The following is a 57,671-nucleotide window of genomic DNA, read 5'->3' as shown; positions in this document are numbered from 1 at the left end:
ATACACCATATCTTTACCAATTTCATTGATGTAAGAAACTTTTCCCACATTAAGACCAACAGCTTTAAGCATGGACTCTGCATTACGTTTGGTTACTTGCATAACATTAGGAACAATTACTTTTCTATAACCAGAGGGATTTATGGTTAAATAGATTTTCCTCCCTTCCTTCACCTCATTATTTGCTTTCGGACTTTGTTCAATAACCGAAAATCGAGGATAATCTGGATTGTAATTAGTAGAATCTAACACTGCGTAATTTAAATTTGCTTTGTCCACAATTTCTTCTACTTCTCTCAAAGATTTTTTAGATAAATCTGGCACCAATACAAACTCTCCATGGTTGGTGGTTATTTTTAAATACTGAAGTGTTAATATTACTAAAACAACGATTGCTAAAACAGCCAATCCTATTTGTTTTAAAAAAGTCTTACTTGTTATAAATTTTATAAAGCTCATGGTTTTTTATTATTCAGCAAAGATATAAAAACTAGACACCTAATTTTATTTCTATTTGTATTTAGGTTTAAAGTATTTTTTTGATTGAAATTATTAATACTTTTGAATAACGTTAAATTCCCTTTTATAATATTTAAAATGAAGAAAAATATAGGTGTAGTTATGGGGGGGTACTCTTCTGAGTACCAAATTTCCTTAAAAAGCGGTGATGTAGTCTGTAAACATTTAGACCCTGAAAAATATAATGTATATAGAATCCATATATTAAAAAACAAATGGGTTTATGTTGCTGAAGATGGGACGGAAATCCCAATTAACAGAGGAAATTTCACCATTACATCAGAAGGAAACACAATTGAATTTGATTGTATTTTTAATGCCATACATGGAACTCCAGGAGAAGATGGATACTTACAAGGTTATTTAAAACTCTTGGAAATTCCACATACTTCTTGCCCAATGTATCAAGCAGGGCTTACTTTTAATAAACGGGATTGCTTGGCTACATTAAAACCTTTTGGAATAAAATGTGCATCTTCCTATTATATAAACAAAGGGCAACCTATTAATGAAGATGAAATTATAGCAAAAGTTGGACTTCCTTGTTTTGTAAAAGCAAATAAAGCAGGTTCTAGCTTTGGAGTTTCAAAAGTGCATACTAAAGAAAATTTAGCGGCGGCTATAGAAGTTTCTTTCAAAGAAGATGACGAAATTATTATCGAGTCTTTTCTAGATGGAACAGAAGTTTCTGTTGGTGTTATTACCTATAAAGGAGAAGTAACTGTTTTACCTATTACTGAGATTGTTTCTGAAAACGATTTCTTTGATTATGAAGCAAAATACCAAGGGAAATCTCAAGAAATTACGCCTGCACGAATTAGTGATGAAATGACACAAAAGGTTACAGAAGTTGCTAAAAAAGTATACAATACACTAAAAATGAAAGGTTTTAGTCGCAGTGAATATATTTTTGTTGACGGAGAACCCTATCTTTTAGAAGTAAATACCATTCCAGGAATGACCACCGAAAGTATTTTACCACAGCAAGCTGCAAAAGCTGGAATTTCTCTAAATGAGTTATTCAACAATGCAATAGAAGAGGCGTTTAAAGCATAAAGAGAATTCTTAAAATAACTAATTTATAATCCCGACTACTTATAATAGAGTCGGGATTAAAATTATCTCCTCTCCACTTTCCTGTTTTATTTTAACAGTTATTCCAAAATCAATTTCCCTATATTTACATAGCTATTACTCAATTTTTGTAAAAACATTACGATGCGAAGAGCTATTTTCCCAGGGTCTTTTGACCCAATAACATTAGGTCACTACGATATTATTACACGTGGAATTACCCTTTTTGACGAATTGGTTATTGCCATTGGTATAAATGCTGAAAAAAATTATATGTTCACTCTAGAAGAAAGAAAGCATTTTATTGAAGAAGCTTTTAGGAATCAGCCAAGAATAAAAGTAATGACATACGAAGGCTTAACAGTTGATTTCTGCAAAAAAATTGATGCGCAATTTATTTTGCGTGGATTGAGAAATCCAGCAGATTTTGAATTTGAAAAAGCCATTGCACATACAAATCGAAAATTATCTGAAATTGAAACTGTATTTTTATTAACTTCCTCTGGAAAAAGTTACATTTCTTCTTCTATTGTAAGAGATGTAATAAGGAATAATGGAGATTATACTGGCTTAGTTCCAGAAACCGTTAGAGTGAAATAATTTACACCCAACAATAAATCCCCTAAATAACCCTACTATTTAAATTTATGACGAACCTACTTACCATGGAACAATGTCCAGCCCCAATGGCCTTGTTCGATAAAAAGCTTTGCTTACTAACAGCATCCAATGCTTGGTATGACTTCTTTTCAATCTCAAAAGAAAGTATTGATAAAAAATTGTTTTTTGAGATACTTCAGAAAAAAAGTTCCTCTTTAAGCAATGCACTTCTATATGCTCAAAACACCTCTGAAATAATTGAGAGCGAAGATTTTTTTTACAAATCTCAAAATATAGCGGTATGGTTTCTGTATAAAATTCAAGCTTCTGAAGATGGTTTTTTAGTGTATTTAGAAGACATTTCAGCAAAAAAAGAAAATGAAAAAAATAAAATTTTTCTAGCACAAACAAGTAGAGTTGCATGTATAGGAACTTGGTTTTTTGATGTTGAAAATGATATCCTAGAATGGTCTCCAATTACAAGAGAAATTTTTGAAGTTCCGTCCAATTTTATTCCAACAATAGAAAAAACTTTTAGCTTTTTTAAAGAAGGAATTCATATAGAAAAGGTTATTAACAGTATTAATAACGCAATAGAAAAGGGCACTTCATTTGATTACGAAGTATTAATAGTTACTCAAAAAGAGAATGAAAAATGGGTGCGTTTTCGTGGAGATGTTGAGCAAGAAAATGGACATACAAAAAAGATTTATGGAACCTTAAAAGATATAGATCACAAAAAAAATACAGAACTTCAATTAGCGCTCAAAGAGAAACAAATAAAAAGTACCAAAAGAGCCCTATCAGAAAATAAACAGGTTTTTAAAAGTATTTTTAATTCTACTTTTCAATTTACAGGCTTTTTAAATATAAAAGGAAGACTTATAGATATTAATGAACCTGCATTAAGTTTTGGAGGTTTACAATCTGAAGACGTTATAAATAAATATTTCTGGGACACTTATTGGTGGAAAAGTTCTGATAAAGAACAGAAGAAACTGAAGAGAAACTTCAAAAAAGCGGCAAAAGGAGAATTTATAAGGTATGAAGCCAAAGTTCTAGATAAAAATAAAGAAACTGTTTATGTAGATTTTTCATTGAAACCTGTTTTTGATGAAAAAAAACGAGTAAACTTTTTAATTGCTGAAGGAAGAATTATCCAAGAAATGGTGGAAGCTAGAAAAAAACTTAAAGAAAGTGAAAAGCTCCATAAAACGCTATTAGAACTCTCCCCAACAGGACTCGTGTTAAATGATGCCTTATCTGGAGAATTTCTAGACATGAATAACTCTTTTAAAAACAGTACGGGTTACACAACTCAAGAACTTTTAAAAATGACCCACCTCGATGTGGTTCCAAAAGATGAAAAAAACAAAGAACTTCGAGCTTTAAAAGAGGTATTAAACAATGGAAAATATGGCCCTTATGAGGGGCATTATCTAAATAAAAATAACGAATTAGTCCCTACTTTAAATACCCGAGTTTTAATTACCAATTCTTCAGGGAGGAAGCTTATCTGGTCCGTAATTCAAGATATTACACATATCAAAGAAAAAGAGGAAGAACTTCTGGAGGTTATTAATGTAGCAAGTGAACAAAACAATAGACTCCTAAATTTTGCCCATATTGTTTCTCACAACCTACGTTCTCACGCTTCAAATTTCTCTATGTTAATAGAGCTTTTAGGAGTAGAAGAAGACGTTTTCAAAAAGGTGGAAATTATAGAGATGCTAAACTCTGCTTCTAGCAATATGTTAGAGACTATAGCTAACCTCAACGAGATTATTGCTATTAATACTAACTTGAATATTAAAACAGAAACTGTAAATTTAAAAGAAGAAATTGACGAAGCTTTTACAAATATTAGCGAACTCATAAAAGGAACATTTACAGAAGTAGAAAATAATATTCCAGAAAATGTTAATATAAATGTTGTTAAAGCATATTTAGAGAGCATTTTATTGAATATCTTCACTAATGCAATTAAGTACAAGGCTCCAAAAAGATATCCTAAAATTACAATAAATTGCGAACACGTAAAAGGTTTTACAATTTTAAGCGTTACAGATAATGGTTTAGGGATAGATTTAGAAAAACACGGTCATAAACTCTTTGGAATGTATAAAACTTTTCATGGAAATAGAGATGCTCGTGGAATAGGTCTCTTTATCACTAAAAATCAAATTGAAGCCATGAAAGGTAAAATTGAAGCCGAAAGCGAACTTGATAAAGGAACAACATTTAAAATATACTTCAATGAAAACTATTAATGCCATTTGTTTAATCGACGATGATCCGATTACAATCTTCAGCGTTAAAAAACTCATAGAGGTAACCAAGATTACGCAGCAAGTAATTTCGTTTAACAACGGAATCGAAGCACTAGATTATTATAAAAATACGAGTACAGAATTATTCCCTACGCTTATTTTACTAGATTTAAATATGCCTATTATTGATGGATGGGAATTTATTGATGCTTTTAGCAAACTAGAAATTAGCAAAAAAACATTCATCTACATTTTAACCTCTTCCATTAATCCAGAAGACATTAAAAAAGTAGATGAATACGATAAGAAACACCCTTTTTCTATCAAGCATTTAATTAAACCAGTTACTAAAGAAAAATTAAACGAATTGGCTATATCTATATGTAATTAGCAAGGGTTTAAATATATGTTTGTATGATTTTACTCCTCTTCAATAAGTTTATATTCTGAAAGCGACTTCGGAAATTTCTCTGGATTTGCTGCTAAATGATACCTCGGATCGTTTACAGCAACCACTATTACCTCTCTAAATTTAGGAGACGATTTATACAAGAGTGCTTTACAATCTTCACTTAAATGCTTCAGTTTTATTGTCTTTCCTGCTGCTTCATATTTTTCAACAATATTATAAATTGCCTCAATAGCAGAATGGTCGCTTACTCTAGATTCTACAAAATCAATTTCGATGTTATCAGGATCGCCTTTAACATCAAATTTTTCATTAAAAGCAGCAATTGATCCGAAGAATAAAGGTCCCCAGATTTCATATACTTTAGTTCCGTCATCTTTAAAACGCTTACGAGCTCTAATTTTCTTGGCATTTTCCCAAGCAAATACTAAAGCAGAGATAATTACACCTACAAATACTGCAATTGCCAAATCGTAAATAACAGTAACAGCAGACACTATTACTAAAACAATAGCATCAGATTTTGGTATTTTTCTAATAATTCTAAAGCTAGACCATGCAAAAGTTTCAATTACCATCATAATCATTACTCCTACCAAAGCTGCAATTGGCACTTGTTCAATATATTTATCTGTAAACAATATAAAAGTTAATAATGTCAATGCCATCATTACTCCAGACAAGCGTCCTCTTCCTCCAGCATTAATATTAATAACAGTTTGTCCAATCATACCGCAACCTCCAGTTCCACCAAAAAGTCCGCTAAGCATATTACCTGCTCCTTGCGCTATACATTCTCTATTTCCATTCCCTCGTGTCTCGGTTAATTCGTCCACCAAATTCATCGTCATCAGAGACTCTATTAAACCTACACAAGCCGCTAAAAATGCATATGGAAGTATAAAACTAAGCGTATCTAAATTAAACGGAAGATTTTGCCATAATTCCATATTTGGCGTAGGCAATTCTCCTTTTAATCCAGTTCCACCACCTTCTATAATATAAGAACCTACTGTACTTACATCCATTCCACTAACCACCACAATAGCAGTTGTAATTAAAATAGCCGTTAAAGATGCTGGTATTTTTTTTGTAATTCTAGGTAACAACCAAATAACTCCCATGGTGAGTAAAACAAGCCCAATCATAGTATACAATTCAGTTCCTTCCATTGGAATATTGATGTATTTTTTAACGCCTTCTGCTGTTACTTCAAGCTTTTTATGCGTAAACATTTTTACCTGTGCTATAAAAATAACAATAGCCAAGCCGTTAACAAACCCCATCATTACAGGGTGAGGAATTAATCGTACAAACCTTCCTAGCTTAAAAATTCCTGCAACAACTTGAAAAACTCCCATCATAACCACGGCAGCTAGCAAGTAGTAGTACCCCATATTTTCAACGGGTACATCAAACATCATCCCTTTTGTATGTCCTTCAGAAATCATAGTAACAAAAATAACTGCTACCGCTCCTGCAGCTCCAGAAATCAATCCTGGTCTTCCTCCAAAAATAGCTGTAATTAATCCGATTATAAAAGCCCCCGAAAGTGCTACCAATGGATCTATTTGCGCAACAAAAGCAAATGCTACAACTTCTGGAATCATGGCTAAAGAAACCGTGATTCCCGCTAAAACATCGTCCTTTGCATTTGGAACTATCTTTCTAATAAACTCAGTCATAATACTATATTCTTCTTAGTAGGGTTAAAAAAGTCACTTCTCTATTTATGAGGATGTTAACTTTTAAAGAGTGCAAAACTACTCCAAATTTTCAGTTAGACAAATAGATCACACTACTATATTGTTATAGAATTCATATTTTTGTTTCACCTAATTCGTAAAAAAAGCCTCATGAAAAAAATATCGGTTATTTTAATTATTCTAATCTCTTTTATAAAACTACAAGCCCAAAAAACCGATTTTACTACAGAGTTTGAAAAATCCAGAGGAAAAGCTACAGCTACTTATAACGAAACTATTTCCTATTTTACAGATTTAGCAAAAACATATCCTTCAATTAAAATAATAGAAGAAGGCCTTACAGATAGCGGAAAGAATTTACATCTAGTCCTTTTAAATCCTGATGAAAACTTTAATATAAAAGACATTAGAAAAAATAAAAGAATTCTTTTTATAAATAATGGAATTCATCCAGGTGAACCAGATGGAATTGATGCTACCATGATGCTTTACAGAGATATTGCTCAAGGCAAAATTAGTATCCCTAAGCATACCGTATTGGCTACAATTCCAATTTACAATATTGGAGGATCTTTAAATAGAAATAGCACTTCTAGAACTAATCAAAATGGCCCTTTAGCATACGGATTTAGAGGAAATGCGAGAAACTACGACCTCAACAGAGATTTTATAAAAAACGATACTAAAAATGCCCAAGCATTTGCCAAAATATATCACTACTTACAACCCGATGTTTTTATTGACAACCATGTAAGTAACGGTGCCGATTATCAATATATTTTAACTCATCTTTTTACGCAACACAACAAACTAGGAGGAGAAGCCGGTACATACCTACATGAGCAACTTATGCCAGAAATGATTGCTTCTCTTAAAGAAAAGGATTACGACATTACTCCTTATGTAAATGTTTTTAATGAAGTTCCTGAAAAAGGGTTTTCACAATTTTACGATGCTCCTCGGTATTCTACGGGCTACACTACCCTATGGAATACACTTGGAATGATGGTAGAAACGCATATGCTAAAAGACTATAAGAAAAGAGTTTACGGAACTTATGAATTGATGCGGAGCATGATTGAAGTTATCGAAAAAGATTATAAAAAAATTAAAGCAGTAAGAGAAGCTACCAGCAATTCTTTTTTAAATGCTGAAAGTTATGCGGTTAATTGGGAGGTAGATAAAAGCAAACACTCTACCCTAAATTTTAAAGGCTTTGAAGGCGAACGCATTCCAAGTGAAGTAACAGGATTAGAACGTTTAAAATATAACCGAAATAAGCCTTTTACAAAAGAAGTTACTTATTATGATACGTTTAAAGCAACAAAAACTGTTCAGGTTCCTGAAGCGTATTTAGTTCCAAAAGCATGGACCAAAGTGGTTGATTTATTAAAACTAAACAACGTTGTTTTAGATGAAATAAAAGATACTAAAGAATGGAATGTAGAAGTTTATCATATAGCAGATTTTTCTACAGTTGAGAGTCCGTATGAAGGTCATTACCTACACAAAAACACCTCTGTTACAAGAGAAAAAGAAACGCAACTTATTAACGCAGAAGATTATTATTTAATTAGAACTCGTCAGAAAAGTATCCGTTATATTTTAGAGACCTTGGAGCCAGAAGCTGTTGATTCTTTTTTTAACTAGAATTTCTTTGATACTATTCTTCAGCAAAAAGAAGGTTTTTCGCCTTATGTTTGGGAAGACAAAGCACTAGAGTTTTTAAACAACAATCCAGCTGTAAAAAAGGAATTTGAAGCTAAAAAAGTAGCCAACAAAGACTTTGCAAACAGTTGGTATGCGCAATTAGATTGGATCCATAAAAAATCTCCTAATTACGAAAAAGCACATTTAAGATATCCTATTTATCGAGTATTTGAAAATTAGATGTTGTTTCAAATATAATTCTGTATAAGTTTTTAAAGGGTTTCTGACTAAAACAATGTTTTTATATTTTCATAAGAATTTTCCATCAATTTAGGAATGTCGGATGCTGGTCGCCATTCGGCTAACTCAATATTTTCGTTACATTGTGGCACTAAAGTACCCTTGTACTTACTCGTCATTAAAAACCAATGCGTTTCTTTTAATTTATAAGTACCATTTCTTTTAAAAATATGGTATGTTTTTTTAAGAAAAGAATCTATTTTTAGCTTCTTTACACCCGTTTCTTCTTCAACTTCACGTATAGCAGCATCTTCTATAGTTTCCCCTTTATCCACTTTTCCTTTGGGCAAATCCCATTTACTATTTCTAAAAATAAATAAAATTTCATCTTCTTTATTTTTAACTAATCCCCCCGCTGCAATGACCAACGGTATTTTTTTTAGGAATTTTTTCATCAGAACCTTCTCATCCTCATAATATATATGGGCGCATTTTATTTTACCTTTATTTAGTTGATGAATTACATCAACAATATCAACAGTTTCCATTAGAAACAATTTGAAATCTGTTTCTTTTTCAATCTTATTGGTTAAAATAATGCGATGTTCATTTACAAAAACTTCATACATTTGCAACATGGTTTTAGATAAAGATACCGCTAAAAAAACAGCAGAACTTTTATTGCAAATTAATGCAATAAAGTTGAATCCGAAAAATCCTTTTACATGGGCTTCCGGATGGAAATCACCAATTTATTGTGATAATAGAATAGTACTATCCTTTCCTCCTATCAGAAATTACGTTAGAGAGCATATGGCAAAGCAACTCGAAGAGCTTTATGGAAAACCCGATGTTATAGCCGGGGTTGCCACTGGAGCTATTGGAATTGGAATGCTTGTTGCCGAGGTACTTAGTCTTCCATTTGTATATGTTAGACCAGAGCCTAAAAAACACGGACGAGGAAACCAAATTGAAGGTTTTTTAGACCGTGGACAGAGCGTTGTTGTGGTAGAAGACTTAATTAGTACTGGAAAAAGTAGCTTAAACGCTGTTAAAGCTTTAAAAGAAGAAGGCGCTAATGTAAAAGGAATGATTGCTATATTTTCCTACGGCTTTGATGTTGCTGATGAGAATTTTAAAGAAAATAATGTTTCTTTATATACATTAAGTAACTACGAGCATTTATTACAACAAGCGGTAGATACCAACTACATCAACGAAAAAGAACTAAAGACGCTACAGGATTGGAGAAAAGATCCTGGAAATTGGAAATAATAATAGCACCATGAAGTTAGAAACAGAAAAAAAGACCGTAAATAAATCTGCTGAAGAATTATATAATTTTTTAGGTGATGTAAAAAACTTTGAAAAACTAATGCCAGAAAACATTAGTAAATTTGAAGTTTTAGAAGACGATAAGTTTCTTTTTGCATTAAAAGGAATGCCAGAAATCGTTCTAAAAATGAAAGAAAAGCAACCGCATAATAAAATTGTATTAGGAGCTGCAAGCGAGAAACTTCCGTTTACACTAACTGCGGATATTGAGAGTTTAGCTGCTGATAAAAGCGAAGCAAAACTAACTTTTGAAGGAGAGTTCAATGCAATGATGGGAATGATGATAAAAGGCCCTATTACAAGCTTTATAAACACCTTAACAGATAATATGGGTAAAGTTTCTTAACAAACAATACCTTATACATTACACATTACAAAAAAAGGGTTAGACGCTGTCTAACCCTTTTTTTGGTAGTAAATTATATCATCAATGGAAAACTAATCCAAATATTTCACCTCTATTTTATCATTCTTCATTCGGACTTTAAGCCATTCTGTCAACTTTTTAGAAGCTTCTATTTTCTTTTCAGACGACATTCCTTTTTCCCATTTTATAATAAACATCGGGATGGTGTCAATCTTTTTAAAATCGGTTTTGATTTCATTACCAAAACCTAGCTCTAAAATATTACTGTAGTTTATCTTAATTTCTTTACTTATTTCCTGAAACGGCACTTCGTTATAGGCAAATCTACTTAAACGGTCTATTTCCTTTTCAAGTACTTTTATCTGCTCATCTTTTGTAACAATTTCTTGTTTTTTAGCTTCGTATAGTTCATTTACATATTGAAACTTATCAAATTGTTTGTTTTCACCCCCCATAATAACAAGTTCAGCATTTTGCAATTTCGAGTATGATTTCATTTTTTCACGCCAAGTTTCTTGAATATTTTTAGGAATTGCAGCATCTCCCATAAAAACCAATTCTATTTTGGATCCTTTTCCTTTATTATATTCTATTACAGAGTACTTATCCAATAAAAACCCTCCATCATCAAACTTATATGGCTTTACATCGTCATTAATAAACTTGGTAGCTTGATTTTTAAAATTAGACTCTTGCAACACATCATAAAAAGTTTTTCCAGCAGGAATCATTACCAAAATGGCAAAAATGGAAGCTATTTGAGCAATGCGTTTACGCTTTTTAGAATTTACATATTTCACCATTGGGAAACGCAGTACCTTTAATACAATAAATGTTGCCAAAGCAATAAAAATGGTATTAATTAGAAAGAGATACATGGCTCCCATTGCATAATCTACATTCCCTTTTGCCAAACCAAAACCTACGGTACATAATGGAGGCATTAAGGCTGTAGCAATTGCAACACCAAAAATAACACTGGCAATAGTTCCCTTTTTTGCTCTTGCAATAACCAAAGCAGTACCCCCAAAAAATGCAATAAGCACATCTCGAATATCTGGTGCTGTTCTGGCTAAAAGCTCAGAAGACTCATCTCGTAAAGGAAACAATTTAAAGAATAAAAAAGCAGTTAGAATACTTAAAATTACCATTACGGCAAAGTTCTTAAGAGATCTTCTTAAGGTATCAATGTCATTAATAGCTAAAGACATTCCAATACCTAAAATAGGCCCCATAAGAGGAGAAATTAACATGGCTCCAATAACCACTGCTGTTGAATTAGCATTTAACCCAATAGATGCAATAAATATTGAGCAAATTAAAATCCAAGAAGTATGCCCTTTAAACGGAATATCGTTTACTATACTTTCTTTAGTAGCCTCTTGATCGGTATTATTTCTAATATCCAATAGCTCAGAGAAAAATAATTTTAAACTCCCCAAGAAACCAGAGAAATCTCTCTTCACCTTTTCTTGGCTGCTATTATCGGTAGGCGTAATATTATCTTGCCCTAATCCGTTTTTCTTTTCTTCTTCCATGTTTCACTATGAATCAGTAAATTTAGTATTCAACCTTTTTAGGAGATCTTTTATCTCTTGCTCTTTTTTCTTAGGGTAAATTAGTAGCTTATCCTTTTCATCTATAACTATATAATTTTTCAAGTCGCCAATAACTACTGTTTTATTTTTTGAAGTATGAATTATATTTCCTTTACTATTTTCCAAAAGTGTTTTAGCATTTACAATAGCATTTTTATTATCGTCTTTTGGTAATTCATTATACAAAGCTCCCCATGTTCCTAAATCATTCCAATCAAAAGAAGCTGGTAGCACATATATATTTTTTGAAGGCTCCATAATAGCATAATCAATAGAAATATTTTCAGCCTCAGGATATGCTTTCGCTATAAAATCTTTTTCTTTTTCAGTATTAATATCATCAAAACCTGTTAAAAACTGGTTCAACATTGGAGCTTGATATTTTTCAAAAGCATTTAAAACACTTTGTACATTCCAAACAAATATTCCTGCATTCCATAAAAAATTCCCTTGTTTTATAAACTTTTTCGCTGTTTTATAATCGGGTTTCTCACAAAAACGTTCCACTCTTTTTACAACTTCAGAAGCATTTTTTTTATGCTCAATATAACCATATCCTGTATTCGGAAAAGTAGGTTTTATCCCCAAAGTCATTAAAACATCCTCATTTTCACAAGTCTCAAAACATAATTTAATATCGTTTACAAAACTATCTTCTTGCTCAATCCAATGGTCGCTTGGAGCAACCACTAGCATAGCATCTGGATTTTTCTTTTTTATTTTTAGGGAGGCATACAATATACAAGGAGCTGTATTTCTCATAGCTGGTTCTAGAATAACCTGTTCACTTTGAACAGTTGGCAATTGTTTCATTACCAAATCTCCATACTCTTCATTTGTTAAAATATAAATATTCTCTGCTGGAATAATTTTATTTAATCTACTGAAGGTTTTTTGAATAAGCGTCTCCCCCGTCCCCAGAATATCATGAAATTGTTTTGGCAGTGCGGCTGTACTAACGGGCCAAAAACGAGACCCGATACCTCCTGCCATCAATATTGCATAGTAATTTTTATTCATCAATCATTAATTAGTTCAACCTCCGCATTGGGTTGAAAAAGGTATACTCTTCCCGTATTAACTTCAACACACTCGTATCTTTTTACGCGTTTATTTCCTCTCTTAAAAACCTTTCCGTTGTGTATTCGAAAAACACTTCCTATTGGGAGTTCAAAGATATAATTTTTATTGTTTTGAGGATCAAATTCTTTCAGCGCTACAGAAAGATACGCATCGGTATCACTACTCGCTTTAGGGTTTTTAAAATGTCGGGCTAGCACAGGTAATAACGAACTAGGAAAAACTTCTGGTCTAATAAAGGGAAGCATCAATTGTTGAAACGTATATTTCCATTCCTGTCCGTGCGGCTTTATAAGTCGCCCATATTTTGTAAAAGCAACTAAATGAGCTATCTCATGCACTAGCGTAATTAGAAATCTATATTTATTTAAATTTGCATTTACAGTAATTTGGTGACTCCCATCTGGTAGTTTCCTGTAATCTCCATGTCTAGTAACGCGTTCATTTACAATTTTTAAATGTACATGATTGAGCTTTATCATCTCCAAACAAGGCGTTACCGCCATTTCTGGAATGTATTTAGATAGAATCTCACGCATTTATTTCCTTTTTACGGGGTGCTATTGCTAACCTGCAATAGTTTCCCATTATAAAATTTATTAGCATTTAAAGAAAATTCTGCAATATATGCTGCCATTTCTTCTGGAGTAGTTGGAGCTTTATAACCTGGAAAGGCTTCTTCTAACATCTCTGTTTGTACCGCTCCTAAAGCCAATACATTAAAAGAAGGGCCTGTTTCTTTATACTCTTCAGCCAATAATTCCGTCAAAGTAATTACAGCTGCTTTTGAAGAACTATATGCAGACAAGCCAGGGAATTTCATACTTCCTTGTACTCCTCCCATACTACTTATTGTAACAACATGACCGTTTTTTGGCATATGTGGCAGCACAAGTTGTGTTAGGGCAAATACTCCTATAACATTTACACGGTACACATCTTCCACCTCTTTCATCGAAATTTCAGCAAATGGCTTGTTTACAATACTCCCCGCATTATTTATAAGCACATCTACTTGTTTCCAATTTTCTTCAATAAAAGTTGTTACTTTTTTTAGTTGAATTTCTTCTGAAATATCACAGTCAAATGCTGTTACATTTGAAATATTAAGATTATTTACAGGCTTACAATTTCTGGAAAGCGCCAATACATTATGCCCTTGTTTTGATAACAATTGTACTAATTCAAATCCTATTCCTCTACTTGTTCCTGTAACAATAATATTTTTAGCCATTACGGTTAATTTATAGCGTATTCATTTTAATTTCCTTTGTTGGCGCGTTAGATATCTTTTCCAACACAGGAATCATTTCATTTATTACGTTTGCCATATGCTCAAAATCCATTTCACTAATCTCATCATCTACATGATGGTAATATGGATAGTTTTCAAAATCAAAGGTGCAAATAGTTTGTGCTGGCACTTTAAACGCTTCATAAAAAGGGTAATTATCGGATCTTTTAAAAAGGTTGTATTCTCCTGCTTTTGGTAAAAATCCAACTATATTTTTTCCTGCATAGGCATTCATCTTTTCAGCCATATTACTTTCCTTATATCCTGTAAGATAAGTTAACGCTTCACGCTGCATAGGCACGCCAATCATTTCAAAATTAATCATTGTATACAGATTAAAATCTTGGCTTTTTAATTTTTCAGCAAGATGCTCAGATCCTAAAAGTCCTTTTTCTTCAGCAGAAAACAAAACAAACAACAAGCTTCTTTTATTAGTTTTATGAGTTCCGAAATACTTAGCAAACTCAATTACTGCACTGGTTCCAGAAGCGTTATCATTAGCTCCATTGGCAATTTCATCTCCTTCTACAGCTTTTGCTGTTCCAATATGGTCGTAATGTGCTCCAATAACAACAAACTCATTTTTTAATTGTGGGTCGTTTCCTTCAACCATTCCTACAACATTATAGGTTGGTTTATCAAAATTTGTTAAGGTATCATGATAGGTTTCAAAATAAGGTTTCACCCCATTTTTCTTAAAAATATTTTCAATGTAGGAAGAGGCTGTGTTTATTCCTTCTGTTCCCGCTTCTCTACCGTTTAATTTATCTGAAGCTAGAAAAGACAAGTTTTTTTCTACTGAAGAAGCACTAGCTACTTTTTCTACAGAAACTTCTGCTTTTGAAGCTGTTTCTGTTACGGTAGTTGTAGTAGACTTACATGCAATTGCTACTAACGATAAGGCAAATAAATATTTTTTCACGTGTATAAAATTTAGTAATTATTTGATAATGAACAACGCTCTTGAATAGCCAAAAAGGCGTTCAATTAAAACCTATTAAATACCACTTACCAACTCTATTTACTGATATAAAATGCATCTTTTCCCTTTCTACTTCAAGATAAAAAGACGTAGCAAAGACTCACTATGTTTTATTTTTCTGTTTTGTATAAAGAAAAAAATCATCATTTTATTTTACAGTAAATTCAATCAATAACTGGTATAATTCTTTTCGATGCAAAACTCTTTAATAAACTCAGAGCAAGCATCGGAATTAAACCCTCTTAAGGGATTTAAATATACCAAAAATCCCGCATAAAGCGGGATTTCTATGTTTATTCTATAAAATTTATCTATGCTAACATGGTTACAGGGTTTTCTAAATACGCCTGTAATGTTTGTAAGAATTGAGCTCCAGTAGCACCATCAACCGTTCTATGGTCGCAGGCCAAAGTAACCTTCATTGTATGTCCAACTACAATTTCTCCATTTTTAACAACTGGTTTTTCAACAATACTTCCTACAGAAAGAATAGCCGAATTAGGTTGATTAATAATTGAAGTAAATTCTTGGATTCCAAACATTCCTAAGTTAGAAACTGTAAAAGTACTTCCTTCCATTTCGGCAGGAGTAATTTTTTTATTTCTAGCTTTTCCAGCTAAATCTCTAACTTGAGAACCAATTTGTGTTAAACTCATTTGGTCTGTAAATTTTAATACAGGAACCAAAAGTCCGTCTTCCACAGCAACAGCAACACCTATATGTACATGGTGATTGTAAACTGTTACATCATTTTTCCATGTTGTATTTACTTGCGGGTGTTTCTTAAGTGCCATTGCACACGCTTTAACTACCATATCATTAAAAGATACTTTAATATCTGGCAAAGCATTTATCTGACTACGAGAAGCCATTGCATTACTCATATCTGCTTCGATAGTTAAGTAATAATGTGGCGCTGAAAATTTAGATTCTCCAAGGCGCTTCGCAATAGTTTTACGCATTTGAGAATTTTTCTTCTCTTCCGTACTTTCTTCTCCTGCGGGTACAAATGGCATTGCCGATGGAGCCGATGAAGCTTGTTGAGAAGCAGGCGCAGCTGTTGTTGCGCTTTCTGCTGGTTTCTTATAATTTTCTATATCTTTCTTAACAATTCTACCGTTCTCTCCAGAACCGTTTACATTAGAAAGATCGATTCCTTTATCTTCAGCCATTTTTTTAGCTAAAGGAGAAACAAAAATTCTGCCGTTTGAAGTAGAAGTAGCTTTTGGAGCTTCTGCTATTTCTTCCTTAGGTGCTTCTGTTTTAGAAGAATCTGAAGAAGTTTCTTTTTCTTTTTTAGCTGAAGCAGTTCCGCCTCCTTTTGAAGCATTTAATACTGCATCAACATCTGTACCTTCTGGTCCAATAACAGCTAAAACATCATCAACAGGTGCCGATTGTCCTTCTTCAATTCCAACATAAAGTAGCTTTCCTGAATAAAAAGACTCAAACTCCATTGTAGCTTTATCTGTTTCGATTTCAGCTAAAATATCGCCCTCTTCAACATCATCTCCTACTTTTTTAAGCCATGAAGCAACAGTTCCTTCTTCCATAGTGTCACTTAGACGTGGCATAGTAACCACTTCTACACCTTCAGGAATTCCTCCTCCACCATTAGAAGTTTCTTCAGAAGATTTTTCTTCGTTAGATGCTTCTTTTTTACTCTCTTCTTTAGCTTCTGCTTTTGAATCTGAAGAATTTTCAGCTCCATTAATTAGTCCTGAAACATCTTCTCCTTCTTCCCCAATGATTGCCAAAAGAGAATCAACAGGTGCACCATCTCCTTCTTGTATTCCAATATGAAGAAGCGTCCCTTCATGAAACGATTCAAACTCCATTGTAGCTTTATCTGTTTCAATTTCAGCTAAAATATCGCCTTCTTCTACTTTATCTCCTACTTTCTTAAGCCATTTTGCAACGACACCCTCTTCCATGGTATCGCTCAAACGTGGCATGTTAATGATTTCTGCCATTATTTTTAAAGTTTATGCTGTAAAAATGGATAATCTTCTTGTTCGTAAACAACGTCGTACATTACATTCTTATCTGGGAAATCTGATTCCTCAGCGAATTTCTCGCACTCTTTTACTAAATCTTTTACTCGTTTGTCAATCTTAGCGATATCTTCATCCTTAGCATATTTCTTATCTAAAAGGATATCTTTAACTTGAGTAATTGGATCTATTTTTTTGTATTCTTCTACTTCGTCTTTAGTTCTATAGTGTTGAGCATCCGACATAGAATGACCACGGTATCTATATGTTTTCATTTCAAGGAAAGTTGGTCCTCCTCCAGAACGTGCTCTTTCTACAGCTTCATGAACTGCTTCGGCAACTTTAACAGGATTCATCCCATCTACAGGTCCACATGGCATATCAAAACCAAGACCTAACTTCCAAATTTCTTGTTCTTTAGAAGTTCTAGCTACAGAAGTTCCCATTGCATACCCATTGTTTTCACAAATAAAAACTACAGGTAAATTCCAAAGCATTGCTAAATTAAAGGTTTCGTGTAAAGAACCTTGGCGCACTGCTCCATCTCCCATATAACATAAAGTTACTCCGTCTCTTTTGAAGAATTTATCTGCAAATGCAAGTCCAGCTCCAAGTGGAATTTGCCCCCCTACAATACCATGACCTCCATAAAAGTTATGCTCTTTTGAAAAAATATGCATTGAACCTCCTAAACCTTGAGAAGTTCCTGTTGCTTTTCCATAAAGCTCTGCCATAACTCTTTTTGGATCTACGCCCATACCTATTGGTTGAACATGGTTACGATATGCAGTAATTAATTTATCTTTTTTAGGATCGATAGCATGCAAAGTACCTGCTAATACGGCTTCCTGTCCATTATAAAGGTGAAGAAAACCTCTTACCTTTTGTTGTATGTAAACCGCTGCCAGCTTATCTTCAAACTTTCTCCAAAATAGCATGTCTTCATACCATTTCAAGTAAACTTCTTTTGTAACTTTTTTCATCTATATTTTCTTTTTGCCAAAAATTTGCGCATTCAATTTAGAAAAACATTTAACATAAATAGCACCTTACCTAAAAGGTTACGTTTTTCTAAACGCAATACAAAAGTAGCGTTTTCAATAAAAGTGTAAAAATGAAAAAGTGCTTTTATAAAAGATTTTTGTTAAATATTATTCAAAGTAGCTTTTCCGAAGGTAAGTGGTAATAAATCTTTTATAGAATCTGCTTTAACTACTTTCCCTGTTTCCCCCATAAAATAGAGTGCTATGGGTGCTTTTTGATTTTCTTCATATTCAAACATTGATTGCCTACACGCACCACATGGAGGGGTTGGTGTTAACACATTAAATGCATCCGAAGAAGCAGAAATTGCCATCATTTTAATAGAAATGTTAGGATAAAGTGCCCCTGCTTGATAAATAGCAACTCGTTCTGCGCATAAACCAGAAGGAAAAACTGCATTTTCCTGATTATTCCCCACTACAACTTCATCATTTTCTAACACAAGTGCAGCTCCTACTCTAAATTTGGAATAAGGAGCATAGGCATTTTTACGAACATTTACAGCTTTGACCATTAATTCTCTAACTTCAGTAGGAAGTTCATCTAGAGAATCGAAAACAGTAAGAGTTGTTGTTATTTCAAGTTTTTTCATAATGCATTTTTAATCCTTCATAAAGGTTTTAATTCCCCGAGACTACTCATAATATGTGCTAAGTACTCTCGCTCAGATACCTTTTGAGCTAGTTTAAGATAATTCTTTTCCTGAACGCATTAGCAAAATACAATATTTTGATTGAAAACTATTAGTTTTTAGTTTGAGTATCTAAAATGAAAAAAGAAGTTTTCTTTATATTTTAAGGCTTCTTTATTTCATAATTAATTTTTATTGCTTTTTAATAATTACATGGAACATTAAAATAATCATTCTGCTTTGTATCTAAAAATTTAGACATGAATGTTTCAGTTTTAATCATTTAAACGCTATCTAATAATTATAATATTCATCTCCTAAATTAAAGGTAAGAGAAAATCGAAGCGTATTTTCTAATGGGTTTCTTACATTAGAAGTAGAGAATAAATAAGAAAGATCTATAGTTGTTGCTTTAAAAGTGAATCCTGCTCCTAGCGTAAAAAACTTTCTAGCGCCTTTTTCATCATTTTCATGAAAATACCCTGTACGCAAAGCAAAAGCCTCATTATACACATATTCAGCTCCAAAAGCCCAAGTAATCTCTTTTAACTCTTCACTAAACCCATCTGGAGCATCTCCAAAAGAAGTAAACATTCCAGAGAAAAAGCTTTCGTTATAATAATCGTCTTGAGTATCAATCTGACCATCCCCATTAGAATCACTCGGTGTTGGAACTAATAATTTATTAAATTCAGTATTTAATGAAAGTTTATTCATTGGATCAAAAATAAAATCGAATCCTGCTCCAAATTTCAAATTAGTTGGTAAAGGACTTTCTCTACTATCATCTTCATCATATTTCATTTTCGGACCGATATTAGAGATATTAAATCCTCCTTTCCAAACCCCGTTAAAACTATTATATGCTATTTCATGAGAACGATAATAACCTGCTACATCTACTGCAAAAGTGCTTGCAGAAGTACCATCGGTTGTTTCATCTTGATATTTTAAATCCGATCTAATAAACCTTCCAGCTACAGCCATAGAAAAAGTTTCACTGAGTTTTAATGAATAGGAAGCATCTAATGCCAATTCATTTGGTCTTACAATTGTTGGAGCAACTCCCATTTGAGCTTCATTCTCGGTAATAAATTCAATGTCTCCTAAACCAAAATAACGTATGGTTGCAGCCCATGCACTACGCTCGTTAATACGACTATAAAAAGAAGCATTTAACAAGGCAATATCATTAACAAGCTGACTTAAATAGGGGGTGTAACTAAGCCCTACTCCATATTCTCTTTCTGCAAAAGCATATTTAGCTGGGTTCCATTGTTGGGAAAACACATCTGGCGAAGTAGTTACTCCTAACTCTCCCATCCCTCCAGATCTAGCATCTGAAGCAATTGTAAGAAAAGGGACTGCTGTAGTTATTACTCTGGATTCATTTTGAGCTGAGGCATAAGCTGACACTAATAATAGACTCAGAAATAAAAAACTTAATCTCATTTAGTTTAGGTTGAATATTAAAACAAATATAAATCTTTATTGATTTAAGGCAAATATCACATTACAATATGCAATTAACGTATTATTAAGAATAATCTTGTGTTAAACTGACCTTTTTTATAAAATAAAATCTACAAAAATTAATTCCCCGCATATCTATACATTACAATCCCCAAAACCCGCTTATCAACAATATTCTATTTATATGAAATAATAAAATTGTTATTTCATCGTTTTTACAACAACGTAGCGAACTTTGACAACATTATACTCACAATTTTTATGAAAAAAATTGAATTAAAACACTTAATTACTATATTGCACACTTATTTAAGACAACTCAAATCTTAACTATGAAGAAGTATCTTTTTAACCCATATGTATTATGCTTAATAGCGTTTGCGAGTTTTACTAGCTGTAGTAATTCTTCAAAAAACACTTCTAGAGCTACTGGTTGGCAAATCAATTCTAAAGAAGGTGGTTTCCAATACAATACAAATTTTAAAGAGCAGGAAACTGCTCCCGGACTCGTATTTCTAGAAGGAGGAACCTTTACTAGAGGAAAAGTTCAAGATGATGTAATGCACGACTGGAACAACACACCTACACAACAACATGTTCAGTCGTTTTACATGGACGAAACAGAGGTTACCAACAAGATGTACATGGAATACCTTGATTACCTTAAAAGCGTTTACCCACCAGACGATCCAGCCTATGCAAACATTTATAAAGGAGCACTTCCTGATACACTTGTATGGAGAAATAGACTTGGATATAATGAAGTAATGACCAACAACTATCTTAGACATCCAGCATATGCTGAATATCCTGTAGTTGGAGTGAATTGGGTACAGGCTGTTCAATTTTCTGAATGGAGAACCGACCGAGTTAACGAATTACTTTTAGAACGTGAAGGGTATCTTGCTAAAAACAGTAAATATGCCGTAACTAACGGAGAAACTCAAGGAACATTTAGCACTGAAACCTACCTAAATAGTCCTGAAAATGTTTATGGCGGACAAATAGACTCCCTTCAAGGAAATGCAAAAAGAGATTCTACAAATGTATTTGCTAAAAGATCTAGTGGGGTAATTATGCCTTCTTATAGACTTCCTACCGAAACAGAATGGGAGTATGCAGCTGCCGCACTTGTAGGAACAAGAGAATACAATAATTATAGAGGTAGAAAAAAATATCCTTGGGAAGGGGAATACACCCGATCAGGAAAAAGAAAAAACCGCGGAGATCAACTTGCTAACTTTAAACAAGGCAAAGGTGACTATGGTGGAATTGCAGGATGGTCCGATGATAGTGCAGATATTACTGCTCAAGTAAAATCGTATCCTCCAAACGACTGGGGATTATATGACATGGCAGGAAATGTTGCGGAATGGGTTGCCGATGTTTATAGACCTATTGTTGATGATGAAGCTAACGACTTTAACTACTACCGTGGGAACGTTTACATGAAAACTTCTATTGGAGAAGACGGTAAAGTTCAAATTGTTGGTAGAGATGGAATTAAATATGATACACTAAGCAACGGTAGAATTGTTGCTCGTGATTTACCTGGGGAAATTGCAATGGTTCCTATCGATCAAAACGATACCTATTTAAGAACTAACTTTGACACCAGTGATAATAGAAATTATAGAGATGGAGATAAAGGTTCTACTAGATATTATGATATGTTTAATGAAGGAGAGGATTTAGAAGATTCTAAAAGAATGTACAATGCTCCTAAAAATAAAATCATAAGAGATTCTTTAGGAAATATTGTAAAGCAAATAGACGACTCTAATACAAGAACTACCCTAATAAACGACGAAGTAAGAGTTTATAAAGGAGGATCTTGGAAAGATAGAGCATACTGGTTAGACCCTGCTCAAAGAAGATATTTACCACAATATATGGCAACAGATTATATTGGTTTTCGTTGTGCAATGTCTAGAGTTGGATCTAAAGCTAAAGAGAAGAAAACACCAAGACATTAATAAAAAAATTTATAAATAATATAGGAAAAAGCTCTGAATTTATCAGAGCTTTTTTTTATACATTTATTCCATGACAACAGAATCACTACATACTTTATTTCTAACTACTACTGGCGCAGTTACAGACACTAGAAAGATTGAAAAAGACACCATGTTTTTTGCTTTAAGAGGAGAAAACTTTAATGGAAATGAATTTGCCGAAGAAGCTATAGAAAAAGGCGCCAAATTTGCTATTGTAGACGACAGAAGGTACAAAACTTCCGATAGAATTATTACGGTTAACAATTGTTTGTTTTCACTACAAGAGCTTGCTAAATTTCATAGAAAATATATAAACCCTACAATTATAGCGCTTACTGGAAGTAATGGTAAAACTACAACTAAAGAATTAATAAATGCTGTTTTATCAAAAAAATACAGAACGGTTGCTACCAAAGGAAATTTAAACAATCATATTGGAGTTCCATTAACACTACTCTCTATGGATAAAACCACTGAAATGGGAATTGTAGAAATGGGCGCCAACCACCTAAAAGAAATCCAAAGATTGTGTGATATTACTACTCCAAACTATGGTTATATTACAAATTTTGGAAAAGCTCATTTAGAAGGTTTTGGAGGAGTTGAAGGTGTAATTAAAGGGAAAAGTGAGCTTTATGACTTTTTAATCGGACGCTATAAAACAGTTTTTTTTAATGCTGAAGATGAAATTCAAATTGAAAAATTAAAGCATTATGATGCTAAAATAGGTTTTAGTCAAACTCCAAAAAGCGATTATCAAATTACATTTAAAAATGCAGATCCATTTGTTACGCTAGCATTTGAAGATATTACTATTAATTCTAATTTGATAGGCACTTACAACACTACAAACATTGCTGTAGCTATAACAATGGGAAGCTATTTTGAAGTTTCTAATAAAGAAATTAAAGAAGCCATTGAAGCATACAAGCCTTCAAACAATAGGTCTCAAATAATAAATTCCAAAAATTATAAAATTATTCTAGATGCTTACAATGCAAATCCTTCTAGCATGAAAGCTGCATTAGACAATTTTAATCAATTAAAAGACACTACCAAGCTACTTATTCTAGGAGACATGTTTGAATTAGGAAGTGAAGCAGAAAAGGAACATCAAACTATAGCAATGCTTGCTGAAAACTTAGATTTTGATGCTACTATTTTAGTTGGAGAGAATTTCTATAAAACAACAACCAACGCCTTAAAATTTAAATCTTTTGACGAATTAAAAGATTACATTATAAAAGAAATCCCGACTCAAAAAAATATTTTAATAAAAGGATCCAGAGGAATGGCTTTAGAGAGAATTTTAGAGTATTTAAATTCCTAAATCTTTAAATAGACAATTTGTATTTTTCTGAATTATTAAAAAAAAGGTCATTTAGAGTTTTAAACCCCTAAATGACCTCAACAACCAACCAAAAAATTTATTCTTCAACTATAAATAGACTAGCTATTGCTACGGCATCATCTCCAGATAATGCCTCATCATAAGCTTCGGTAGAAGCATCCATGCTAAAAGCAGCACCGCTACCCAAAGTAGTTACATCTAAACCACCTTGCATTACATTTTCCTCACCATTATAAACGGGCTGTGTTGCATCTGGCATTCCTGCACCTCTTTCATTTCCTGTAATCCAACCTTTCAAACCTCTTAACCTTCTAATTTCAGAAGCATGTCTAGCTTCCACAGAATGAATTTGCAAGGCGGCAGTTAAGAACGGGGAACCTAATAAATTTCCTGCCTGCCCTTTATATGCTCTCACTCCTGTATCTTCAAAAGCTTGTGCCAATGCTAATAATTGTGCATATGCTGTTTCTTGTCCAACTCCATTATCATTGAACGGATCGAAAGTACCGCCTACAGTAAAATCGAATGTTGGTTTTGAAACTGGAGTTACTCCAGCACCTTCTAAACCAGCTATTAAAAAGTCAACATGCGCTTGTTCATGCTTAGAAATCTGCATATAAACAGTTTCAGGTCTTCCAGATGGCAACACTCCCGATTGAAGGGCTAAATCGTAAAACTCATCTTCTAAATACTCTAAAGTTAAAGCTAATTGAAGCGCTCCTACTGGATCTGTATTCATAGATTGCGCATATGTTTTTTTAGGCATTGCTGCCAATCCTAAAGGAACTGCAGCCATAGCCGCTTTCTTCCCTAATGTTCCTAATGTCCCAAATATATCTCGTCTTGATGTTTTACCTTCTAAAATACTACTGGTAGTAAAATCATCTAAAAAATTTATAATATTCATCGTTTTATGTTTTTGGATTAGTTCAGTTTTAAACTGAAATAAATAATTTATTACTAACAACTAAAGGTTCTTAACTACGGTAAGTTATTCGCTGTAAATTCAGTTTTAATGAATCCTGTTGCAGATACGGCAGCCAAAATATCTGATGGATCTAAAGCTACATCTAAACCTGTATCTACAGTTACTACATCATCTCCAGCAAAGTCTGCCGAGTTAGGATTTATAAGTGTTCTTATTGCAGAAGCATGTCTTGCTTCTACAGAAACTATTTTTCCTGCTATTAATAAATAATCTGGATTAGAAATCAATCTTCCTGCACCATTATACGCAGCAACACCAGTATCCTCTAGTACTTTTGCAGTACCTAAAACTTGAGCTCTATTACTAAAATCCAAATCTCCATAATCAAACTCTAAAGTTGGCAACATTAAGTCTGTATTCCCTTCTACTGCTGCTGAAATTGCGGCATTAAAGAAATCTCTATGATTTACCTCATGGTAATACAAGTCTGTTAAAACTTGTCTTTCTTCATCTGTAATATTAGCGTAAAATGAATTTACAACCTTAGTGTAGAAATCTGCTTCCAGTTGCTCTAACGCATAGGCGTAATTTAAAACCCCTAGATCTCCTTCGCCTAAATCGAATATTCCACCTTCAGGCGGCGGCATCATATTTTGATCATCGTCATTACTACAAGCCATTAATAATCCAGTACCAGCTACCGCCAGTCCTCCCAATTTTAAAAATTGTCTTCTGTTATTAAAGCTCTTTGGTTGATGAACTTTTATTGTTGTCTTTTTCATAATTGATGTTTTTATGATTAATCTTCACTTATACTAACGAAGAAAAAAGACAAGCGGTTTTCTTAAAATTTTGTTAAAGTTAAATTTGATTAATTCTGTACAAAAAAAAAGACCGTTAACCACAAATATATCTTTTCATTCCCTGCTATTCTAACCGCAGCTCCTCAAGGAAAAAGAATGATCTATATTCCATAATCTGTAGCTAAAATTTGTAGAATTAAAAAATGCTATAATAAAATTGTGGGGAAGTAAAACACTCATTAACAAACAAAAAGAAGTCACTTGTTAAAAATTTATTCTCATGAATCAACTACCTCGAGGCAAGCCTACGAGGTAACTAAAGGAAAATAATTTAATCCATTTCGACGTAGAGCCTTTCAATATACTCAGAACAGGCTCTGGGAATAAAATCCTCAATGAGGGGATTTAAGAAATATCGTCTATTAAATTTGCCACCAAACTTGTCCATCCTGTTTGATGAGACGCGCCTAAACCACGACCATTATCTCCATCAAAATACTCATAAAACAAAATTAGATCTTTAAACATAGCCTCTTTATACTTTTCTGGATGATTGGAATTTATTGGTCGGTTTCCATTACTATCTTTTTCAAACATATTAATAAGACGCTCACTTAGGTTTAAAATAATTTCTGATAACTCTTTCTTTTGACCACTTCCTGTTGGAAATTCAAAACTCAAAGACCCCATTTTATGACTTTGGTATTCTTTTAAAGCTTGAATAAAAAGAAAATTAATAGGCATCCAGATAGGTCCCCTCCAATTTGAATTCCCTCCGAATAAATGCACCGTAGATTCTCCAGATTCATAATTAATAGAATAATCAATGTTTTCAATACTAATATGGTATGGTTTTTCATGTGCTTTAGAAAGAGAACGTATCCCATAGTCGCTTAAAAACTCTTTTTCATCTAAAAAGCTCTTCATTAAAATTAATAATCGATCTTGAGGCACTAAAGACAGTAATAAGTCCTCACCATCTACAAACGACTGGATTACTGGATATTTCAATGTATTTTTTCGGTATCGTTTAAACCAATTAATACTACGCTCAAATTTTGGTAGTTTCTCTATAACTTCTTTTTTGATATTTAAAACTGCAGCCATAGACAACAAACCAGCAATAGAACGGACTTTTATCAGTGTAGATTCCCCAGAAGGCAGTGTTAATTTATCATAAAAAAAGCCTTCCTCTTCATCCCAAGTTCCTTGAGAATTAATATTTATATTATTTAAAGCTTCAGCAATAAATACAAAATGTCCAAAATATTTTATAGTCATATCCTCATAACTATTGTCTTGTAAAGAGATCTCAAGACTAATTTCCAACATACTTAAACAATAAAGTGCCATCCATGAAGTGCCATCTACCTGCTCCAACTTTCCGTTTCCAGGAACCCCATAACTCCTGTCAAACACCCCTATATTATCGAGTCCTAAAAAGCCTCCTTCAAAAATATTATTATTACTACTATCTAATCTATTTACCCACCATGTAAAATTCAATGCTAATTTATTGAGTATCCGTTTTAAAAACTTAATATCTCCTACACCCTTTTGTTCCTTATCAATTTTATAAACTTTTTTGTTCCTTATCAATTTTATAAACTTTCATTGCAGCCCATGCCTGTACTGGTGGGTTGACATCACTAAAAGACCATTCGTAGGCTGGAATTTGTCCATTTGGAGCCATATACCATTCTCTAGTAAATAATATAAGCTGATTTTTTGCAAATTCTGGGTCAATTTTAGCCAAGGAAATACAATGAAATGCAGAATCCCACGAAGCATACCAAGGATATTCCCATTTATCGGGCATCGACATAATATCGTGATTTCTCAATGTTTTCCAATTACTATTTCTCCCCGAAAGTCTTTCCACAGGAGGTATAGAAACATCAGAATCGCCTTCTAACCAAGTTTCAACATCGTAATTGTAATATTGTTTTGTCCATAACAATCCAGAGTAAGCTTGCCGTTGAATAGCTTTTCGTTCATTAGTACTCCCATTAGTTATTGCATTGTAAAACTCATTACATTCTTCTATACGGCGATTAAAAATTTCCTCAAACTGCTCGTCAAAAGGTTTCGAGTGCTCTTGTGCAGAAAGACGCAATTTTATAGTTTTCGTTTCCCCTCCTTGAAAATTTAATTTGTATACAGGGGCAAATTTTGTTCCTTCCTCTATAGATGTTGGCAAAGAAACATTATCATTCACTAAAGAAGTATGAAAAAGATCCTTTTTATATGGATGGTCATTCTTTCTTAAATATACAGCTTCTTCATTGGTTTCATTTTCAGTAAAAAACAAAAAATCAGCTTCCTCAAAATACAAATTATAACTCCCTACATAAATGTTCTTTACAGCTACATAATCCATTCCATTAGCTGTTTGTTTTTTGATGAATGGTTTTTCTTTTATTCCAACAAAACTCCAATAATTTCGAATCCAAAGAGTAGGCAACAAATGTAAATCGGCTTGAGTTTTAGCTACATTTTCAATTGTTATTTTTATAAGAAGGTCTTCATTATCTGCTTTTGCATATTCTGTTTCTACATTAAAATACTTATCTCCTTTAAAAGCATCGGTATCTAGAATTTTATATTCACGTTCATTCAGACCTCTTTTTCGGTTTTCCTCCACAATTTTATCATATGGAAACTCTTCTTGCGGATACTTATAGAGATGTTTCATATAAGAATGAGAAGGAGTGTTTTCTAGATAGTAATACAATTCTTTCACATCTTCTCCATGGTTTCCCTCAGGACCAGTTAATCCAAAAAGTCGTTCTTTTAAAATAGAGTCTTTTCCATTCCAAAGTGTTATTCCAAAACAAATATTACAATAACGATCGGAAATTCCAGCAATTCCATCTTCTCCCCAACGATAGGCTCTACTTCGAGCGTGGTCGTGCGTAAAATACCCCCAAGCATCTCCATTTGAGCTGTAATCTTCTCGAACTGTTCCCCATTGCCGCTCACTTAAATAAGGCCCCCATTTAAGCCAATCTTTCTTCTCCGAATAATTTTCTTCTAAACGCTCATGCTCCTTAGTTCTGATTTCCATATATTTTATTTATACTATTGAAACTAAAAACATTATTTTAAAATACTTTATGCTATTAGTCGAAACTAAAATTATTGAATATAAACTACACTATGCCTTTTTTAGAGTGTTTTTACCTAAGTATTTATAATTTTTGATGATTTTACAAAAAGAATCGATTTAAAAAGTGAATTCTGAAATAGAATCTATATACTACAACATTTATTCCCTGTCTTGCAATATCAATAAAAAACATGCTATTTATTCTTTACTACTATTTGTACTTCTCTGATGTAATATTCTTAATTTTGCAATCTTAAATTTAGAATAAAGCACAAACTATTCATTTTAATGAAGAAGGAAATTATCAAAAAAAGCTATTATGGTTTAGTAACGGGCGCTATTATTGTAGGAGCCACTGCTACTATTTTAGGTTATTCTTTAAAGAAAACTACAGAAATTTTTGAAGAGCATATTTTTGAAAAGCTTAATAGCTTTCCTCTACTTTTTATAATAGCTCCTTCTGTAGGAATAACGCTTATTTATTTTACTAGAAAATATTTATTCAAAGGAAAAAAGAATAAAGGTATTGCTGAAATTTTCCATACCCTAAACAACAGAAAGGATGAACTTCCGTTTTACAAAGTACCCTCTCATTACATAAATGGTTTTTTAACGGTTATATTTGGAGGTTCTACAGGTATTGAAGTTTCCACCGTAGTTGCAACTGCAGCTCTTGGAGCATCTGTACATAAAAAAGACACTGTTGCCAATAGTTATAAAACAGAGTTAATATGCGCAGGTGTTGCTGCTGGAATAACTACTTTGTTTGGGAGTCCAATTGCAGGTATTCTATTTAGTATTGAAGTTATTTCAAGAAAAGTTACAAAAAGTGTTCTTCTAAGCTGTGGAATTTCTGTATTAATAGCTTGGACATTTGTTCATTTTTTTGATAATGAAATACTTTTTGAGTATCATGTTTCACTATGGAATACAAGAGCAATTCCTTTTATGATACTACTTAGCGTGCTAGCTGGTGTTACAGCTGTTTATTTTACTAAATGTGTAATCTTTATAAAAAAAGTATTTTCTAAAATAAGCAATAATTTTATTCGGGTAAATCTTGGAGCTGTACTTGTAGGAATTTCGATATTTTTCTTTCCAGCTTTATATGGAGATAGCTACCACGGGATTAATGAGCTTCTAGCTTCAAATTATTATACTCCACTTCCTATTGGATTCCTACTCTCATTATTCTGTATAATTATTTTTAAACCCTTGGCTGCTTCCCTTACATTAGGAGCAGGAGGAGATGGTGGTGTTTTTGCTCCAAGCATTGTAACGGGCGCCGCACTTGGCACTTTTGTTGCTACTTTTTGTAATCAATATTTCCAAACAGATTTAATAGTTTTAAACTTTGCTTTATTAGGCGCTGGAGCTATGCTAAGCGCTGCAATTCATGCACCCTTAACTTCTTTGTTTTTAACGTGCGCAATAGTTGGCGGAGGTTACAATTTATTCATCCCATTACTTTTTGGAGTTTTTATTGCCAAATATGTAGCAAAATTTTTATGCCATTATACCGTTTATACCTATAAACGTAAAGACAATAAATTCTTGTTTGATATAAAATAGCAAGTTCTTCCTTTTCAGATTAACTACAATTTTTGCATAAACACAACTTTTGGGAATGATCCGAATGATCCCCCATAGCGTGACCTGTACATAATTAAAAAAGCCACTCAATTTCTTGAATGGCTTTGTTTGTAAGTGGTGGGCGATACTGGATTCGAACCAGTGACCCCCTGCTTGTAAGGCAGGTGCTCTGAACCAACTGAGCTAATCGCCCTAATTTGGGCATCAAGTAAATGAAAGTTTTATAAAAAAAGACCTCCTTCAAGGAAGTCTGAAAATTGGTGGGCGATACTGGATTCGAACCAGTGACCCCCTGCTTGTAAGGCAGGTGCTCTGAACCAACTGAGCTAATCGCCCTTCATTTGCTTGATTGCGGTTGCAAATATATAACAGTTTTTAATATCAGCAAAGAAAATAAAGAAAAAATTAGAGTATTTCTGCAACAACAAAAGTACTCCCTCCAACATAAATAAAATCGCTCACACCAGCCGATTTCTTAGCCGATTCAAAAGCAGCTGAAACTGAACTATATACCACGCCCTCCAAAGCATACTCCAAAGCTTTTTCTTTTAAAACTTCTGCCTCCAAACCACGAGATATTTCTGGCTTACAGAAATAATACATGGCATTTTTAGGAAATAAAGGTAAGATGTCTGTGAGTTTTTTGTCTTTTACAAACCCTAAAACAATATGTAATTGATTATATTTTTGCTTAGAAAGCTGATTTGTTACAATTGAAAGTCCTTCTTTATTATGAGCAGTATCACAAATTATAGTTGGTTCCTCGCCTAATTTTTGCCACCTCCCCATTAAACCAGTATTCCGAACTGTATTATTCAAGCCATTTACAATGTTCTCCTCCGTAACAGAAAAGCCTTTTAATTGCCGTAACGTTAATACTACCGCTTTTATATTTTTTTCTTGGTAATCTCCCAATAAATCACTTTTATAATTGAGATTTAGCTCAGAAGCTAATTGAAGTGTTGTATTATTATAACTAGCCACTCCTTCAAAAACAGGATATGTTTCTGGATGATACTCACTTATTACCGTAGGAACATTTGACTTAATAATTCCAGCTTTTTCCCAAGCTATTTTTTCTAAGGTATCTCCCAACATATCGGTATGATCCAAACCTATATTTGTAATTAAAGCTACCTCGGGAGTAATTATATTTGTTGAGTCAAAACGCCCTCCTAAACCTACTTCTATAATTGCAATATCTATTTTTTCTTCTGAAAAAAATTGAAAAGCCATTCCAACAGTCATTTCAAAAAATGACAATTCATTGGCTTTAAAGAATGGTTTATTGACTTCAATAAAATTTACCACAAAATCTTCTGAAATCTCCTTTCCATTTATTTTAATTCGCTCTCTAAAATCTTTTAAATGAGGAGATGTGTACAATCCAACTTTATAACCTGCTTCCTGCAACACAGAGGCTAACATATGGCTTGTAGAGCCTTTACCATTGGTTCCCGCTACATGAATAGATTTAAAATTTTGCTCGGGATTCTGTAGATGTTTTGCAAGCGCAATAGTATTTGTTAGTTTAGGCTTAAAAGCCGATTGCCCTTGTTTTTGATACATCGGCAACCTACCAAACATCCAGTTTAGGGTTTGCTCGTATGTCATAATTGTATTTTATTAAAATGAAAGAATTAGTAGTTTTCTACTCTCCTAATTTGAAATTAACCACTACAAAACCTATTTGCCTTGAAGGCGCATTTGCATCAGAATTCCATTTATAAGAACGCGCAGTTTTACTTGCAGCTTCTTTTAAACAAGCTGCTGTATTTGTAGTACCTTTTACACCTGGAGTGGCGCTAATAACGTTTCCAGAACGGTCTACCTCTATTTTCACAACCACAGTTCCGGACTCATTACAGTCTTGCACAAACTTATCTCCAGAAACTAAGCTACGCCCATTAAGACCATAACCTACACCTCCAGAACCCGTTCCGCCACCACCGTAATAACTTGTAGCATATGGATCGCCATCTGGTTGCCCTTTGTCTCCTGCGCGGTTGTCGTCTCCTTCTCCTCCAGTAGCTTTTCCGTCAGAACTATTAAGTCCTCCCATCATTGCATCTAGATTCTTTTTCTTAGCTTCTTGTTCTTTTTTAATACGTTCTTCTTCAGCTTTTCGCTCACGCTCTTTTCGCGCTGCTTCTGCCTGTGCTTTTTTCTTAGCCTCTTCTTCAGCTTTCTTTTTTGCCTCTGCCTCTTTTTGCTTCTTAATCACCACAGACTCTTCATTATTCTGTGTAACTACATCTTCAACTTTAGCTTCCGCAGGTTCTGCAGGAGCAGTAGGCTTTGGAGTTTCCTCAACAGGAGTTGCCTTTTCTATAGGTTTTTCTACGGGAGTACTTTTTATTTTTTCCTTTGGTTGTACATTTCCACTCCCAAAATTTGTAGTTCCAAAATTAACAGAGATTCCATTTTCAATAGGCGGATCTAAATAAGACAACCCAATATAAAACATAAGAAACAAGAGTATTGTTAGTAACAAGGTTGTTACTGTAAAGGATTTCTTTTTATGTTTTGTATCTAAAAAAGACATATTTATTTAGGTCTAACTGCTAAAATTACTTTGTAACTATTTTGGTTTGCTATGTCCATTATATTAACTGCATTATCTATCGGAACACTTTTTTCAGCTCTTAAAATAATAGTAGGTTGCTCTACATCTTTTAATCTTCTCTTAAGTTCTGTTTCTACGAATTCAGGTTTTACTTTTACATTATCCACATAAATATCAAGGTTTTTATTGATACTTACTGAAACGTTTTGTGTATTTGTAGACTTTCCTTTTGCCTTAGGTAATAGTAAATCTAGAGCATTTGGAGAATTTGAAGTAAGCATAAAGAACACCAAGAGTAGAAAAACAATATCAGTCATAGAACTCATACTGAATTCTGGCGACACTTTGTTTCTTCCTTTTAACTTCATTTCTTATAAAATTTTAGTGTTTTAATGATAAACAGATAACCTAAAGTAAGTATTAGGCTATCTGTTTAGTATAAGGTTTCAACGTTACCAATTTTACATTGGTTCGTCTAGAAGGTCTAAAAATTCTACTGCATTAGCTTCCATATTATGGACAACCTTATCGGTACGAACAACCAAATGATTGTATCCAATATAAGCAATAATACCTACTACAAGTCCTGCTACCGTAGTAGTCATTGCTGTATAAATACCACTTGCTAATTGCCCCATTTCTGCTTGTCCACCACTAGTTGCCATTTGGTGAAACGCTATAATCATTCCGATTACAGTACCTAAGAAACCAATCATTGGAGCCGCTCCAGCTACTGTTGCTAGAATACTTACGTTCTTTTCTAATTTATATACTTCTAAAGTACCTGCATTCTCAATTGCCTTATTAATATCTTCCAAAGGTTTTCCTATTCTAGAGATTCCTTTTTCGGTTAATCTTGCTACTGGCGAATCTGTTTGAGCACAAAGTATTTTAGCTGCTTCTAATTTTCCATTAGAGACATGATCTCTAATTTGAAGCATGAAATTTTTATCAATTTTTGAAGCTGCTTTAATAGCAAAAACTCTTTCAAAATAAATGTATAAGGCTACAAATAACAACACAAAAAGTATTGCTATAATAATTACACTTGCAGTCCCTCCATTTACGATTAAATCTATAACCGAAAGTGTTTTTTCTTCCGAAAGAACTTCTTCAGCCACCTCTTGGGTTGCTTCTTGAAATAATATCATATATTATTATTTATCGAATTGGGTTTGGTTTATAACGGTGTATTGCATATAAAATTATACGTCAAGTACAAAATTTCTTAAAAGTACAAATACTGCAGCTCCAGATAAGAATCCAATTAATGCTAACCATCCAATTTTTTTAAGGTACCAGAAGAAATCGATTTTCTCCATTCCCATAGCAACTACACCAGCTGCCGAACCAATAATTAACATACTTCCTCCTGTTCCGGCTGAATACGCTATAAAGTGCCAAACTGGATCGTCCATTCCTACAGAGAACATCCCCATACTTGCGGCTACCAAAGGTACATTATCAATAACTGCAGAACCTGCTCCTAAAATTATAACCACTAAATCTGAAACTTTTTCTCCAACAGATTCTGTTCCTAACATAGGCATTACTGCATCCATTCTTTCTGCAAAATGGAATAACATCCCTAGTGATTCTAAAGCAGCTACTGCCATTAAAATCCCTAAGAAAAATAAGATACTTGGCAGTTCAATTCTCGCTAAAGAATGATGTACTGGACTATGATGTCCTTGGAAATCTCCACTATCTTCATTAACTCCAGAAAGAGCGAATTTTTTATTACTATAAATTTCTGCAAAAGCAGCAACTACAGCAAGAGACAACATCATTCCTACATAAGGAGGTAAATGTGTTACTGTTTTAAATAAAGGAACAAAAACAATCATTCCTAAACCTAAATACAACATAATAGTTCCATATTTAGATTTTGGTGCTGTTTCTGCAAAATCTCCTTCAATTTCTCCTTTAAATATTTTTAATCTTGATGCTATTAATACTGGTACAACCATACAGAATATAGATGGTATTAATACATGCTCTATTAATAAAGCAGCAGATACTTTGTGTCCAATCCACAACATGGTAGTAGTAACATCTCCAATAGGAGACCATGCACCCCCAGCATTTGCAGCTATAATAATAATACCCGCAAACCAAAGTCTCAACTCTCTATCTTTAAGTACTTTTTGTAAGATTGTTATTAATACAATTGTTGCTGTTAGGTTATCTATAATTGCTGAAAGCACAAAAGCCAGAATACTAAATATCCATAACAATTTACGCTTACTTCTAGCTTTAATATAGCCCTTAATAGTTGCAAAGCCATCAAAATAATCGATGATTTCCACAATAGTCATTGCCCCAAGTAAGAAAACTAATATTTCGGCGGTTTTACCTAAATGATGCAACAATATCTCATCAACATGAGAAGCTTCTAGTTCTTTGAGTTCTGCATTAACTTCAAAAACATCCATGTGTGTTAATGCAATAATAGCCCATAAAAGTGCCATCATTCCCAAAGCAGGAATCAATTTGTCAATTTTTAAATTATGTTCTAGGGTGATTGCCAAATAACCAAGAACGAATACAATAATAATTATAGTCTCCATAGGATAGTGTTAGTAAATATTTGTGTCTAAATTAATTGTTTTAATGCGATTTCAAAAGCAGTACTGCTAATATTTATTTTAGCATTATTATGTTGAAAGGTATTTTGCAATGCCTTTTTAATTGTATCTGAGGTATCTGCAAAGATTGCTTCATCTGTCATTTCGGTACGTCGCTCCATAAAATAAGCAAAAACTCTAGCCATTCCACAGTTCGAAATAAAATCTGGAATTAAGCTTATTCTTTGGTCTGTATATTCCATAATAGGACCAAAAAATATTTCTTTATCAGCAAATGGAACATTCGCTCCACAAGAAACAACCTCTAAACCTGCTTCTATTAACTGGGTAATTTGTTCTTTTTTAATAAGTCGAGAAGCAGCACAAGGCAAGAAAATTTGCGCTTGTATATTCCATATCTTCTCATTCATTTCTTTAAAAGGAATCATATTTGGAACGTCCAAGGTATTTCCTTTTTTCTCCAAGAAAAACGATTTTATTTCAGCAAAAGAAAAGCCTTCTTCATTTATAACACCGCCATTAATATCGGTAATTCCAACAATTAAAGCGCCCATTTGAGATAAATAATAGGCTGCAGCACCACCAACATTTCCAAAACCTTGAACAATTGCTTTCTTCCCTTTTACCGTTCCTCCATATATTTCATAATAATGTTTTACAGACTCTGCAACCCCATAACCGGTTATCATGTCTGCAACGGTGTATTTTCTTTTAATATCTGGAGAGAAGTTATCGTTTTCTAAAACCTTAATAACTCCTTGTCTCAGCTGTCCAATCCTGTTTATCTTATCGGCTTCAGACGGCTTAAAATGTCCGTTAAAAACTCCTTCTTGCGGATGCCAAACTCCACAATTTTCGGTAATTGGTATAACCTCATGGATTTCATCTACGTTTAAATCGCCTCCAGTTCCGTAATAACTTTTAAGCAACGGAGAAACAGCTTTATACCAACGTTCTAAAACCCCTTTTTTACGAGGATCTTTTGGATCGAAGTTAATTCCAGATTTAGCACCACCAATTGCGGGTCCAGAAACCGTAAATTTAACTTCCATAGTTTTTGCTAAAGATAACACCTCATTAGCATCCAAACCTACTCTCATTCTGGTTCCACCACCTGCGGCTCCTCCTCGTAAAGAATTTATAACGGTCCACCCTTCAGCAGCTGTTTCAGAGTCCTTCCAATTAAAAATAATTTCAGGAGATTTGTCTTCGTATTGTTTAAGTAATTCTTTCATTAATCTTTTAAAGTATTCACAAATATATAAAACAAAAAAATCTGACCTCGACTTTTAGAATATTTTAAGGATTGTAAATTTTCCCACTACTATGGTCTTTAGAAGCTCCCGTAATACTTTTCATACAATTCACTTCATCCCTTACTTTCAAGACGCCTAATAAACCAAAAATAATGGCTTCCTTAAACTCTATAGTATTATTATTAGGTAAAATTATTTCTGCATCACTCAAGGTCTTTAATTGTTCAATAAAAAAAGTATTGTAAGCGCCTCCTCCTGTTACCAAAACTCTTGCTGTTGGCTCCAAAACTTGAGCCACCTGAAAAGCTGTATGCGCTATATAAGTTCTTAAAATATCTTTTTCTGAAATTTTATAAGAATCAATTAAAGGGAGTACATCGCTTTCTACCCATTCAATTCCCAACGACTTTGGATATGGTTTTTTATAAAAAGCTAAACTATTTAACTCTTCAAGCAGTTCCTCATTAATATTACCTGATGCAGCAATCTTTCCGCCATCATCATAATCAAAACCTAATTTTGAGACGTAATGATTCAAAACATTATTCACAGCACAAATATCAAATGCCTTATAAACACCGTCCTTTTCTACGGAAACATTTGCAAACCCTCCTAAATTAAGGCAATAATTGTATTCCGAAAAAAGTAGCTTATCTCCAATTGGTACCAAGGGAGCTCCTTGCCCTCCAAGTTCTACATCCTCCACACGGAAATCGCATACTACTTTTTCGCCAACTTTCTCTGCTATAAAAGGTAAATTTCCTATTTGATAGGTCTGTCCTTCATCTGGTTTATGAAAAACGGTATGCCCATGAGAAGCAACAAAATCTATCGCCTCTATTTGTTTTCCCTTAATAAAGCCACAAATTATTTCAGCTAAAAAAACAGTGTATTCTTCGTCTAATTTCTGTAGATCAGAAGTATTTAAATGAATAGCATTTTTTAAACGTTTGCGTAAATTTTCTTCATAAGAAACTGTTTTTGAACTTCTTACAGAAAAACTCCACTCATCTTTCTTTTCAAAATAAACATTAACCAAATCGATTCCGTCCAATGATGTGCCAGACATCACTCCTATAACGTTGTAGTTTTCTTTTTTCATTAAGTGTAAAAATAAATAAGAATGATTGAAAATGTTACATTTTAAAATTATATTTGATGAATATTATAAAAATATCACAAAATAGGATGGATTTCAAACTTTCTGAAGAACAATTACTAATAAAAGAAGCTGCAAGAGATTTTGCTAAAACGGAATTATTACCTGGAGTCATCGAAAGAGACGAAAAGCAAGAATTCCCTACAGAGCAAGTCAAAAAAATGGCAGAACTTGGTTTTTTAGGAATGATGACTTCTCCCGAATATGGAGGTAGCGGAATGGATACCGTATCTTATGTTATGGTAATGGAAGAGCTTTCAAAAGTAGATGCATCTGCTTCTGTTATTGTAAGCGTAAATAACTCTTTAGTTTGTTGGGGATTAGAAAATTTCGGAACAGAAGAACAAAAGAAAAAATATTTAAAACCGCTAGCTTCCGGAGAAATTATCGGAGCCTTTTGCTTATCGGAACCTGAAGCAGGAAGTGACGCTACTTCACAAAAAACAACTGCTCTTGATAAAGGAGACCATTATATTGTTAATGGCACAAAAAACTGGATTACCAATGGAAATTCAGCAGCTGTTTATTTAGTAATAGCACAAACTCATCCAGAAAAAAAACACAAAGGCATTAATGCTTTAATTATTGAAAAAGGAATGCCTGGTTTTGAGATTGGTCCAAAAGAAAATAAATTAGGAATTAGAGGAAGCGATACACATTCTTTAATTTTTAACGATGTAAAAGTTCCCAAAGAAAATAGAATTGGCGAAGATGGTTTCGGATTCAAGTTTGCTATGAAAACGCTAGCAGGTGGAAGAATTGGAATTGCTGCTCAAGCGCTAGGAATTGCCTCTGGAGCGTATGAACTGGCAAAAGAATATTCTAAAGTAAGAAAGTCTTTCGGCACAGAAATATGCAACCATCAAGCAATTGCCTTTAAATTGGCAGATATGCATACCCAAATTGAAGCAGCAAGACACCTTGTTTTAAAAGCTGCTTGGGACAAAGACAATGGAAATGACTACGACTTATCTGGTGCGATGGCAAAATTATATGCCTCTCAAGTTGCCATGGATACCGCTACCGAAGCTGTACAAATACATGGTGGAAACGGTTTTGTAAAAGAATATCATGTAGAAAGACTGATGAGAGACGCCAAGATTACTCAAATTTACGAAGGCACTTCAGAGATTCAGAAAATAGTCATATCAAGAAGCATTCTAAACAACTAACCCTCTCTTTTAACACGCATTTCTATAATAGAAATGATAATATTACAATTACACCCCTATTTTTTTAGGGGTTTCTTTATTTTAAAACCTATTTTAAATACAACACCCCCTCTTTTTATTAAAAAAATATATTATTCCTACAACATATCCTTAAAATACCCTTAAAATTATAGGGATTAATAATTTTTTAGCCTTGAATTAACGATTTGATAATTTGCCCCACCTTAAAATCTCAATATTAGATTTTTCTCAAGCTTTAATTCTAAACACCGAATTAATTTCATTTTTTACTCAAAAACGTTGAATAATCGGCATCTTTCTTATTAGATTTGTGGAAACCACGTAATTATGAAGCCACAACAACAAGGACTATACTCTCCGGAGTTTGAACATGACAATTGCGGTGCAGGTTTTATCTGTAACCTAAATGGAGTAAGAACCAACGACATCATTCATAAAGCCCTCGATATTTTAATTCGTTTAGAACACAGAGGAGCTGTAAGTGCCGATGGTAAAACGGGAGATGGTGCAGGAATCCTAATAGAGATCCCTCATGCTTTTTTTAAACAAACATGTAAGTTTGAAATTCCCGAATCCAAAGAATATGCTGTAGGAATGTTATTCCTACCAAAATCTAAAAACCAATCTCAAATATGTATTAACCTTTTTGAGGAAAACATCAAAAAACAAGGTCTAAATATTATAGGCTGGCGCGATGTTCCTGTAGACCATAATTGTATTGGGAAAATAGCTGCTGAAACCGAACCTTTGGTAAAGCAGGTCTTTATTGGAAAAAACAACTTAGATCTTACGGAAGAAGAGTTTAATGCGAAGCTTTTTGCAGGAAGAAAAATAGCAGAACATGCTGTTTTAAATTCTAATCTTTCTGAGGCTGGCTATTTTTATTTTTCAAGCCTTTCAACCAACACAATTATATATAAAGGTTTATTAATGCCTCAAGACATTAGTACTTATTATAAGGATTTAATGCAACCAGAGGTAGTAACAAAACTAGCTTTAGTACACCAACGTTTCTCTACAAACACCTTCCCTACTTGGGATTTGGCTCAACCTTTCCGTTTAATGTGCCATAATGGTGAGATCAACACTCTTAGAGGTAACTTAAGTAGAATGAAAGCTAGAGAAGAGCTTTTTAAAACTGAAATCTTTGGAGAGAGCATTAAAGATATCCCTCCAATTGTTTTAGAAGGAAAATCGGATTCTGCTTCTATGGATATGGTATTAGAATTATTATTACAAACAGGAAGATCACTTCCTGAAGCAATGATGATGATGGTGCCAGAAGCATGGGAAAAACACCAGTCTATGACCGACTCCAAAAAGGCTTTTTACGAATACAACTCCTGTATTATGGAGCCTTGGGATGGTCCTGCTTCAATTCCTTTTACTGACGGAAATTATATCGGTGCTCTTTTAGACCGTAACGGTTTGAGACCTTCTCGATACACTGTTACTAAAGATGGGTACGTAATTATGTCTTCGGAAACTGGAGTTATAGATGTGGCTCCAGAAAATGTAGAACACCACGGCCGCTTAGAACCAGGAAGAATGTTTTTGGTAGACATGAATGAGGGACGTATTATTGGAGATGAAGAAGTAAAAGAAAGTATTGTTTCAAAAAGACCTTATAGAAAATGGCTAGATGAGAATCTTTTACAACTTTCCCAAATATCCTACACTGGAAATAAAACTCCTGTAGAAAAAGAGGATTTTATAACACGTCAAAAATTATTTGGATACACCAATGAAGATATCACAACCTTAATAACTCCAATGGCTACTTTAGGAAAAGAAGCCATCGGATCTATGGGGACCGATACTCCACTCGCTGTTTTATCGGATAAACCTCAATTACTTTTCAATTACTTTAAACAACTTTTCGCTCAGGTTACCAATCCGCCATTAGATGGGATTCGTGAAGAAATTGTAACCGATATTAGCTTGTCTATTGGAGGTGATAAAAATATCTTCGATATCATTCCTGAGCAATCTAAAAAACTGAAAATCCAGAATCCAGTAATCTCAAATGAAGATCTGGATAAGATTAAATATATTAACCACCCGGACTTTAAGGCCGTTTCAATTTCAATCCTTTATGATATTAATAAAGGGTTGAATGGCCTTGAAGCACGTTTAGACGAAATGGTGGACGAGATTTCTAATGCTATTGATGAAGGATGTAATATTATTATTCTTTCTGATAGAAATGTTTCGAGCAACATGGCTCCGATTCCATCGGCTTTAGCATGTTCTCATGTACACCATGGACTAAAGAAAAAAGAAAAGAGATCTTCCGTAGGAATTATTATTGAATCTGCGGAACCTAGAGAACCTCATCATTTTGCACTTTTATTTGGTTATGGCGCTAGCGCGATTAATCCATATATGGTAAACGAGATTATTGCAAAATTATCAGCAGAAGGAGAAATCAATATTTCTTTTGAAGAGGCTATTCTTAATTTTAACAAAGCTATCGGAAAAGGTATTGTTAAGATTATGAATAAAATTGGAATCTCAACTTTACATTCCTATAGAGGGGCTCAAATTTTTGAAGCTTTAGGATTAAATAAAAAATTTGTAAACAAATATTTCTGTAATACTACTAGTCGTATTGAAGGAATTGGGATTTATGAAATTGAAAAAGAAATTCAAAAGCGTGTTTCCAAAGCATACAATAGCAGCGAATCTTTAGCCGATTTAGATTTAGAAATTGGAGGAGATTACCGCTGGAGAAGAAATGGAGAACGCCATATGTTCAACCCAACTACTGTTGCTAAATTACAGCAGGCTGTTAGAACAAATAAATTTGATAGCTACAAGGAATATTCTAAGATGATTAATGAGCAAACAGAGCGTTTGATGACACTTAGAGGGATGTTCAAGTTTAAAGAACTTAATCCAATTCCAATTGAAGAAGTAGAGCCTTGGACAGATATTGTTAAGCGTTTTAAAACTGGAGCCATGTCTTTTGGTTCAATTAGTAAAGAAGCGCATGAGAATTTAGCTATTGCCATGAATAGAATTCAAGGTAAAAGTAATTCTGGAGAAGGTGGAGAAGACCCAGACCGTTTCCATAAAGACCTTAATGGTAATTGGAGAAACAGCGCTATAAAGCAAGTTGCTTCTGGACGTTTTGGAGTTTCTATAAACTACCTTACCAACGCCAAAGAAATACAAATTAAAATGGCTCAGGGTGCTAAGCCCGGAGAAGGAGGACAATTACCTGGTCCAAAAGTAAATCCTTCTATTGCCAAAACTAGAAATTCCACTCCTTATGTTGGGTTAATATCACCACCTCCGCATCACGATATTTATTCTATTGAAGATTTAGCTCAGCTAATTTTCGATTTAAAAAATGCGAATCGTGAAGCAAGAGTAAACGTTAAGTTAGTATCAGAAGTAGGAGTAGGAACTATTGCTGCTGGAGTTGCCAAAGCAAAAGCAGATGTTGTTCTTATCTCTGGATTTGATGGAGGTACGGGGGCATCGCCACTTACCTCGCTTCGTCATGCAGGATTACCTTGGGAACTTGGGGTTGCAGAAGCACAGCAGACATTAGTCTTAAACGACCTTAGAGGACGTATAGTAATGGAATGCGACGGACAATTAAAAACGGGTCGAGATGTAGCTATTGCTTGTTTATTAGGTGCAGAAGAATTTGGTTTTGCTACGGCTCCACTTGTAGCATCTGGTTGTATTATGATGCGCGCTTGCCATTTAAATACATGTCCAGTTGGAATAGCAACTCAGGATCCTGAATTACGTAAAAACTTTAAAGGAACCCCTGAGCATGTTATTAATTTCATGTATTTTATTGCTCAAGAGTTACGTCAGATAATGGCCGACTTAGGATTCAAGTCTATTGAAGAAATGGTTGGACAGAGTCAGAAATTAGATATGAATAAAGCTATTGAGCATTACAAAGCGCAAGGAATAGACTTATCTAATATTTTATACAAACCTAGAGTTCCAGAGCATGTAAAACTTCATAATACAGAAAAACAAGACCATCAGTTAGAAGAAGTTTTAGATTTTGAAATTTTGAATCAAGCTCATCCAGCGGTTTACCGTAAGGAAAAAATGAGTTTAGATTTTCCAATAACAAACATCAATCGTACTACGGGAGCTATATTAAGTAATGAAATTTCTAAAATTCATGGAGAAGAAGGGCTTCCTGAAGATACATTAACATTAAATTTTGAAGGTTCTGCCGGACAAAGTTTTGGAGCATTTGCTACTAAAGGACTTACCTTAAAAGTAAATGGTAATACAAATGATTACTTTGGAAAAGGACTTTCTGGTGCCAAATTAATTGTAAAAGTACCTGAAAAAGCTACTTTTAAACCAGAAGAAAATGTAATTATTGGTAACGTTGCCATGTATGGTGCTGTTACTGGAGAAGCATATATTAACGGTATTGCTGGAGAACGTTTCTTAGTAAGAAACTCTGGAGCCAAAGCTGTTGTTGAAGGTATTGGAGACCACGGTTGTGAATACATGACAGGTGGGGTTGCAGTTATTCTTGGAAAAATAGGTAGAAACTTCGCTGCTGGAATGAGCGGTGGGGTAGCTTATATTTATAATCCAGATAACACCCTCGATACGAATAACTTTAATATGGAAATGGTTGAATTAGAAGATTTGTCTGATAATGACCAAATTCAATTACAAACCTTAATTAGCGAACATATTAAATACACCGATAGTCCACATGCAAAACGCATTATGGAAGATTGGGGTAAAAACAGCAAAAAGTTTGTAAAAGTAATGCCAACAGAATACAAAAAAGCATTAGAGATGCTGGCAAAACAAGAAAAAGAAGTAGAACAACTAACAACAGCATAAAATGGGAAAACTAAGAGGATTTTTAGAATACGAAAGACGCGGTGAAGATAGTATTGCTGTTGAAGAACGTGTTGAGAATTACAATGAGTTTACCAAAGAACTCGATACAAAAGAATTAAACGAACAAGGTGGCCGTTGTATGGATTGCGGAATCCCGTTCTGCCATAGTGGATGTCCGCTCGGGAATTTAATTCCCGACTTCAACGACGCCGTTTATAAAAACGATTGGAGCAAAGCGTTACGCCTACTCCATGCCACCAATAATTTTCCTGAGTTTACAGGGAGATTATGTCCAGCACCTTGTGAATCTGCATGTGTACTAGGAATTATCCAACCTCCTGTTTCTATTGAACTTATTGAAAAATATATTGTAGAACGTGGATTTAAAGAAGGATGGATTAAACCAAACCCACCAAAAAAACGCACAGGAAAAACAATTGCTGTTGTAGGTTCTGGACCATCTGGTTTAGCAGCTGCACAACAATTAAATCGTGCAGGACATACCGTAACTGTTTTTGAACGCGATAAAAAAGTTGGTGGCCTATTAAGATATGGAATTCCAGATTTTAAATTAGAAAAGAATGTTATAGATCGTCGTGTTGCTATTTTAGAAGCTGAAGGAATTGAGTTTAAAACAAACGTTCATGTAGGGAAAAACTACGATGCGGCACAACTAAACGATTTTGATGCTGTAGTACTTTGTGGTGGCGCTACGCAACGTAGAAAACTACCAATTCCAGGAGCGGAAGCAAATGGCGTTGTGCAAGCAATGGATTTCTTAAAAAGAAACAATCAGGTTGTAGACGGATTAGCAGAAACTACAGAATCTTTACATGCCGCTGGCAAAAATGTTATTGTTATTGGTGGAGGAGATACTGGGTCTGACTGTGTAGGAACTTCCAATCGTCATGGAGCAAAATCGGTTACTAACTTTGAGATTATGCCAATGCCTCCAGAATCTCGTTCAGAAGAAAATCCATGGCCTTTCTGGCCTTTTACCCTCAAAACAAGTTCTTCTCATGAGGAAGGTGTTGAGCGTAATTGGAGCATCTTAACAAAAGAATTTGTAAAAAATGAACAAGGAAATTTAACAGCTATTAAAACTGTTGAAGTTAAATGGGTTAAAATTCCAGGAGAGCGTCCACAACTTAAAGAAGTTGAAGGTTCTGAAAAAGAATGGCCTTGCGATTTAGCATTATTAGCTTTAGGATTTACAGGCCCAGAAGCTACTTTAAGCGAGCAATTAGGATTAAAAACTGATGAAAGAAGTAATATAAAAGGGAATAATTATCAAACCAATGTTCCTCATATTTTTACTGCTGGAGATATGCGCAGAGGACAATCGTTAATTGTTTGGGCTATTTCTGAAGGTAGAGAAGCAGCACATCATGTAGATAAATTTTTAATGGGATCTTCTTCACTTCCAGTAAAGGAAAAAGGAGATTTACCAGCAGCCTAGGTTATATATTTATTTAATTCCATTACGTGGTTTTGTCAATCAACTATCTCTAGGCAAAATCGAGATCGTAAGACAAAACAAATTTAACTCATTTCGGCACAGAGTGTCGGGGGATTAAATCCTTCATGAGAAATTAAAATAGCCGACTTCAATTTGAGGTCGGCTATTTTTATGCTATCTAATCGTTAAGGTTAATTTTCATTTTCGTATTTTCCCGAAAATTTTTTTCAATGCAAGAAACACCCATTTTTAGTAATGATACTATTGTATTCGGTATCATCATGTTATGTTTAGGATTTGTTTTTTTTACTTCAGCAATAAAAACTGGATTTTGGAACAAGTTCTATAAAATTGTCCCTTCCGTATTAATGTGTTATTTACTCCCTTCGTTATTTAATTCTTTTGGAGTTATTTCAGACGAAACTTCAAACTTATACTTTGTAGCAAGTAGATACCTACTTCCAGCATCATTAGTTTTAATGACGCTAAGTATTGACCTAAAAGCGGTTTTTAATTTGGGTCCAAAAGCATTAATCATGTTTTTTACTGGAACTATAGGAATTGTTATCGGAGGACCGCTTGCCATTCTTTTAATTTCCACTATTTCTCCAGATACTGTTGGAGGCGTTGGGCCAGATGCCGTTTGGCGAGGCCTTGCAACGCTAGCTGGTAGTTGGATTGGTGGAGGTGCAAATCAAGCCGCTATGCTTGAAATTTTTAAATACAATCCTGAAAAATATGGAGGAATGGTATTAGTAGATATTGTGGTAGCCAATCTGTGGATGGCAATTGTATTACTAGGTGTTGGAAAAAGTAATAAAATTGACAACTGGTTAAAGGCAGACAATAGCGCTATTGAGGAGCTAAAAAATAAAATGCAAGCCTTTGCCGATAAAGTAACTCGTATTCCATCATTAACAGATTACATAATGATTCTCTCCATTGCATTTGTTGCGGTAGGGATTGCACACTTTGGTGCTACTAATATTTCAGATTTTTTAACAGGAAACTTTGAAGCCGTAAGCGATAAAAAAAGTGCCTTGTCTTCTTTTGGATCACAATTTTTTTGGATGATTACCATTGCCACACTAATTGGTATCGGACTCTCATTTACAAAATTCAAAAACTACGAAGGTGCTGGTGCGAGTAAATTTGGCTCTATTTGTATCTATATTTTGGTTGCCACTATTGGAATGAAGATGAATATCTTTACCATTTTTGAAAATCCGGGACTTATTGCAATTGGTTTAGTATGGATGACCATTCACGCTTTATTACTAATAATAGTTGCAAAAATAATTAAAGCTCCCTACTTCTTTTTAGCAGTTGGAAGTCAGGCAAATGTTGGAGGAGCTGCTTCTGCTCCAGTAGTTGCTGCAGAGTTTCACCCTTCTTTAGCTACTGTAGGTGTTCTATTGGCTGTATTTGGATATGCTGTTGGAACCTATGGTGCTATTTTTTGCGCTTATTTAATGGAATTAGCTTCAAAAGTGTAGCAATTTTTAGTAGAATTATGCATATTTGCCCTTCAGAAAAAAACAACTTATGTACAAATTATTAGTACCCACTTTAATAGCCTTAATCCTTGTTTCTTGCGGAAAAGGAAATGACAATATGATTGTTAACGGAAACGTAGAAGGTTTGCGTAAAGGAACTATTTATTTTCAGAAATTAGAAGATAGTACAATGGTAACTTTAGACTCTATAAAAATAGACGGGAAATCCGATTTTAGTTTTTCAACCACTATTGAAAGTCCAGAAGTTTTTACCTTATACCTTGATAAAAATGATGGTAATCTTTTAAACGATCGTCTTGATTTTTTTGGAGAACCTGGAACAATCACCATAAAAACTACAAGAGATTATTTTGCTCCTGAAGCTAAAATTGAAGGCTCTGAGAGTCAGAAAACATGGGAAGAATACAAAAGTATCCTTTCAAAATTTTCTACTAAAAACTTAGAGCTTATAAAAGAAACGTTACAGGCAACTAAAGATGGGAAAATGGAAATTGCAGATTCTCTAAAACAAGTTTCTCAAAGAAATTCGACTCGTAGTTACCTTTACACGCTTAATTTTATTCTTAACAATAAGGATTCTTACACGGCTCCTTATATAACACTTGCCAATGCTTACAACACCAATGTTAAATATTTAGATTCTATAAACAACTCCTTAACACCAGAAGTTGCCGATTCTAAATATGGTAAAATGTTGGCTGAATACATTAAAGAAATAAAAGAAAATTCTACTACAGCAGCAAAAGACTCTATTAAATAATTACTGTATATATATTTTTTATCATTAATGTCCGAGTAAAAATACAAGACCGCTTCGCTGTAAGAAAAAAGAACAAAGACTAAATCTTAACTATTATAAAATGAGTAGTTTAAAGAAGTTACATTGTTAAAATTTTCTTTTTCATTCATTTTTATTAATAGCAAGGGAGCTATATAAGTAGAGCTCAATAAATTTTGTTAACCTTTATCGGACAACAATAATTTTTTATAGAAGAGGTTGGCAAATTATTTTAGCCAACCTTTTTTTATGGAACTGTTTGTAAAAGCTATTAAAAAAGCAGCTATTAAAACCACTAATGCAGGTAAAATATAAGCCGTATTCCCTAAAGCTTCTGGAGTTTTAACTACAAACAAGCTATAGCCCATTTGAATAATAATAGCTATAAGGGAAATTACAAACATAGGTTTTGCCCATTTCTTTTTTAACAGCAAAGCAAAACTCCCTAGCACCCCAGAAAAAACGGCAATTCCATAAATAAATTTTGCCCAGAGCGGATTGTTTTCATACATGGCTCTTTGGGGTTCGGGCATAGCTTCTAATGCTTCTGGTGTTACACTAATATCTGCTATAAAAGCTCCTACTCCCATTAAATTCCAAAACAATGCAAGAATAGTGATAAGCCAAAACCACCACGGAATTTTAGTTGATAATTGCGTGTCCATAATAAGTTTAGTTAGTTATAAGTCTTATAAATTTAAGAAATAAAACGCAAACTTAAATTGCCTATTTTAAAACAACGAAAAAACTTTTTAGTCCCATAAGGATACTTTGCACTGCATAAGCCGCTAAAATAAGTCCCATAACCTTACTAATTACAGAAATACCATACTCTCCAATTCTCTTTTGAATATGATTAGCTCCAAGTAAGAAAACGCAGGTTATTCCAATAACTAATAATACTAGAATAGAAGTTATTATTTGCTGTTGAATAGTGTAGATATGGTTATCTGTCATTAACACCACCGCCATAATTGCTCCAGGCGAAGCAATTGAAGGTATTGCTATTGGAAAGATAGTAACATGTTTATAATCTTTTATTGATTCTTTTTCTGAGGAAGGTTTACCTTCTCCAAAAATCATAGTAAGTGCAAATAAAAATAAAATAACTCCTCCAGAAATCTGAAAAGCATCTAAAGACACTTTCATTCCTTCCAAAATAAATTGCCCAATAACAATAAAGAACAACAGAATAAAGAACGCTACTACGCTTGCACGCATAGCTATTTTCTTTTTTTCAGCCAAATCAAACGACTTTGTTGCCTCCAAATACACTGGAACAGAACCAAATGGATCGATTACGGCAAATAAAAATAATATAGTAGTTATAATCTCCTGCATTTATAATAAATCTTAGTGTGCTAAATATACGTAGAAGATTTTTTACAGAACTCCCTAAAAAATAAAGATTTTAATTCAACCAGTTCTTTTTTATACTGAAGTTTGAAAAGAATACGTGAAAAACACCAGCAAGAATAATAAAAACAGGGAGAATTACAGATTCGGGACTGAAAGACTCTAATGAAGTTACCCCTATTAAACTATATATCATTTGAATTAAGATAGCCACCAGAGAAAGTACAAATAAGGGTCTTGACCACTTTTTACGCAATAATAAACCTATACTTCCAATAACTCCAGACAATACAGCTACAGCATATACAACTTCCATCCAAGAGGGATAAGAAAGTAAGAGTTCTTTTTCTGAAATTGGAAGCGCCAACAAGGAAGCTTGAGTCATGCTTATTTGTCCTATAAAAGCTCCCAGCCCCATTAAATTCCAAATAAGTGCAAATATAGAAACTATCCAAAACCAAATTGGAAGACTTAAAACAGCTTTACGAGTCATAATCTATTAAATTTTAGCTTATTACACCTCTAATATACACTTTATATAAGGATTTCTAAAGTGTTAAAATTACTGACTCTATTTTTATCATTTATGTCCGAGTAAAATACAAGACCGCTTCGCTGTATGAACAAAGAGGCAAGAGGCAAGAGACAAGAGACAAGAGGCAAGAGACAAAGAGACAAAGAGACAAAGAGACAAGAGACAGGAGACAAGAGACAAAGAGACAGGAGACAGGAGACAAGAGACAAAGAGACAGGAGACAGGAGACAGGAGGCAAGAGACAGGAGATAGGAGATAGAAAACAAGAAACAAGAGATATGTATATCCCTAAATAGAGTTGACCGTTTTTATTTAATTTCCATTATCAAAAATGTAGAATTCTTCTTATTCAGATTAACCACAATTTTTACATAAACACAACAATTGGGAATGATCCACTTTTTTATGAAAGGAAACTACTATTGTATTTATACCCATAAAAAAAGCCTCTTCATTTTTGAAGAGGCTTTAGAGCCGATAGAGGGACTCGAACCCACGACCTGCTGATTACAAATCAGCTGCTCTAGCCAGCTGAGCTACATCGGCGTTTCCCTTAAAAAGTGCGCAAATATAATTCTCAAAATTATACTTGCAAACTTTTTTAAAAGAAATTTTTGATTTTTTTTAGATTAAGCCGCTGACAATTTATTCAGCTTTTCAACTAAAGAAGAAGCTTTCTCTTCAAGCTCTTTGTTAACTTGCTTTAAATGAGCTTTTCTATTATCTACATCTTTATTATTAACCTTTACGATTAACTCATCAAAAGTAGCAATTGCTTCATCTATAATTTTATCACCTTCTTTAGAATTTGGTGTATTGGTACTTATTTCCCAAATGTAAACAGCTTCAATAATATCTCCTAAAACGAAGTTTATATCTCTCTTTAAATCTCTTATACTAGCCATACTATTTTATTTTAGCTGCAAAAGTACAGCATTTTTATAAATGTACCTCCAAAATTTTAGCATCCTTAGCACTAATACTAATTTCATTGATTGTGGCTGGAATGAGGATTGTTTCTCCTTGTGCTAACTTCTCTATATTTTCTCCGACTTTAATTTGCGCTTGTCCGTCCACACAAATATAAATAGTAAAAGAATCTCTATTAACTAATTGCTTTACAAAGGTTCCTACAACATTTAAATAATTGGTAATAAAATAATCACAAGTCACCATATTATTAGACGAATTATACTCCGTACCATAGTTAACCTTAAAATCGTCTTTCTTCTGATAATCGATTGCGTCTACTGCCAATTCGGTATGCAATTCTCGTGTATTCCCATCTTTATCTTTACGTTCATAATCATAAATTCGATACGTAACATCTGATGTTTGCTGAATTTCTGCCAATAGAATTCCTGCTCCAATTGCATGAACTTTTCCTGTATTGATAAAATAGGTGTCGCCTGCTTTAACTTCTTCTTGATTTAAAATCTCAAGTAATTGTCCGTTTTCTAAGTGTTCTAAATATTCTTCTTTCGTCAAAGTTTCTTTAAAACCAACAATCAATTTAGAACCTGGATCGGCTTGCATAACATGCCACATTTCTGTTTTTCCGAAGGAATTATGCCTTTCTTTTGCCAAGGCATCATTAGGGTGAAGCTGTACAGATAAATCTAATTTTGCATCTATAAACTTAATCAAGATTGGAAATTTACTCCCGAAACGTTTGTAAACAGAAGCTCCTAAAAGTTCCTCTTTATAAGTATCTATTAATTCTTGAAGTGTTTTTCCTTGTAATTCTCCATTGCTAGCAACAGAAACATTTCCTTCTACTCCAGACAGCTCCCAACTTTCTGAGGCTGTAGTTGTTTTTACATCCTTCTGAAGGACTTCTTTTAATTTGTTTCCTCCCCATAAATACTCTTTATAAATAGGAATAAACTTTAATGGGTATAAATTCATTTTTATATAAACGCTTTATTAATAATTATTAAGCCCCTGTATAGGTAACATAATTTCTTGGTGTTTCATATAGCACAACCTCCAATTCAAATTCCTCTAAAAAAGGTTTTAACCGATTGTAGATTACTATAGCTATATTTTCTACGGTTGGATTTAAGGTTTTAAATTCTGGAACTTCAATATTAAGATTTTTATGATCTAAATGATCTTCAACTTCTCTTTCGATAAGCTCTTTTAATATTTTTAAGTCGATTACAAATCCAGTTTCAGGATCAATTTCTCCTTTTACACTTACAATTAAATCGTAGTTATGACCGTGATAATTAGGATTGCTGCATTTTCCAAATACAGCTTTATTTTTATCGTCGTCCCAATCTGGACGAAACAATCTATGAGCTGCATTAAAATGAGCTTTTCTACTAACTTTTAAGTTCATCTGTTACTATTTATTGTTTTTCAATGGTCAGCTATAATGCTCTTGACTATCATAATTGGTTGGTTTCCAAATTTGTTAATAGGCATTTCATGATATAGCACTAGATTGTTCTTCAATATGAAGGTAGAATTTTTCAAATATTATTTTAAACCAAGCTGTATACTCATCAGGATTAACCTGCATATCTTTTTTAATATCTTTTAAAGACATCCATTTCCAGCTTGCTACTTCATCAGGATTAATTTTTGGTTCTTCATTATACTTACCTACCAAAATATGATCGTATTCATGTTCTGTTAATCCATTATCAAAAGGAGCATGGTATATAAATGACAAAACTTCTTCAAGGTCTGTAGCAAACCCCATTTCTTCTTGCAAACGACGTTTTCCTGCTTCAATATTACTTTCTCCTTCTCTTTGGTGACTGCAACAGGTATTTGTCCACAAGCCTGGAGAATGGTATTTATGAGCCGCACGTTGTTGAACCATGGTTTCCCCAGCATCATTAAAGACAAAAACTGAAAAAGCTCTATGAAGCAGCGCTTTTTCATGTGCTTCAATCTTTTCCATTAATCCAATTTGCTGATCATTTGCATCAACCAAAATAACTTTTTCTTTTTCCATTTAGCATTTTTCTTTCAAAGGATGATTGGTTTCTTTTCAATCTGCCGTAAAATAGCACAACAAATCTACAAAAATGGTTAACCATATCATAAAACAAAAAATCCCACTTGTTGTGAGATTTTTCAGCTAAACCCTTTTTAGAGTTTTTCTTTATAGTAACGCTATATTATTTTAAATTGAAGCAATCATTAATTTCATCTAAAATCAACTACCCCGGAGCAAAATCACAAGGTATTCAAACGCAGAGTCCAATGGTAAGTCCGGAACAGGCTTTGAAGCATTATACCCTCTGTATGGGATTAAAAAGTTACACCTTATTACTTAGAAAAATCTTGGAGCAGTAACTCTTCTGTAATTTCTAGAAAACTCATATCTAAGGAAAATTTCCATAGTTCCATTATTAAACTGAGTTCCTCCTAATGCTGTTACTTCTCGGTCATAAGCCATTCCAATAGCTAAAGATTCGTTTAACTGAAAAGCAATCATAGCGGTTACTGCTGCATCCAATCTGTATCCTACACCAAAAGAAACACTTTCGTTATACATAAAATTAGCAGATACATCTACTTGCAAGGGTGCTCCAGAAACATATTTGGTCAATACTGTAGGCTTAAATTGCCAATCATAATTTAAATCAAAAACATAGCCCCCCATTAAATAATAATGAATTCTAGAAGTAGCCACGTAAGACGTGCTACTATTGGAATTGTTAGATTCATCAAAATACTCTGTAGTAAGCATATTAGGAACAGAAAGTCCAACATAATATTTATCGGCATGGTAATAAATTCCAGCCCCTATATTTGGCGAGAACTTATTATCGATATTGTTTTGTCCTGTAAGTTCCACATCATCATATTGATTAAGCTTTGTAAAATCAATATTCAATAAGCTACCTCCCACTTTCAATCCAAAAGATAAATTCCCTTGGTAGGAAGTTTGGATAGTGTATGAAATATTCGCATCAAAAAAGGTTTCTTGAGTAACCCCTTCACCTAATTTATCATTAATTATAGACAAGCCAACTCCTAATCTACTATCTCTAATTGGCGAATGCACATTAAGCGTTTGCGTTTGTGGCGCGCCATCTAAACCTAACCATTGATTACGGTATAAAGCTGTAGCACTAAGCATTCCTCTACTCCCCGCATAGGCAGGATTTATGCTCATGGTATTATACATATATTGAGTATACTGCGCATCTTGCTGTGAATAAACAGAATTTAATGCCGTAAGAATAAACAACACTATTAAAAAATTATTACGCTTCAAATTGTTCATCTCCTAATAATTGATATATAAATATCCAGCTGTACTCTTTGTGGTTTGGTCTTTAACATATTCTATTGCATAATAATATGTTCCAACTGGTAATTTATTATTTTGACCTATGGTAACTCTCCCCTGTGAATACCCGTTAAAATGATTAGTACTCTGTCCATAACCTTCCGTTTCGAAGACTAATACTCCCCATCTATTAAAAATCTTAACTGAGTTTTGAGGATATAATTCAATCCCACCAATTTTGAAAAAATCGTTTCTTCCATCTCCATTAGGCGATACTAATTGATGAATTTGCAAATCTTCTTCTGGTGCTGGTGGCGGAGGTGGAGCTGGGTTTAATGGCTCTGCATTTACAGTTATAAAACCTCTTTCAAAATTAATACTTCCATCGGAATGGATAACATCTACTACATAACTAAAAACATCTTGTCCTTCATAATTTGCATCAACAACATATGAAATTGTGTTGTCAGAATTTATAGTAGCAACACCATTTCCAGGCGTCCCTATACTTGAAATAACTAAGTTTGAATTTTCATTGAAAGCATCGTTTTCTAAAACATTAAAAATTACTTCTGAAGGATTTGAAGAGTCAACATAATATAAATCGTCTACCACATCTACCACAGCATTCACTTTTATGAGAACAGTAGCTGAAGAAGACTCCATTACCCCATCAATATTTGTATAATTTATACTATACTCAAAAGTATCGTTTCCTACAAAATCGGACTCGGGAGTATAAGTAATTGTATTATCAGCATTTTTAATTGCTGTTCCGTAAATTGGGGTATCAACTTCTATTGAAAAATTTGAAACCCAATCAACATTATCATTATCCAAAACCTTAATAGTAATTACTGTATCTTCATCTGTAGTTACATTATCATTTTCAGCAATATCATCTCTATCGTCATTTCCATCACTTACATCAACATGAACCGTTGCAGTATCAAAACCACCATTCCCATCTGATACAGTATAAGTAAAGCTATCCTCTCCTACAAAACCTGGTTCCGACGTATAAATAAGCGTTGTATTATCATTAGGATTAAACTCTACAAGTCCGTGTGCAGGCAACACATAGTCGTAAATAGACAAGGCGTCTCCATCTGGGTCTGTATCGTTTATCAGCACGTCCATAATCAATGATTCTCCATCAAACACATAAAAATCGTCCACAGCAACTGGGGCATCGTTGGCTGAATTATCTGTAACTTCAACTATTGTAACTCTAACTACAGCTGTAGTTTGGTTTCCATTAGCATCTGTTAGCGTATAACTAAAACGGTCATTTCCATTAAAACTTGGATTTGGGATATATTCAAATACTCCATCAGAAACTTCTACAACAGTTCCGTTACTTGCATCTGTATTATATTGATAATCATTTCCGCTACTTCCAGCCGCTCCAATATTATCATTCTCCCTTACATCTATTTGATTTGATACCCCAGGACTGCTATCTTCCAAAACTTCCAAACTATCATCTTCAGCATACAAAGCATTGATGGTAATTGTAGCAGTATCTGTCATAGGTGAACCATCGGTATTTAAAACCGATAACGAATAGGTAAATTCATCTTGCCCTTTAAAATTACTCCCTGGAATATAGGTAATGGTGTCATCACTTGGATTCTCTGATGTTTCATTTTGATTAAGTACAACCGTTCCATATTGTGCTTTTGTTACTTCTATTACCCCAATAGTTGGAATATCAGAATCGTTCTCCAGCATATTAATAGTAGTTCCTGTAGTTGCTACGGAAGCTACTACATCGTCCACCAATTGGAATTCATTTCTAAGGCAAACTACGGTAAAAGTAGGTAGTTGTTTAGCACTCCCCCCCTTTTGAAGCGTAGCTATATATTCAATATATGTAGTCCCTGCTTTTACGGTAGGCGAAAGTCCGCTAAGACCTTCATTCCAAGTTACTGCTGCATTAGTTCCAACACTACCCGCTACATTTAATGTAACCTCATTGGCTGGAGAATTGCAATACGTAACTACAAAATATGAAGTAGCATTTTTACCACATTTAGTACCATCGTAAGTAGCGTAATAAACACCTGGAATTTTTACCTCCAGAAGGTGGTCTCCATCTTGAGAAGAAGGTAACCATACAGCGTCTCCTCCATTTTCTTCCATTCCATCCTGCACATACCATTTATAATTACTAATAACTCCATTTTCGACACTTGTTTTTGGAGCTTCCAATATAAATTGTGCCTGCATTTGGAATGTCAGCAATAAAAATAAGCCGAACAAAAACTGTTTGATATGTATATTTTGATATTTCAAAATGATTTTTTTTAGATTTTTATCAAACAATTATTTTACAACAAAAACTACGTTGATAAGCGAGTTGTAGTCAGAAGGCACTGCCTTTATATCATAACTTAAAACTCCAGTATCTGAAATAGATACATTTTCAAATACATCCGTGTCGTAATAAGTTACATAGTAATACAATTCGTCTTCACCATAAGTAGGAATCCCACTAGAAGGAGCACTAGTACTTGAAACCATTGGCGAACCGTATTGGCTTACATAATCTTCATGTAGGTCTCTCGTATTTCCAGTTGAAACTGCAGATGCATTTAACGCTATCGACGGGGGATAGAAAATTCTAGCTGCTTTAGCGGTTACTTTTGACATAGCTGATATTGCTTCATTTGTATTAGTTTCATTAGTTCCATCTCCATCAACATCTAATTCTGTATCTAAACTTATACTTGAAGCTGTTTGCTCTTTCCATTCAACACCATCTCCTGCGGCATTAGTAGTAAGTATTTGATTTGCCGTACCATTTTTAATTTTAGCAGTAGTTATAGCCTCATCAGCAATGTCTGCTGTAGCAATGGTTTCGTCTTTAATTTCTGTAGAAGTAACAACTCCTTCAGCTATTTCAAGAGTTACATTATTAAAAGTTGCATTGGCTCCTCCTGTAACCGTAAGATCATTAGAAGTAATATCCCCATCTCCATTAATAGAAGCTATATCTACATCTAAAGCACCTGAAGTTGGGTTTTTAGTTAATCCTACTCCAGCTACCTCTTGATTAATATGCTTAGCTTCAACTGCAAGGTTTGATATTTTATACCCATTTACAGCCCCATCAGCAATTTTACTATCAGTAACTGCATGCAATAAGATTTTATCTGTGGTTACAGCATCATCCGCTAATTTTGCGTTTGTAATGGCAGCATCTGCAACTTCTATTTGATATTCTCCTCCTGAAACTCCTGTTCCAGAAACAGTAGTTGTTGTTCCATTTTTAATTAATGTTTCTGATCCGTCGGGAGTAGGTAATATAATACTATTACCATTTGATATAGATAATGTGTTTCCTGTTATAGCTAATTCCTGCTCATCTGTATTGTCTATATATCCTGATAAATCAATTTGATTTTCCGTTGTTTTAGGGGTTGACAACGTTAATACATTGGCAGTTAAGTTTAAATCCTGAAGCTCATTTGTCGAATTTGTATCCTCATCTGCACTAATATGATTATCTATGGCTGTTTCGTTAGCGTCAATTTGACTCTGTAAATCGTCAATAGAGTTGTTTGCCGCTGTTTTTGCAGCATCTAAATCTATTTGAACTTCTTCAATAGCATCTTGTACATTATTGCTTGAAACATTCCCTGCAGGAGAAAATGTTACTTCAGTAGCGGTTTGATCATCTGTATTATCTAAATATGGTGTCAAATCTACCGTCCCTCCATCTTCCAATGTTAATATATTGCCAGTAGCCAAACTTAATCCTTGGTCATCTGTATTATCTAAATATCCTGAAAGATTTACACTCCCTCCATCTTCTAATACTAAATCATTTCCTGATAAACTCAAAGCCTGATCATCTGTATTCACTCCACTTAAATCAATCGAAAAATCATAATCTTTTCCTTCTGAATCAGGCGTTACTGTTATACTACCATCTGTAGATGTAAGTGCTTGTATCTCATTCTCGTCATCCGTATCCCCATCTGCTGCATTGCTTGCTGCTAACTCGTCAATAGCTGCTTGTGTGTTTTCTGCTGTAAGTCCAGAGGTGCTATTGCTATAATCTACCTCTGAAGCGGTTTGATCGTCTGAACCTAAATCAGACAATGCTACT

The 57,671-nt window shown here is 33.8% G+C and carries 47 protein-coding genes, 3 tRNA genes and 1 pseudogene (1 of these 51 running past the window's edge); 15 read left to right on the top strand and 36 right to left on the bottom strand.

Going from position 1 to position 57,671, the window contains the following annotated elements:
• On the bottom strand, window positions 1-459 hold the 5' portion of the coding sequence (locus tag AC13CQ_RS08810) for a PASTA domain-containing protein (protein WP_474506982.1). 111 nt of this gene lie to the left of the window's left edge; only the first 459 of its 570 coding nucleotides appear in the window; its start codon is at window positions 457-459; its stop codon lies beyond the left edge, outside the window.
• Window positions 460-597: 138 nt separating this feature from the next.
• On the opposite strand from AC13CQ_RS08810, the gene AC13CQ_RS08805 reads away from it, so the two are divergent.
• From AC13CQ_RS08805 to AC13CQ_RS08790, 4 genes are all read left to right on the top strand, one after another.
• Window positions 598-1,575 carry a D-alanine--D-alanine ligase gene (locus tag AC13CQ_RS08805; RefSeq protein ID WP_474506981.1) on the top strand — a complete coding sequence of 326 codons (978 nt, stop codon included), beginning with the start codon at window positions 598-600 and terminating at the stop codon, window positions 1,573-1,575.
• Window positions 1,576-1,737: 162 nt separating this feature from the next.
• Complete coding sequence (gene coaD, locus AC13CQ_RS08800) at window positions 1,738-2,193, top strand: pantetheine-phosphate adenylyltransferase (protein WP_008613428.1); 456 nt, start codon at window positions 1,738-1,740, stop codon at window positions 2,191-2,193.
• Between the two features lie 47 nt (window positions 2,194-2,240).
• Window positions 2,241-4,463 carry a PAS domain S-box protein gene (locus tag AC13CQ_RS08795; RefSeq protein WP_474506980.1) on the top strand — a complete coding sequence of 741 codons (2,223 nt, stop codon included), beginning with the start codon at window positions 2,241-2,243 and terminating at the stop codon, window positions 4,461-4,463.
• Window positions 4,450-4,854, top strand: coding sequence for a response regulator (locus tag AC13CQ_RS08790; RefSeq protein ID WP_008613430.1), 405 nt, complete (start codon window positions 4,450-4,452; stop codon window positions 4,852-4,854). The genes AC13CQ_RS08795 and AC13CQ_RS08790 overlap by 14 nt, the downstream gene beginning before the upstream one ends.
• Window positions 4,855-4,883: 29 nt before the next feature.
• Here AC13CQ_RS08790 and AC13CQ_RS08785 read toward each other — a convergent pair whose 3' ends face one another.
• On the bottom strand, window positions 4,884-6,557 hold the full coding sequence (locus AC13CQ_RS08785) for a SulP family inorganic anion transporter (RefSeq protein ID WP_008613431.1): 1,674 nt from the start codon (window positions 6,555-6,557) through the stop codon (window positions 4,884-4,886).
• 171 nt (window positions 6,558-6,728) lie between these two features.
• Between AC13CQ_RS08785 and AC13CQ_RS08780 the strand changes: the two are divergent.
• Window positions 6,729-8,468, top strand: a pseudogene (locus tag AC13CQ_RS08780) (M14 family metallopeptidase).
• A gap of 47 nt (window positions 8,469-8,515) precedes the next feature.
• On the opposite strand, the gene AC13CQ_RS08775 reads toward AC13CQ_RS08780, so the two are convergent.
• On the bottom strand, window positions 8,516-9,097 hold the full coding sequence (locus AC13CQ_RS08775; RefSeq protein WP_335588713.1) for an NUDIX hydrolase: 582 nt from the start codon (window positions 9,095-9,097) through the stop codon (window positions 8,516-8,518).
• Window positions 9,098-9,104: 7 nt separating this feature from the next.
• Here AC13CQ_RS08775 and pyrE point away from each other — a divergent pair, with 7 nt between their 5' ends.
• The gene (gene pyrE, locus AC13CQ_RS08770; RefSeq protein WP_008613434.1) at window positions 9,105-9,743 is read left to right on the top strand and encodes an orotate phosphoribosyltransferase; all 639 of its coding nucleotides are present in this window, start codon (window positions 9,105-9,107) and stop codon (window positions 9,741-9,743) included.
• Window positions 9,744-9,753: 10 nt separating this feature from the next.
• Window positions 9,754-10,149 carry an orotate phosphoribosyltransferase gene (locus AC13CQ_RS08765; RefSeq protein WP_008613436.1) on the top strand — a complete coding sequence of 132 codons (396 nt, stop codon included), beginning with the start codon at window positions 9,754-9,756 and terminating at the stop codon, window positions 10,147-10,149.
• Window positions 10,150-10,241: 92 nt separating this feature from the next.
• Here the strand turns inward: AC13CQ_RS08765 and AC13CQ_RS08760 are convergent, their stop codons facing one another.
• The 9 genes from AC13CQ_RS08760 to porV all read right to left on the bottom strand — a co-directional run bounded on the left by AC13CQ_RS08760 (window position 10,242) and on the right by porV (window position 20,245).
• Window positions 10,242-11,708 carry a DUF389 domain-containing protein gene (locus AC13CQ_RS08760; protein WP_008613439.1) on the bottom strand — a complete coding sequence of 489 codons (1,467 nt, stop codon included), beginning with the start codon at window positions 11,706-11,708 and terminating at the stop codon, window positions 10,242-10,244.
• A gap of 6 nt (window positions 11,709-11,714) precedes the next feature.
• The gene (locus tag AC13CQ_RS08755) at window positions 11,715-12,788 is read right to left on the bottom strand and encodes a mannose-1-phosphate guanylyltransferase (protein WP_474506978.1); all 1,074 of its coding nucleotides are present in this window, start codon (window positions 12,786-12,788) and stop codon (window positions 11,715-11,717) included.
• Window positions 12,788-13,387, bottom strand: a complete 600-nt coding sequence (locus tag AC13CQ_RS08750; RefSeq protein ID WP_008613444.1) for a SprT-like domain-containing protein — start codon at window positions 13,385-13,387, stop codon at window positions 12,788-12,790. The genes AC13CQ_RS08755 and AC13CQ_RS08750 overlap by 1 nt, the downstream gene beginning before the upstream one ends.
• A gap of 11 nt (window positions 13,388-13,398) precedes the next feature.
• Window positions 13,399-14,082: an SDR family NAD(P)-dependent oxidoreductase gene (locus AC13CQ_RS08745; RefSeq protein WP_008613445.1), complete on the bottom strand. Its 684-nt coding sequence runs from the start codon at window positions 14,080-14,082 to the stop codon at window positions 13,399-13,401.
• A 10-nt stretch (window positions 14,083-14,092) separates the two neighbouring features.
• Window positions 14,093-15,064: a M28 family metallopeptidase gene (locus tag AC13CQ_RS08740; RefSeq protein WP_337899919.1), complete on the bottom strand. Its 972-nt coding sequence runs from the start codon at window positions 15,062-15,064 to the stop codon at window positions 14,093-14,095.
• Between the two features lie 371 nt (window positions 15,065-15,435).
• Complete coding sequence (locus AC13CQ_RS08735; RefSeq protein WP_337899920.1) at window positions 15,436-17,097, bottom strand: pyruvate dehydrogenase complex dihydrolipoamide acetyltransferase; 1,662 nt, start codon at window positions 17,095-17,097, stop codon at window positions 15,436-15,438.
• A 5-nt stretch (window positions 17,098-17,102) separates the two neighbouring features.
• Window positions 17,103-18,101, bottom strand: a complete 999-nt coding sequence (gene pdhA, locus AC13CQ_RS08730) for a pyruvate dehydrogenase (acetyl-transferring) E1 component subunit alpha (RefSeq protein ID WP_008613448.1) — start codon at window positions 18,099-18,101, stop codon at window positions 17,103-17,105.
• A 161-nt stretch (window positions 18,102-18,262) separates the two neighbouring features.
• Entirely contained in the window at window positions 18,263-18,754 is a 492-nt protein-coding gene (locus AC13CQ_RS08725) for a cytidine deaminase (protein WP_008613449.1), read from the bottom strand.
• Window positions 18,755-19,087: 333 nt separating this feature from the next.
• Window positions 19,088-20,245, bottom strand: a complete 1,158-nt coding sequence (gene porV / locus AC13CQ_RS08720; RefSeq protein WP_008613450.1) for a type IX secretion system outer membrane channel protein PorV — start codon at window positions 20,243-20,245, stop codon at window positions 19,088-19,090.
• A 353-nt stretch (window positions 20,246-20,598) separates the two neighbouring features.
• Here porV and gldJ point away from each other — a divergent pair, with 353 nt between their 5' ends.
• Complete coding sequence (gene gldJ / locus AC13CQ_RS08715; protein ID WP_008613451.1) at window positions 20,599-22,242, top strand: gliding motility lipoprotein GldJ; 1,644 nt, start codon at window positions 20,599-20,601, stop codon at window positions 22,240-22,242.
• 70 nt (window positions 22,243-22,312) lie between these two features.
• The gene (locus AC13CQ_RS08710) at window positions 22,313-23,593 is read left to right on the top strand and encodes a UDP-N-acetylmuramoyl-tripeptide--D-alanyl-D-alanine ligase (RefSeq protein ID WP_474506977.1); all 1,281 of its coding nucleotides are present in this window, start codon (window positions 22,313-22,315) and stop codon (window positions 23,591-23,593) included.
• A 97-nt stretch (window positions 23,594-23,690) separates the two neighbouring features.
• On the opposite strand, the gene AC13CQ_RS08705 is transcribed toward AC13CQ_RS08710, so the two are convergent.
• The 4 genes from AC13CQ_RS08705 to AC13CQ_RS08690 all read right to left on the bottom strand — a co-directional run bounded on the left by AC13CQ_RS08705 (window position 23,691) and on the right by AC13CQ_RS08690 (window position 28,412).
• Window positions 23,691-24,521 (bottom strand): ferritin-like domain-containing protein, encoded by an 831-nt coding sequence (locus AC13CQ_RS08705; protein ID WP_008613458.1) that lies wholly within the window; start codon window positions 24,519-24,521, stop codon window positions 23,691-23,693.
• Between the two features lie 74 nt (window positions 24,522-24,595).
• Complete coding sequence (locus tag AC13CQ_RS08700; RefSeq protein ID WP_474506976.1) at window positions 24,596-25,324, bottom strand: ferritin-like domain-containing protein; 729 nt, start codon at window positions 25,322-25,324, stop codon at window positions 24,596-24,598.
• A gap of 426 nt (window positions 25,325-25,750) precedes the next feature.
• Window positions 25,751-26,944, bottom strand: coding sequence for an MGH1-like glycoside hydrolase domain-containing protein (locus tag AC13CQ_RS08695; protein WP_482882831.1), 1,194 nt, complete (start codon window positions 26,942-26,944; stop codon window positions 25,751-25,753).
• A complete protein-coding gene (locus tag AC13CQ_RS08690; protein ID WP_482882829.1) occupies window positions 26,919-28,412 on the bottom strand; it encodes an MGH1-like glycoside hydrolase domain-containing protein in 1,494 nt (497 codons plus the stop codon). Before AC13CQ_RS08690 ends, AC13CQ_RS08695 begins: the two co-directional genes overlap by 26 nt.
• Window positions 28,413-28,742: 330 nt before the next feature.
• On the opposite strand from AC13CQ_RS08690, the gene AC13CQ_RS08685 reads away from it, so the two are divergent.
• The gene (locus AC13CQ_RS08685; protein WP_474506975.1) at window positions 28,743-30,026 is read left to right on the top strand and encodes a chloride channel protein; all 1,284 of its coding nucleotides are present in this window, start codon (window positions 28,743-28,745) and stop codon (window positions 30,024-30,026) included.
• A gap of 136 nt (window positions 30,027-30,162) precedes the next feature.
• On the opposite strand, the gene AC13CQ_RS08680 is transcribed toward AC13CQ_RS08685, so the two are convergent.
• The 9 genes from AC13CQ_RS08680 to AC13CQ_RS08640 form a co-directional block, all read right to left on the bottom strand.
• Window positions 30,163-30,240, bottom strand: a tRNA-Val gene (locus tag AC13CQ_RS08680).
• A gap of 65 nt (window positions 30,241-30,305) precedes the next feature.
• Window positions 30,306-30,383: transfer RNA gene (locus AC13CQ_RS08675), tRNA-Val, on the bottom strand.
• A gap of 69 nt (window positions 30,384-30,452) precedes the next feature.
• A complete protein-coding gene (locus tag AC13CQ_RS08670; RefSeq protein WP_008613467.1) occupies window positions 30,453-31,661 on the bottom strand; it encodes a bifunctional folylpolyglutamate synthase/dihydrofolate synthase in 1,209 nt (402 codons plus the stop codon).
• A gap of 37 nt (window positions 31,662-31,698) precedes the next feature.
• The gene (locus tag AC13CQ_RS08665; RefSeq protein WP_008613468.1) at window positions 31,699-32,592 is read right to left on the bottom strand and encodes an energy transducer TonB; all 894 of its coding nucleotides are present in this window, start codon (window positions 32,590-32,592) and stop codon (window positions 31,699-31,701) included.
• Between the two features lie 2 nt (window positions 32,593-32,594).
• On the bottom strand, window positions 32,595-32,981 hold the full coding sequence (locus AC13CQ_RS08660; protein ID WP_008613470.1) for an ExbD/TolR family protein: 387 nt from the start codon (window positions 32,979-32,981) through the stop codon (window positions 32,595-32,597).
• 93 nt (window positions 32,982-33,074) lie between these two features.
• The gene (locus tag AC13CQ_RS08655) at window positions 33,075-33,764 is read right to left on the bottom strand and encodes a MotA/TolQ/ExbB proton channel family protein (protein WP_008613471.1); all 690 of its coding nucleotides are present in this window, start codon (window positions 33,762-33,764) and stop codon (window positions 33,075-33,077) included.
• A gap of 54 nt (window positions 33,765-33,818) precedes the next feature.
• Window positions 33,819-35,183, bottom strand: a complete 1,365-nt coding sequence (gene nhaD / locus AC13CQ_RS08650) for a sodium:proton antiporter NhaD (protein WP_008613472.1) — start codon at window positions 35,181-35,183, stop codon at window positions 33,819-33,821.
• A gap of 26 nt (window positions 35,184-35,209) precedes the next feature.
• Window positions 35,210-36,436 (bottom strand): Glu/Leu/Phe/Val dehydrogenase dimerization domain-containing protein, encoded by a 1,227-nt coding sequence (locus tag AC13CQ_RS08645; RefSeq protein WP_474506974.1) that lies wholly within the window; start codon window positions 36,434-36,436, stop codon window positions 35,210-35,212.
• 64 nt (window positions 36,437-36,500) lie between these two features.
• Entirely contained in the window at window positions 36,501-37,559 is a 1,059-nt protein-coding gene (locus AC13CQ_RS08640) for an anhydro-N-acetylmuramic acid kinase (RefSeq protein ID WP_474506973.1), read from the bottom strand.
• 86 nt (window positions 37,560-37,645) lie between these two features.
• Between AC13CQ_RS08640 and AC13CQ_RS08635 the strand changes: the two genes are divergently transcribed.
• From AC13CQ_RS08635 to AC13CQ_RS08615, 5 genes are all read left to right on the top strand, one after another.
• Window positions 37,646-38,788, top strand: a complete 1,143-nt coding sequence (locus tag AC13CQ_RS08635) for an acyl-CoA dehydrogenase (RefSeq protein ID WP_335588219.1) — start codon at window positions 37,646-37,648, stop codon at window positions 38,786-38,788.
• Window positions 38,789-39,136: 348 nt separating this feature from the next.
• Window positions 39,137-43,654 carry a glutamate synthase large subunit gene (gene gltB / locus AC13CQ_RS08630; protein ID WP_474506972.1) on the top strand — a complete coding sequence of 1,506 codons (4,518 nt, stop codon included), beginning with the start codon at window positions 39,137-39,139 and terminating at the stop codon, window positions 43,652-43,654.
• Between the two features lies 1 nt (window position 43,655).
• The gene (locus tag AC13CQ_RS08625; RefSeq protein ID WP_008613478.1) at window positions 43,656-45,113 is read left to right on the top strand and encodes a glutamate synthase subunit beta; all 1,458 of its coding nucleotides are present in this window, start codon (window positions 43,656-43,658) and stop codon (window positions 45,111-45,113) included.
• Between the two features lie 230 nt (window positions 45,114-45,343).
• Window positions 45,344-46,609, top strand: a complete 1,266-nt coding sequence (locus AC13CQ_RS08620) for a DUF819 family protein (RefSeq protein ID WP_008613480.1) — start codon at window positions 45,344-45,346, stop codon at window positions 46,607-46,609.
• A 49-nt stretch (window positions 46,610-46,658) separates the two neighbouring features.
• Window positions 46,659-47,390: a DUF4369 domain-containing protein gene (locus AC13CQ_RS08615; protein WP_008613482.1), complete on the top strand. Its 732-nt coding sequence runs from the start codon at window positions 46,659-46,661 to the stop codon at window positions 47,388-47,390.
• A 245-nt stretch (window positions 47,391-47,635) separates the two neighbouring features.
• Here AC13CQ_RS08615 and AC13CQ_RS08610 read toward each other — a convergent pair whose 3' ends face one another.
• From AC13CQ_RS08610 to AC13CQ_RS08560, 11 genes are all read right to left on the bottom strand, one after another.
• Window positions 47,636-48,073 (bottom strand): hypothetical protein, encoded by a 438-nt coding sequence (locus AC13CQ_RS08610; protein WP_008613484.1) that lies wholly within the window; start codon window positions 48,071-48,073, stop codon window positions 47,636-47,638.
• 61 nt (window positions 48,074-48,134) lie between these two features.
• Window positions 48,135-48,749, bottom strand: coding sequence for a MarC family protein (locus AC13CQ_RS08605; protein WP_008613486.1), 615 nt, complete (start codon window positions 48,747-48,749; stop codon window positions 48,135-48,137).
• A 70-nt stretch (window positions 48,750-48,819) separates the two neighbouring features.
• The gene (locus tag AC13CQ_RS08600; RefSeq protein WP_008613487.1) at window positions 48,820-49,257 is read right to left on the bottom strand and encodes a hypothetical protein; all 438 of its coding nucleotides are present in this window, start codon (window positions 49,255-49,257) and stop codon (window positions 48,820-48,822) included.
• Between the two features lie 514 nt (window positions 49,258-49,771).
• Window positions 49,772-49,845, bottom strand: a tRNA-Thr gene (locus tag AC13CQ_RS08595).
• Window positions 49,846-49,928: 83 nt separating this feature from the next.
• Window positions 49,929-50,204 carry a hypothetical protein gene (locus AC13CQ_RS08590; protein WP_008613489.1) on the bottom strand — a complete coding sequence of 92 codons (276 nt, stop codon included), beginning with the start codon at window positions 50,202-50,204 and terminating at the stop codon, window positions 49,929-49,931.
• A gap of 34 nt (window positions 50,205-50,238) precedes the next feature.
• On the bottom strand, window positions 50,239-51,207 hold the full coding sequence (locus AC13CQ_RS08585) for a type I phosphomannose isomerase catalytic subunit (RefSeq protein ID WP_008613491.1): 969 nt from the start codon (window positions 51,205-51,207) through the stop codon (window positions 50,239-50,241).
• A 28-nt stretch (window positions 51,208-51,235) separates the two neighbouring features.
• The gene (locus tag AC13CQ_RS08580) at window positions 51,236-51,643 is read right to left on the bottom strand and encodes a 6-pyruvoyl trahydropterin synthase family protein (RefSeq protein WP_008613493.1); all 408 of its coding nucleotides are present in this window, start codon (window positions 51,641-51,643) and stop codon (window positions 51,236-51,238) included.
• An 87-nt stretch (window positions 51,644-51,730) separates the two neighbouring features.
• Window positions 51,731-52,267: an isopentenyl-diphosphate Delta-isomerase gene (idi, locus tag AC13CQ_RS08575; protein WP_008613494.1), complete on the bottom strand. Its 537-nt coding sequence runs from the start codon at window positions 52,265-52,267 to the stop codon at window positions 51,731-51,733.
• A gap of 321 nt (window positions 52,268-52,588) precedes the next feature.
• On the bottom strand, window positions 52,589-53,548 hold the full coding sequence (locus tag AC13CQ_RS08570; RefSeq protein WP_040879694.1) for a PorP/SprF family type IX secretion system membrane protein: 960 nt from the start codon (window positions 53,546-53,548) through the stop codon (window positions 52,589-52,591).
• Window positions 53,549-53,551: 3 nt separating this feature from the next.
• Window positions 53,552-55,852, bottom strand: a complete 2,301-nt coding sequence (locus tag AC13CQ_RS08565; protein WP_008613497.1) for an Ig-like domain-containing protein — start codon at window positions 55,850-55,852, stop codon at window positions 53,552-53,554.
• Window positions 55,853-55,882: 30 nt separating this feature from the next.
• Window positions 55,883-57,671: autotransporter outer membrane beta-barrel domain-containing protein (locus AC13CQ_RS08560; RefSeq protein WP_482882828.1), on the bottom strand; the 1,789-nt coding region annotated here is incomplete at its 5' end.

It is taken from the genome of Galbibacter sp. L-19 (assembly GCF_056857615.1).
The sequence above is the reverse complement of the archived record's forward strand: the minus strand, read 5'-3'. Positions and strand labels throughout refer to the sequence as shown.

What these genes read in the sequence shown, in the direction of transcription:
- AC13CQ_RS08805 (WP_474506981.1), top strand. Translation starts at nt 598, where the DNA reads ATGAAGAAAAATATAGGTGTAGTTATGGGGGGGTACTCTTCTGAGTAC.
- coaD (WP_008613428.1), top strand. Translation starts at nt 1,738, where the DNA reads ATGCGAAGAGCTATTTTCCCAGGGTCTTTTGACCCAATAACATTAGGT.
- AC13CQ_RS08795 (WP_474506980.1), top strand. Translation starts at nt 2,241, where the DNA reads ATGACGAACCTACTTACCATGGAACAATGTCCAGCCCCAATGGCCTTG.
- AC13CQ_RS08790 (WP_008613430.1), top strand. Translation starts at nt 4,450, where the DNA reads ATGAAAACTATTAATGCCATTTGTTTAATCGACGATGATCCGATTACA.
- AC13CQ_RS08785 (WP_008613431.1), bottom strand. Translation starts at nt 6,557, where the DNA reads ATGACTGAGTTTATTAGAAAGATAGTTCCAAATGCAAAGGACGATGTT.
- AC13CQ_RS08775 (WP_335588713.1), bottom strand. Translation starts at nt 9,097, where the DNA reads ATGTATGAAGTTTTTGTAAATGAACATCGCATTATTTTAACCAATAAG.
- pyrE (WP_008613434.1), top strand. Translation starts at nt 9,105, where the DNA reads ATGGTTTTAGATAAAGATACCGCTAAAAAAACAGCAGAACTTTTATTG.
- AC13CQ_RS08765 (WP_008613436.1), top strand. Translation starts at nt 9,754, where the DNA reads ATGAAGTTAGAAACAGAAAAAAAGACCGTAAATAAATCTGCTGAAGAA.
- AC13CQ_RS08760 (WP_008613439.1), bottom strand. Translation starts at nt 11,708, where the DNA reads ATGGAAGAAGAAAAGAAAAACGGATTAGGGCAAGATAATATTACGCCT.
- AC13CQ_RS08755 (WP_474506978.1), bottom strand. Translation starts at nt 12,788, where the DNA reads ATGAATAAAAATTACTATGCAATATTGATGGCAGGAGGTATCGGGTCT.
- AC13CQ_RS08750 (WP_008613444.1), bottom strand. Translation starts at nt 13,387, where the DNA reads ATGCGTGAGATTCTATCTAAATACATTCCAGAAATGGCGGTAACGCCT.
- AC13CQ_RS08745 (WP_008613445.1), bottom strand. Translation starts at nt 14,082, where the DNA reads ATGGCTAAAAATATTATTGTTACAGGAACAAGTAGAGGAATAGGATTT.
- AC13CQ_RS08735 (WP_337899920.1), bottom strand. Translation starts at nt 17,097, where the DNA reads ATGGCAGAAATCATTAACATGCCACGTTTGAGCGATACCATGGAAGAG.
- pdhA (WP_008613448.1), bottom strand. Translation starts at nt 18,101, where the DNA reads ATGAAAAAAGTTACAAAAGAAGTTTACTTGAAATGGTATGAAGACATG.
- AC13CQ_RS08725 (WP_008613449.1), bottom strand. Translation starts at nt 18,754, where the DNA reads ATGAAAAAACTTGAAATAACAACAACTCTTACTGTTTTCGATTCTCTA.
- porV (WP_008613450.1), bottom strand. Translation starts at nt 20,245, where the DNA reads ATGAGATTAAGTTTTTTATTTCTGAGTCTATTATTAGTGTCAGCTTAT.
- gldJ (WP_008613451.1), top strand. Translation starts at nt 20,599, where the DNA reads ATGAAGAAGTATCTTTTTAACCCATATGTATTATGCTTAATAGCGTTT.
- AC13CQ_RS08710 (WP_474506977.1), top strand. Translation starts at nt 22,313, where the DNA reads ATGACAACAGAATCACTACATACTTTATTTCTAACTACTACTGGCGCA.
- AC13CQ_RS08705 (WP_008613458.1), bottom strand. Translation starts at nt 24,521, where the DNA reads ATGAATATTATAAATTTTTTAGATGATTTTACTACCAGTAGTATTTTA.
- AC13CQ_RS08700 (WP_474506976.1), bottom strand. Translation starts at nt 25,324, where the DNA reads ATGAAAAAGACAACAATAAAAGTTCATCAACCAAAGAGCTTTAATAAC.
- AC13CQ_RS08690 (WP_482882829.1), bottom strand. Translation starts at nt 28,412, where the DNA reads ATGGAAATCAGAACTAAGGAGCATGAGCGTTTAGAAGAAAATTATTCG.
- AC13CQ_RS08685 (WP_474506975.1), top strand. Translation starts at nt 28,743, where the DNA reads ATGAAGAAGGAAATTATCAAAAAAAGCTATTATGGTTTAGTAACGGGC.
- AC13CQ_RS08670 (WP_008613467.1), bottom strand. Translation starts at nt 31,661, where the DNA reads ATGACATACGAGCAAACCCTAAACTGGATGTTTGGTAGGTTGCCGATG.
- AC13CQ_RS08665 (WP_008613468.1), bottom strand. Translation starts at nt 32,592, where the DNA reads ATGTCTTTTTTAGATACAAAACATAAAAAGAAATCCTTTACAGTAACA.
- AC13CQ_RS08660 (WP_008613470.1), bottom strand. Translation starts at nt 32,981, where the DNA reads ATGAAGTTAAAAGGAAGAAACAAAGTGTCGCCAGAATTCAGTATGAGT.
- AC13CQ_RS08655 (WP_008613471.1), bottom strand. Translation starts at nt 33,764, where the DNA reads ATGATATTATTTCAAGAAGCAACCCAAGAGGTGGCTGAAGAAGTTCTT.
- nhaD (WP_008613472.1), bottom strand. Translation starts at nt 35,183, where the DNA reads ATGGAGACTATAATTATTATTGTATTCGTTCTTGGTTATTTGGCAATC.
- AC13CQ_RS08645 (WP_474506974.1), bottom strand. Translation starts at nt 36,436, where the DNA reads ATGAAAGAATTACTTAAACAATACGAAGACAAATCTCCTGAAATTATT.
- AC13CQ_RS08640 (WP_474506973.1), bottom strand. Translation starts at nt 37,559, where the DNA reads ATGAAAAAAGAAAACTACAACGTTATAGGAGTGATGTCTGGCACATCA.
- AC13CQ_RS08635 (WP_335588219.1), top strand. Translation starts at nt 37,646, where the DNA reads ATGGATTTCAAACTTTCTGAAGAACAATTACTAATAAAAGAAGCTGCA.
- gltB (WP_474506972.1), top strand. Translation starts at nt 39,137, where the DNA reads ATGAAGCCACAACAACAAGGACTATACTCTCCGGAGTTTGAACATGAC.
- AC13CQ_RS08625 (WP_008613478.1), top strand. Translation starts at nt 43,656, where the DNA reads ATGGGAAAACTAAGAGGATTTTTAGAATACGAAAGACGCGGTGAAGAT.
- AC13CQ_RS08620 (WP_008613480.1), top strand. Translation starts at nt 45,344, where the DNA reads ATGCAAGAAACACCCATTTTTAGTAATGATACTATTGTATTCGGTATC.
- AC13CQ_RS08615 (WP_008613482.1), top strand. Translation starts at nt 46,659, where the DNA reads ATGTACAAATTATTAGTACCCACTTTAATAGCCTTAATCCTTGTTTCT.
- AC13CQ_RS08610 (WP_008613484.1), bottom strand. Translation starts at nt 48,073, where the DNA reads ATGGACACGCAATTATCAACTAAAATTCCGTGGTGGTTTTGGCTTATC.
- AC13CQ_RS08605 (WP_008613486.1), bottom strand. Translation starts at nt 48,749, where the DNA reads ATGCAGGAGATTATAACTACTATATTATTTTTATTTGCCGTAATCGAT.
- AC13CQ_RS08600 (WP_008613487.1), bottom strand. Translation starts at nt 49,257, where the DNA reads ATGACTCGTAAAGCTGTTTTAAGTCTTCCAATTTGGTTTTGGATAGTT.
- AC13CQ_RS08590 (WP_008613489.1), bottom strand. Translation starts at nt 50,204, where the DNA reads ATGGCTAGTATAAGAGATTTAAAGAGAGATATAAACTTCGTTTTAGGA.
- AC13CQ_RS08585 (WP_008613491.1), bottom strand. Translation starts at nt 51,207, where the DNA reads ATGAATTTATACCCATTAAAGTTTATTCCTATTTATAAAGAGTATTTA.
- AC13CQ_RS08580 (WP_008613493.1), bottom strand. Translation starts at nt 51,643, where the DNA reads ATGAACTTAAAAGTTAGTAGAAAAGCTCATTTTAATGCAGCTCATAGA.
- idi (WP_008613494.1), bottom strand. Translation starts at nt 52,267, where the DNA reads ATGGAAAAAGAAAAAGTTATTTTGGTTGATGCAAATGATCAGCAAATT.
- AC13CQ_RS08570 (WP_040879694.1), bottom strand. Translation starts at nt 53,548, where the DNA reads ATGAACAATTTGAAGCGTAATAATTTTTTAATAGTGTTGTTTATTCTT.